The organism is Staphylococcus sp. GDY8P94P, from assembly GCF_017892255.1.
In the GTDB taxonomy this organism is placed as follows: domain Bacteria; phylum Bacillota; class Bacilli; order Staphylococcales; family Staphylococcaceae; genus Staphylococcus; species Staphylococcus cohnii.
In genome coordinates this window covers 1-57,671 of sequence record NZ_JAESKU010000012.1, presented here as the reverse complement: position 1 = coordinate 57,671, position 57,671 = coordinate 1, and the positions used below count along the sequence as shown (strand labels likewise).

General features: G+C 34.6%; 42 protein-coding genes, 1 tRNA gene, 1 rRNA gene, 1 other RNA gene and 2 pseudogenes (1 of these 47 running past the window's edge). 34 read left to right on the top strand and 13 right to left on the bottom strand.

Annotated elements, in window-relative coordinates; translation table 11 throughout:
- Window positions 1-123 carry the 3' portion of a cold-shock protein CspD gene (cspD, locus tag KA926_RS07905; protein WP_019469926.1) on the top strand. 78 nt of this gene lie to the left of the window's left edge, so the window shows 123 of its 201 coding nt (coding positions 79-201); the start codon falls outside the window, past its left edge; the stop codon is at window positions 121-123.
- Between the two features lie 580 nt (window positions 124-703).
- On the opposite strand, the gene KA926_RS07900 is transcribed toward cspD, so the two are convergent.
- A complete protein-coding gene (locus tag KA926_RS07900; RefSeq protein ID WP_107524083.1) occupies window positions 704-2,137 on the bottom strand; it encodes an MDR family MFS transporter in 1,434 nt (477 codons plus the stop codon).
- A 252-nt stretch (window positions 2,138-2,389) separates the two neighbouring features.
- Window positions 2,390-4,009 (bottom strand): PucR family transcriptional regulator, encoded by a 1,620-nt coding sequence (locus KA926_RS07895; RefSeq protein ID WP_107385666.1) that lies wholly within the window; start codon window positions 4,007-4,009, stop codon window positions 2,390-2,392.
- A 316-nt stretch (window positions 4,010-4,325) separates the two neighbouring features.
- Between KA926_RS07895 and allW the strand changes: the two are divergent.
- From allW to KA926_RS07875, 5 genes and pseudogenes are all read left to right on the top strand, one after another.
- Window positions 4,326-5,815, top strand: a pseudogene (gene allW / locus KA926_RS07890) (allantoin permease).
- Window positions 5,805-7,166 (top strand): allantoinase AllB, encoded by a 1,362-nt coding sequence (gene allB, locus KA926_RS07885; RefSeq protein WP_226953556.1) that lies wholly within the window; start codon window positions 5,805-5,807, stop codon window positions 7,164-7,166. Before allW ends, allB begins: the two are co-directional and overlap by 11 nt.
- A gap of 266 nt (window positions 7,167-7,432) precedes the next feature.
- Entirely contained in the window at window positions 7,433-7,576 is a 144-nt protein-coding gene (locus KA926_RS13955; protein ID WP_226952041.1) for a hypothetical protein, read from the top strand.
- An 18-nt stretch (window positions 7,577-7,594) separates the two neighbouring features.
- Window positions 7,595-7,711, top strand: a pseudogene (locus KA926_RS13950) (transposase); the annotation flags it as partial.
- A 254-nt stretch (window positions 7,712-7,965) separates the two neighbouring features.
- The gene (locus tag KA926_RS07875) at window positions 7,966-9,312 is read left to right on the top strand and encodes an alanine/glycine:cation symporter family protein (RefSeq protein WP_107383769.1); all 1,347 of its coding nucleotides are present in this window, start codon (window positions 7,966-7,968) and stop codon (window positions 9,310-9,312) included.
- 125 nt (window positions 9,313-9,437) lie between these two features.
- Here the strand turns inward: KA926_RS07875 and KA926_RS07870 are convergent, their stop codons facing one another.
- From KA926_RS07870 to KA926_RS07860, 3 genes are all read right to left on the bottom strand, one after another.
- Entirely contained in the window at window positions 9,438-10,025 is a 588-nt protein-coding gene (locus KA926_RS07870; RefSeq protein WP_107383768.1) for a histidine phosphatase family protein, read from the bottom strand.
- Window positions 10,026-10,297: 272 nt separating this feature from the next.
- Window positions 10,298-11,548 carry a M20 family metallo-hydrolase gene (locus tag KA926_RS07865; RefSeq protein ID WP_107385668.1) on the bottom strand — a complete coding sequence of 417 codons (1,251 nt, stop codon included), beginning with the start codon at window positions 11,546-11,548 and terminating at the stop codon, window positions 10,298-10,300.
- The gene (locus tag KA926_RS07860) at window positions 11,548-12,390 is read right to left on the bottom strand and encodes an alpha/beta hydrolase (protein WP_107385669.1); all 843 of its coding nucleotides are present in this window, start codon (window positions 12,388-12,390) and stop codon (window positions 11,548-11,550) included. Before KA926_RS07860 ends, KA926_RS07865 begins: the two co-directional genes overlap by 1 nt.
- A 174-nt stretch (window positions 12,391-12,564) precedes the next feature.
- Here KA926_RS07860 and allC point away from each other — a divergent pair, with 174 nt between their 5' ends.
- The 9 genes from allC to KA926_RS07815 all read left to right on the top strand — a co-directional run bounded on the left by allC (window position 12,565) and on the right by KA926_RS07815 (window position 23,051).
- Complete coding sequence (allC, locus tag KA926_RS07855) at window positions 12,565-13,797, top strand: allantoate deiminase (RefSeq protein WP_107383765.1); 1,233 nt, start codon at window positions 12,565-12,567, stop codon at window positions 13,795-13,797.
- A gap of 125 nt (window positions 13,798-13,922) precedes the next feature.
- Window positions 13,923-14,711 (top strand): (S)-ureidoglycine aminohydrolase, encoded by a 789-nt coding sequence (allE, locus tag KA926_RS07850; RefSeq protein WP_107385671.1) that lies wholly within the window; start codon window positions 13,923-13,925, stop codon window positions 14,709-14,711.
- Between the two features lie 15 nt (window positions 14,712-14,726).
- Complete coding sequence (gene allD, locus KA926_RS07845) at window positions 14,727-15,758, top strand: ureidoglycolate dehydrogenase (protein ID WP_107385672.1); 1,032 nt, start codon at window positions 14,727-14,729, stop codon at window positions 15,756-15,758.
- Between the two features lie 156 nt (window positions 15,759-15,914).
- A complete protein-coding gene (allD, locus tag KA926_RS07840; RefSeq protein ID WP_107385673.1) occupies window positions 15,915-16,964 on the top strand; it encodes an ureidoglycolate dehydrogenase in 1,050 nt (349 codons plus the stop codon).
- 15 nt (window positions 16,965-16,979) lie between these two features.
- On the top strand, window positions 16,980-18,740 hold the full coding sequence (locus tag KA926_RS07835; RefSeq protein WP_107385674.1) for an acyl-CoA synthetase FdrA: 1,761 nt from the start codon (window positions 16,980-16,982) through the stop codon (window positions 18,738-18,740).
- A gap of 1 nt (window position 18,741) precedes the next feature.
- On the top strand, window positions 18,742-20,007 hold the full coding sequence (locus tag KA926_RS07830; protein ID WP_107385675.1) for a YlbE family protein: 1,266 nt from the start codon (window positions 18,742-18,744) through the stop codon (window positions 20,005-20,007).
- Window positions 20,004-20,774 (top strand): oxamate carbamoyltransferase subunit AllH family protein, encoded by a 771-nt coding sequence (locus KA926_RS14120; RefSeq protein WP_107383759.1) that lies wholly within the window; start codon window positions 20,004-20,006, stop codon window positions 20,772-20,774. Before KA926_RS07830 ends, KA926_RS14120 begins: the two co-directional genes overlap by 4 nt.
- A 13-nt stretch (window positions 20,775-20,787) precedes the next feature.
- Window positions 20,788-21,738, top strand: coding sequence for a carbamate kinase (gene arcC / locus KA926_RS07820; RefSeq protein ID WP_107385676.1), 951 nt, complete (start codon window positions 20,788-20,790; stop codon window positions 21,736-21,738).
- 104 nt (window positions 21,739-21,842) lie between these two features.
- A complete protein-coding gene (locus tag KA926_RS07815; protein WP_107385677.1) occupies window positions 21,843-23,051 on the top strand; it encodes a CynX/NimT family MFS transporter in 1,209 nt (402 codons plus the stop codon).
- A gap of 110 nt (window positions 23,052-23,161) precedes the next feature.
- Here KA926_RS07815 and KA926_RS07810 read toward each other — a convergent pair whose 3' ends face one another.
- Entirely contained in the window at window positions 23,162-24,391 is a 1,230-nt protein-coding gene (locus KA926_RS07810; RefSeq protein WP_107383756.1) for a pyridoxal-phosphate-dependent aminotransferase family protein, read from the bottom strand.
- Between the two features lie 454 nt (window positions 24,392-24,845).
- On the opposite strand from KA926_RS07810, the gene KA926_RS07805 reads away from it, so the two are divergent.
- Window positions 24,846-25,586 carry an alpha/beta hydrolase gene (locus tag KA926_RS07805; RefSeq protein WP_107383755.1) on the top strand — a complete coding sequence of 247 codons (741 nt, stop codon included), beginning with the start codon at window positions 24,846-24,848 and terminating at the stop codon, window positions 25,584-25,586.
- A gap of 77 nt (window positions 25,587-25,663) precedes the next feature.
- On the opposite strand, the gene KA926_RS07800 is transcribed toward KA926_RS07805, so the two are convergent.
- Window positions 25,664-26,035 carry an iron chaperone gene (locus KA926_RS07800; protein ID WP_107385678.1) on the bottom strand — a complete coding sequence of 124 codons (372 nt, stop codon included), beginning with the start codon at window positions 26,033-26,035 and terminating at the stop codon, window positions 25,664-25,666.
- A 263-nt stretch (window positions 26,036-26,298) separates the two neighbouring features.
- Window positions 26,299-27,603: a branched-chain amino acid transport system II carrier protein gene (brnQ, locus tag KA926_RS07795; RefSeq protein WP_107385679.1), complete on the bottom strand. Its 1,305-nt coding sequence runs from the start codon at window positions 27,601-27,603 to the stop codon at window positions 26,299-26,301.
- Window positions 27,604-27,882: 279 nt separating this feature from the next.
- Here brnQ and KA926_RS07790 point away from each other — a divergent pair, with 279 nt between their 5' ends.
- Both KA926_RS07790 and lip read left to right on the top strand, forming a co-directional pair.
- Complete coding sequence (locus KA926_RS07790) at window positions 27,883-29,211, top strand: sodium-dependent transporter (protein ID WP_107383752.1); 1,329 nt, start codon at window positions 27,883-27,885, stop codon at window positions 29,209-29,211.
- A 377-nt stretch (window positions 29,212-29,588) separates the two neighbouring features.
- A complete protein-coding gene (lip, locus tag KA926_RS07785; protein WP_192945672.1) occupies window positions 29,589-31,784 on the top strand; it encodes a YSIRK-targeted triacylglycerol lipase in 2,196 nt (731 codons plus the stop codon).
- Window positions 31,785-32,745: 961 nt separating this feature from the next.
- On the opposite strand, the gene ilvD is transcribed toward lip, so the two are convergent.
- On the bottom strand, window positions 32,746-34,446 hold the full coding sequence (gene ilvD / locus KA926_RS07780) for a dihydroxy-acid dehydratase (RefSeq protein WP_107385681.1): 1,701 nt from the start codon (window positions 34,444-34,446) through the stop codon (window positions 32,746-32,748).
- 416 nt (window positions 34,447-34,862) lie between these two features.
- Here ilvD and KA926_RS07775 point away from each other — a divergent pair, with 416 nt between their 5' ends.
- The gene (locus KA926_RS07775) at window positions 34,863-35,642 is read left to right on the top strand and encodes an arylamine N-acetyltransferase family protein (RefSeq protein WP_107383749.1); all 780 of its coding nucleotides are present in this window, start codon (window positions 34,863-34,865) and stop codon (window positions 35,640-35,642) included.
- Window positions 35,643-35,803: 161 nt separating this feature from the next.
- Entirely contained in the window at window positions 35,804-36,769 is a 966-nt protein-coding gene (locus tag KA926_RS07770) for a LysM peptidoglycan-binding domain-containing protein (protein WP_107385682.1), read from the top strand.
- A gap of 123 nt (window positions 36,770-36,892) precedes the next feature.
- Here KA926_RS07770 and KA926_RS07765 read toward each other — a convergent pair whose 3' ends face one another.
- On the bottom strand, window positions 36,893-37,162 hold the full coding sequence (locus KA926_RS07765; RefSeq protein WP_107385683.1) for a hypothetical protein: 270 nt from the start codon (window positions 37,160-37,162) through the stop codon (window positions 36,893-36,895).
- A gap of 167 nt (window positions 37,163-37,329) precedes the next feature.
- Between KA926_RS07765 and KA926_RS07760 the strand changes: the two genes are divergently transcribed.
- Window positions 37,330-38,199 carry a GNAT family N-acetyltransferase gene (locus KA926_RS07760; protein WP_107385684.1) on the top strand — a complete coding sequence of 290 codons (870 nt, stop codon included), beginning with the start codon at window positions 37,330-37,332 and terminating at the stop codon, window positions 38,197-38,199.
- Window positions 38,200-38,941: 742 nt separating this feature from the next.
- The gene (locus tag KA926_RS07755) at window positions 38,942-39,562 is read left to right on the top strand and encodes a hypothetical protein (RefSeq protein ID WP_107504961.1); all 621 of its coding nucleotides are present in this window, start codon (window positions 38,942-38,944) and stop codon (window positions 39,560-39,562) included.
- A gap of 290 nt (window positions 39,563-39,852) precedes the next feature.
- On the opposite strand, the gene KA926_RS07750 is transcribed toward KA926_RS07755, so the two are convergent.
- From KA926_RS07750 to gltC, 3 genes are all read right to left on the bottom strand, one after another.
- Entirely contained in the window at window positions 39,853-40,599 is a 747-nt protein-coding gene (locus KA926_RS07750; RefSeq protein ID WP_154409622.1) for a YibE/F family protein, read from the bottom strand.
- A gap of 38 nt (window positions 40,600-40,637) precedes the next feature.
- Window positions 40,638-41,750 carry a YibE/F family protein gene (locus KA926_RS07745; protein WP_107383744.1) on the bottom strand — a complete coding sequence of 371 codons (1,113 nt, stop codon included), beginning with the start codon at window positions 41,748-41,750 and terminating at the stop codon, window positions 40,638-40,640.
- An 81-nt stretch (window positions 41,751-41,831) separates the two neighbouring features.
- Window positions 41,832-42,719 (bottom strand): glutamate biosynthesis transcriptional regulator GltC, encoded by an 888-nt coding sequence (gene gltC, locus KA926_RS07740; RefSeq protein ID WP_210144103.1) that lies wholly within the window; start codon window positions 42,717-42,719, stop codon window positions 41,832-41,834.
- Between the two features lie 141 nt (window positions 42,720-42,860).
- Between gltC and gltB the strand changes: the two genes are divergently transcribed.
- The 12 genes from gltB to KA926_RS07680 form a co-directional block, all read left to right on the top strand.
- Window positions 42,861-47,360, top strand: coding sequence for a glutamate synthase large subunit (gene gltB, locus KA926_RS07735; protein WP_107517848.1), 4,500 nt, complete (start codon window positions 42,861-42,863; stop codon window positions 47,358-47,360).
- An 18-nt stretch (window positions 47,361-47,378) separates the two neighbouring features.
- Window positions 47,379-48,842: a glutamate synthase subunit beta gene (locus KA926_RS07730; RefSeq protein ID WP_107385687.1), complete on the top strand. Its 1,464-nt coding sequence runs from the start codon at window positions 47,379-47,381 to the stop codon at window positions 48,840-48,842.
- A gap of 60 nt (window positions 48,843-48,902) precedes the next feature.
- A tRNA-Ser gene (locus KA926_RS07725) sits at window positions 48,903-48,995 on the top strand.
- Between the two features lie 340 nt (window positions 48,996-49,335).
- On the top strand, window positions 49,336-50,763 hold the full coding sequence (treP, locus tag KA926_RS07720) for a PTS system trehalose-specific EIIBC component (RefSeq protein WP_107383741.1): 1,428 nt from the start codon (window positions 49,336-49,338) through the stop codon (window positions 50,761-50,763).
- A gap of 88 nt (window positions 50,764-50,851) precedes the next feature.
- Window positions 50,852-52,486: an alpha,alpha-phosphotrehalase gene (gene treC, locus KA926_RS07715; protein ID WP_107385688.1), complete on the top strand. Its 1,635-nt coding sequence runs from the start codon at window positions 50,852-50,854 to the stop codon at window positions 52,484-52,486.
- Window positions 52,487-52,516: 30 nt separating this feature from the next.
- Window positions 52,517-53,242: a trehalose operon repressor gene (gene treR / locus KA926_RS07710; RefSeq protein ID WP_107385689.1), complete on the top strand. Its 726-nt coding sequence runs from the start codon at window positions 52,517-52,519 to the stop codon at window positions 53,240-53,242.
- Window positions 53,243-53,313: 71 nt separating this feature from the next.
- Window positions 53,314-53,582: signal recognition particle sRNA large type (gene ffs, locus KA926_RS07705), an RNA gene on the top strand.
- A 182-nt stretch (window positions 53,583-53,764) separates the two neighbouring features.
- Complete coding sequence (locus KA926_RS07700) at window positions 53,765-54,295, top strand: GNAT family N-acetyltransferase (RefSeq protein WP_107385690.1); 531 nt, start codon at window positions 53,765-53,767, stop codon at window positions 54,293-54,295.
- Between the two features lie 59 nt (window positions 54,296-54,354).
- Window positions 54,355-56,064 (top strand): DNA polymerase III subunit gamma/tau, encoded by a 1,710-nt coding sequence (dnaX, locus tag KA926_RS07695; protein WP_107385691.1) that lies wholly within the window; start codon window positions 54,355-54,357, stop codon window positions 56,062-56,064.
- An 89-nt stretch (window positions 56,065-56,153) separates the two neighbouring features.
- Window positions 56,154-56,471 carry a YbaB/EbfC family nucleoid-associated protein gene (locus KA926_RS07690; protein WP_026034724.1) on the top strand — a complete coding sequence of 106 codons (318 nt, stop codon included), beginning with the start codon at window positions 56,154-56,156 and terminating at the stop codon, window positions 56,469-56,471.
- Between the two features lie 4 nt (window positions 56,472-56,475).
- Window positions 56,476-57,072 (top strand): recombination mediator RecR, encoded by a 597-nt coding sequence (gene recR, locus KA926_RS07685; RefSeq protein ID WP_046206986.1) that lies wholly within the window; start codon window positions 56,476-56,478, stop codon window positions 57,070-57,072.
- Between the two features lie 524 nt (window positions 57,073-57,596).
- A 16S ribosomal RNA gene (locus tag KA926_RS07680) occupies window positions 57,597-57,671 on the top strand; the annotation flags it as partial.

The following is a 57,671-nucleotide window of genomic DNA, read 5'->3' as shown; positions in this document are numbered from 1 at the left end:
TTCGTACACTTCTCAGCAATTAACCAAGACGGCTACAAATCATTAGAAGAAGGACAAGCTGTTGAATTCGAAATCGTTGAAGGCGACCGCGGACCTCAAGCAGCTAACGTTATTAAATTATAATAACGCATAAAAAAAGACGAGCAACGCTCGTCTTTTTTTATTTGTCTTAAAATCAATAATTGAAATTATATGTGTGTATTCACTTTTAAAGGTGCAAATTCAAAGTCAGCTTGCTAGTTATGACTCGGGATTTGCACCTATTTTTTTGTTTTTTATTACCAATAAAATATTAACGACCTGCGAAAGGTTGTTTAGCATTAATACATCATTTGAAGCTAAACTTATAAAAGAATGGTAATAGCCACTAACAGCAACATAAAAATTAATTTTGGGTGTATGCATGTAGAATAATTTTTAACATCATTTTGGGTTGAAATAGAGCCTTGTTTTAAAGTGCTTCAATGAGAAATTACATATGAATACGTTGTATTTTGGCGAGACGCTTGAGGGAATAGGACAAGCTGAAGACTATAGGCTGAAGCTGTCCCCAAAGAAAGTGAGCCAACAATACGAAATATTGAATAATAAAATAGCTATGAAAAAATCTATCGTCATAGATTTCTTCATAGCTAATCTTAGTATGTTTTTTCACCGTTCAAGTTGTTGAAACGTTGCTACTTTCACTTAAATAGATTTAATATTATACTTCACGCGTATTTTCCGCTTTATTTTTTGTTTTTATCAGTAGTGTTAATATAAAACCAATAATTAATAAAAGTGTAGTGAATGCAAATGCTGCGTCAACACCTTGTACGGTCGCTTGTTGTGCAATGTCTGTTTTAGATTGATTTTCACTTGGAACATAATTTGTACGAATAATTGCCATAATTGTAATCATAATGGCGGTACCAATCGCACCTGCAATAATTCTTAAAGAGTTAATAATCGCAGTACCGTGTGAAATATTTTTGCTTTCTAATGCGTTAATACCAATTGTATTCAGTGGCATTATAATCAATGCTACAGCAAACATTCTTATTGCGTAAATGATGACAATATACCAATAAGGCGTCTCTGATGTTAAGAAACAATGTAGTATTGTCATAAAAATTAACAGTACAAATCCAGGAATCGCCAATACTTTCAAGCCATATTTATCATATATTTTCCCTGTATAGACGGACATGAATGCGTTGACTACTGCACCTGGTAAGATAACAAGACCTGACAGAATTGCAGATAGACCTAAGCCTGATTGGACATAAATTGGAATCAATAATGCTGGGCCTACAATTCCGATAAATAATACCATAGATGCAAATGCAGATAGTGAAAATGTACGATTTGTAAATACGCGCATATTTAATAGCGGATTATCGATTCTAATTTGTCTTGTTACGAAAATGGTAACAATTAAGATTCCCACAATAAGTGAAATAATAACGATTGGTGATGTGAAACCTAAGTTGCCTGCGCTACTAAAGCCGTAAAGCATTAAACCAAAGCCTAATGTTGAATATATAACAGAGGTTTTGTCTAATTGTGTATGTTTGGTTTCGTTATTACTTTCTACAAATATCGCACCTACAATAAATGCGATAATCGCAATAAAAGCTACCACAATAAATGGTGCTCGCCAGCTAAATGTATCAATTAAAAACCCAGTTAAGGTTGGTCCGATTGCTGGTGCTGATTGTGCTACTATACCGGTAAGTCCCATTGCAAATCCACGTTTCTCAGAAGGGAACAGTGTGAAAACAGTGAATTGCATAAGCGGTAAGAGTATACCTGCGCCAATAGCTTGAATCACACGTGCAAACATGAGTAAGCCAAATGTAGGCGAAAGTGCTGCGATGATCGAACCAATTAGGAACGCACTCATAGAAAAAATATAGAGTGGTCTTGTATGAAATCGATCCATGAGAAAGGCTGTTAGTGGAATCATGATGCCATTCACTAACATAAAACCTGTAATTAACCATTGAGCAGTTGTATCAGTTATTTCTAATCCCGTAATAATTGCTGGTAGTGCGGTATTAAGCAATGTTTGATTTAGCATTGCTACAAAAGCACTACTTAGCATAACTAATATAATCGTATTTCTTTTTTTGTTAGATATTACATTCTCCGACATTATAAACGCATCTCCTTTTTATAACATCCCATCGATAAATTTTAATTATTTTAAGTTAGCAAAGCAAACCATTCGGTTTAAAAAATTAATATTTTTTACAAAGGATTTCTAGAAAAAAATAATGGATAGATGATATAGGTCGGAATACATCGTTTTAAAGGTGGCACAAGTCAGTGTTGTTCAATTAATGAAAAAGCTACGCTGCTTGCACAACCATGCAAACAACGTAGCTTTTTGAAATAGATTGAGCACTTAATCGAAACTAATCATTTCAGATACATATAAAGCAATACGTATATTTAAAGAATGAACAGGATCTTCAATATTTGTGCCAATCATATTACTACATTTATTGATTCTATATTTCACTGTATTTCTGTGTATAAATATTTTATCTGCCGTTTTAGTTATATCGCATTGATTATCCATGTACACTTTTAAAGTTTGTTTTAATTCTAAATCTTTTTTTTGTTTTGGATAACTCAGCGGGCCCAAAGTATGTTTAACGAAAGGTAATAACTTTTCTTGAGGGATAAGCTGTAATAATTCTTGGATATCTTTGGAATGATATTGTGAGATAAATGCTTTTGCGTTATTTAACAATTCATTTTCAAAGGCTTCATTTGCTTCAAAAAAGGAAGATGGTAACTGTGTGAATTCTGTTACTTCATTTCCAATGCCAAATGAAATCGTATCATCAAAGTACTCGCTATAACTTTGCTGTATTTTTTTAAGGTATTCAAAGTAATATTCGTGACGATTTTGAATGAGTATCGCAAAACGATTGTTACTAGGTAATTTATAAATACTTATATAAGAATCAATATCAGTTAATTTATGCTTTAACCAAAGGAATGTGAGATGGTGCCGTTCATTTAGGTAATAACTATTTTCTAAATTATTTTTAGTATCAATACCGCAAATGATAATTTGATAATAGTCAGAAGGATAAATATAATATTGTCTTAATAAATCAGCATGCTTTTTAATCGAAAGGGTTTGATCATTTTGATTATTGACCAATGATTCGAAAAATCGATTAATATCATTTTCTTCGGCCTCTTGTATTTTGGTGTTTTTGTATAAGGCGAAACTCAACACACTGACTACTTGTTCCAGTGTTAATAAGCTAAATGGATAGGAAAGCTTATTAACTTGAGAAACCATTAAATAGTAAGGGAAGTATGTGTAGCCTAATACTTTGAAGATTACATGGTCTTTATTTTCAAAGACGAGGTTATTTTTATCATATGTTAGCGCATCTTGATAATGGTTCATGAAATATTTGGTGTGTTCAGTCATTAAGGCATTACCTTGTCTATAATGACGACTGTATGCTTCAGGTGCCTTGAATGGGTCAAATAGGATGATAGGTACGCCTAGTAATTTGCTCATGCGATCAATCATTGTATCAATACTGAAACCTTTGATTAATAATTGGTTTAATTCTTGTTGTACTTGTAATGCGTAATTTAGCTTTCCTGTTTCAGAATCTGAAATAAATGAAGAAATCTCATGTGTAATTTCACCTAGATTCCAACTTTCTGGTATTTCAATTAAAGGGAATTCAATAGCATCCGCAAAATCAATGACATCTTGATTGATTTCATGTAAAAATCTTGAAACTTTGATGCCAAGTCCAGCAGTGTGTATATCATTCAAATCTTTAATTAACTTTTTCAAGTTATCTTGATTATCTTGAAATAAGACACCAGTTGTTAAGATAAATGAATTATTTGAAGTGAAATGCTTAATATCATTATTCTCAGTAATGTCCAAATTTGTCACTTCTGCTGATAAATCTCCGTTGCTGTTTAACAATTTTAAGCCTTTAAATTGGGGAACGGATAAAATTTCGTTTAGAGTAGTCATAATTATGTCCTCCGCTTCTAATTTACACAATCACTCGTTATGAAAATGCATAAAAAATATATAATAATAAATTCTATTTGTCTGTATTTATCTTAAAAAGTAGTGTTTTTGTCGATTTGTGATAACGATTGTTCAAAGTGCTCAAAAAATTTAATGTATATCGTTAATTATACACTTATTTTGTCCGATTCCTATAATTTTATCGTATAGAAATGTCATTAATAACAAAGAAAAACGCTTACACTCATACTACACTTATAACTGAGGATTATACATTTAGTTATTAGCTTATTAAAGTAAAGGAGATATAAATAGAATGGGAAGACAGGAAAACAATGCGGCATTATCACAAGCGGTTTTCGAAAAGCGCGGTTATAATAAAGATATAATGCCAAAGACACCGGCACAAAGAAATAACTCCGCATTCAACTTTTTTACACTATGGATGGGCGCTGTACATAATATACCTAACTATACTGCAGTTGGGGGATTTTTATTAATAGGGCTATCGCCATTACAAGTAATATTTGCATTAATATTAAGTTCTTTTGTAATCGCTTTATTATTGGTAGGTAATGGTTATGCTGGCTCGAAATATGGTATTCCATTTGCTATGCAATTACGTCATACATATGGTGATGTAGGAGCGAAGCTACCTGGTATCCTACGTGGTGTTGTAGCAGGTATTGCTTGGTTTGGTCTACAAACATTTGCTGGATCACAAGCATTATTAATATTATTAAATAAAATATTCCCAGGCTTTGCTGACATTGGACAAGGTATATCAATACTTGGTATCTCTGTTCCAGGTCTCATTGCATTTTTAATATTTTGGGCTATTAGTTTTGCGATTGGATTTGGCGGTGGCGATATTTTAAATAAATTCACAGCTATATTAAATCCACTTATTTATATTGTATTTGGTGGTATGGCTATCTGGGGCGTTATGGCTGCTGGTGGCGTTGGAAATATATTAAATTATGAAATTTCTACAAAATCAAATGGTATCATTTACCCAGCGATTTTATCCTTTATTTTAATATTCAACTCGCTTTTAGGCGTGTGGGCAGGGCCAGGTGCAAGTGTCTCTGATTTTACACAAAACGCAAAATCTACTAAAACACAGGTGATTGGTCAAATTTCAGGTATCGTTGTTGCGCACATTTTATTCGCGATTGCGAGTGTGTTTATCATTATTGGTGGTTCGATTTATCTCGGGCATCAAGAATGGAACATCTTAACAATTATTAATGAATGGAGCAACTTCTGGGCGATTCTGATATCTACTGGCGTGTTATTGATGACGACGATTTCGACAAATGCGACAAGTAATATCATTCCAGCAGCATATCAACTCACTGCACTTTTACCAAAATGGATTAATTACCGTCGCGGTGTAATTATTGCCTCAGTATTGAGTGTAGTCATTATGCCGTGAAGATGATGGAAGAGGAGGACAGTATTTTCTTATTCCTAAACGCGATTGGTGCTATACTTGGCCCGGTAGCAGGTGTAATGATTGTTCATTTCTATATTGTGTCTAAATGTCACATTGATATAGATAAGTTGTATTTTGACTTAAAAGATAAAGAACAAAAAATACCACGTATTAATGTTTCTGCATACATCGGAACGATTGCTGGTGTCATCGTTTCAATACTAGGGTTTTTACCAGCATTCACAGTGATATCAGACTTTTCTTGGTTTATAGGCTTTATCATTGCCGGTGGTGTTTACTTAATTTTACATTATGTATTCCATGCAGATAAAAGTAAAAAAGGAGGAGCAGAATATAATGAAGTATGATTTGATTATTAAAAATGGTTTAGTCATTTTAGAAGACGGGGAGCAACAAGTTGAAGTTGGTGTTAAAAACGGTAAAATTGCCGCAATTGGCCAAGCATTGGGAGAGGCTGAGCAAGTCATTGACGCACAAAATCAAATTGTTTCACCTGGAATGGTGGATGCACATGTGCATATTACTGAACCAGGTGGTGGTTATCGTGACGGTTGGGAAGGTTATGTTACAGGAACAAATGCTGCTGCTAAAGGTGGTGTAACTTCATTTGTGGAAATGCCATTAAACCAAGTTCCAGCTACAACTGACAAAGCGTCTATCCAAGCTAAATTTGACGCTGGGAAAGATGAATTATCAGTGGATGTCGCAAGTTATGGTGGTTTAGTACCATATAACTTAAACGGCGGTATTCAAGAATTAGATGAAGCGGGTGTTGTGGCTTATAAAGCTTTCTTAGCTACTTGTGGTGACCGTTCTATCGAAGGTGACTTTGAAAATGTTGACGATTATTCATTATATGAAGGTATGAAGCAAATTGCTAAGACTGGTAAAATTTTATCAATTCATTCTGAAAATGCGACAATCACTGATCGATTAGGTGAAATCGCAAAAGAAAATGGTGAAACGACATTAAGCGCTTACGTGGATAGTCGTCCAGTATTTACAGAAGTTGAACCAATTCGCAAAATTATTTTATTTGCTAAAGAAACGGGTTGTCGTGTGCACATCGTACACGTGGCTTGTGAAGAAGGCGTTGATGAAGTCATCAAAGCACAACAAGAAGGCGTAGACATTACTTGTGAGACATGTACACACTACTTGTACTTCTACAAAGAAGAATTAGATGACATTGGACCAGTTGTTAAATGTTCTCCACCAATCCGTGAACAATCTCGCTTAGAAGGAATGTGGGATCGTGTATTAAACGGTGATATTAGTTTTGTAACATCTGATCATTCACCTTGTACGCCAGACTTAAAAGATACAGACAATGCATTTGAAGCATGGGGAGGTATCGCTGGATTACAAAACAACGTAGATATTTTATTCGATGAAGGTGTTCAAAAACGTCAAATGTCATTAACAAAATTTGCTGACATTATTGCGACAGCACCTGCTAAACGCTTTGGCTTAGATACAAAAGGCAGTATTGCAATTGGTAAAGATGCTGACTTCGTATTTATTAAACCTGACGCACCGTATACATTAAAAGCTGAAGATTTAGCTTATCGTAACAAAATGAGTCCATATATTGGGCGTGAAATTGGTGCCCAAGTAACACGTACAATTTTAAGAGGGCAAGAAATTTATAGTGATGAAGCAGGTATTTCAGATAAACGTATTGGACGCTTTATCTAAAAATTTCTTGAAAAAGCTTGAAGTTAAGGATATTGGGATATAAAAACAAGATCAAAAAGGACTAATCCATTTATTAAATGAATTAGTCTAGACTGTCGACAGAGTCTCCGACTTTGTTGGCAGTTTTTTTATGCACGCTTTCCGCGGGCACTGCCTTAGCCTGTAGTCTTCGGCTAGTGCTATTCCCGCAGGAGTCGGCATAAACCGCTGATAACATTACTGCAAAAATATTATAATATATAAATTAAATAGCAGTGGTGTTTGTTATGTTGGATAAATCAATTGATAAAAGAGATCAATATGAAATAATTTCTATCTCTGAATTAGTTCCTAATAATCATTTATTGCGTAAAGTTGTTGCGGTATTAGATTTAAATTTTGTATATGAGTTTGTTGAAGGAAAATATTGACTTGATAACGGTAGACCATCAATAGATCCAGTTGTTTTAGTGAAAATATTGCTTGTTCAAAGACTGTTTGTGATCAAATCAATGAGGCAAACGATTAAAGAAATAGAAACAAATGTAGCATACCATTATATTTAGAATATAGCTGAAGATTTAAGGTTTGTTAATACTGTGAAGAAACAAAAAAAATAATCCATTTATTAACTGGATTAATTTTTTTGTTTTCATAAACTCTAAACTCGGTTTGAGTGAGCAACTCTAGGGAATAATATTACATATTACATTTATTTAGTGTCTACATAGCTCATTTTTATAGCGTTTTGTGATTAAAGACATAAGATTTTTATCACAACAGATGGTTAGATGCTTTAAAAACAAAGGGGTTGTAATATTTGGAAAAATTAATTTCTTTTTCGGATTGGTTATGGGGGTATCCACTTGTACTTCTACTTTTGTTTGCAAGTGTATTTTTGACAGTCTATTTAAATTTTATTCAATTTCGTCATTTTTTCTATATGCTCAAACAAACATTTGGAAGTGTTAATAAAAAACCTAAAGGGGAAGGGACGATTACACCTCGTCAGGCTTTGACTTCTGCACTATCTTCAACTGTAGGTGCAGCTAATATTGTTGGGGTGCCTACAGCGATTATGATGGGTGGACCTGGCGCGGTATTTTGGATGATGGTTATTGCTTTTTTAGGCATGGCTTTAAAATTTAGTGAGAATGTCTTAGGTGTCCACTATCGTGAGAAAAATAAAAAAGGTGAGTTTGTGGGCGGCCCGACTTATTACATGAAAAAAGGTTTTAAAAATAAGAAGTTAGGTACAATTTTTTCTTTGATATTTGCCTTTGCATTGATGATTGAAATTATTCCAAGTATTATGGTTCAAGGTCATTCTGCAGCGAGCACTATGAAAGATACGTTTAATGTACCTATGGCAGTTTCTGGCATTATATTAGCATTTCTTGCTGCGCTCGTCGTTTTTGGTGGTGTGAAACGTATCGCATCATTTGCTGAAAAAATTGTGCCAATCATGGTTGGTCTTTACTGTTTTTTTGGTTTTTTAATCATTTTGATGAATATTGGACATGTGCCTAACGTTATTTGGTTAGTGGTAGAACAGGCATTTAATCCTACGGCAGCTGTTGGAGGTACATTTGGTGCAGCGTTAGCTACCACAATTCGTTGGGGCTTTGCTAGAGGGATTTATTCTAATGAAGCTGGTCTCGGTACATCATCTATCGCGCACGCAGCCGCAAAAACGGATCATCCAGTTCGCCAAGCATTCTGGGGTATCAGTGAAATCGTAGTAGATACGTTAATTATTTGTAGCACGACTGGTTTTGTGGTCTTAGTTTCAGGTGTTTGGAAGGCGGGTGATGCGAAAGCGCAGTCTGCAGCACTAACAGCCAGAGCGTTTGAAAATTCTTTTGGTCAATTTGGAAGTATGATGGTCTCTATTTCAATGATGTTTTTTGTATTTTCGACCGTTGTGGTAGTTATTTTCTACGGATCGAGAATGGCAGAGTTTTTATTTGGACTTACGGCAGGTTGGGTGATGAAAACAATATATGTGCTTTCAATGATAGTGGGTGCGTTAGGTGCTGCACAACAATTGTGGGACTTGCTTGATTTGGCACTTGCTGCCGTATTGATTCCAAACGTTATCGCAGTGATAATGTTATCGCCAAAAGTGAAATCGTTAACTACAGATTTCTTTAAAAATTATAAGTAAAGTTAGTGAATATAAAAAGTACCAAACCTCATACTTGTCATTACTAAAAGGAAAATATTGAGTTTAACTTTTAGTATGATGAATCATGGATGAGTGTTATGGTACTTTTATTTGTTAGTAAATAGTTATGATTTCGGGTTCTGGGCTGGTAAGTGATGTGTCGTATTATAGTCTAGGATATGCGTGTGGTTGTTGTTAATTTCTAAAGTGCTGAAACTACCATTAGTAAGTCTAGTAACACCTGTGCCGACTGTCCCATTAGAAAAATAGTGAAATATAGCATTAATAAAAGCACCATGAGAGACAATCAAAATATTTTTATTTGTGTAATTCTGATGTACAGTACGAATCCCCTTTAAAAAACGTTCAGTAACCATTGCTTCAGTTTCTTTGTTTGGATAATCGCGATTAGGAAAACGCACATCTCGTTCGTAATAAGTAAGACCTTCTGCATCTCCAAATGCAACTTCAATAAACGACGTCATTTCATGAAGCGGTATGTTTAATTTTTGTTGAATAATTTTTCCAGTTTCTTTAGCTCTTAATAAAGGGCTTGTAATAATAAGATCCCATTCATTTTGAAGTAAGGAAACACCACAGGCTTGTGCTTGTTTTATGCCAGATTCATTCAGTGGGATGTCTGTTCTACCTTGTAATTTACCAGCAATATTCCAGTCTGTTTCTCCATGTCTAATAAAGCATATTTTTGTCATTATATATCAACCTTTACAGTGATGTAGTGATGTGTATTCAGTAACATCTCTATTATATCGCTAACAATTTTCGATTCATATGGTATTGCATAATTTGACTTGGCATCTATCTAAAGATGAAAGTTACACACATGTTGGTGTTAAATAATAAAACGCATATCATTAAGCATTGGTCCCGAAAGCAAGTGCTTATGAAATGATAATAATGGATGTGACTATGCTAAAAGTTTTACCTTCATAATAGCAATTGATTGGTCAAAAGCCAATGTGCATTATGTGTCCAATACTGTGTCAACTTTTGCTAATTCAATCGTCGTTGCTATCATCACATTAATACCTTTTTCGATTTGGCTTTCAGTTACAGATTCTTTTGGGGAGTGACTAATGCCATTTTTACACGGGATAAAAATCATACTCGTAGGGCAAATGGGTGCGAAATTCATAGCATCATGACCAGCACCACTATACATATAGCGATATTGGTATGCTAGTGTCTTACAACTGTGTTCAGAAATCTCAGCAATTGTTTGATTGAATTTACGTGGTTGATCCTGACCTAAATCTTCTAATTCATAATCTGCTTGACGATTTGTTGTAATAGTTTCGATGTGTGCTTTTATCTCTTCGACTACTTTTTCACGAATAGCTTCATCTTTACCTCGAATATCGATGAGTAGTGTGACCTCACCAGGGATTGCATTCATTGTATTAGGATAAACGTTGGCATAACCCACAGTCGTTACTATCCCCTTATCATGGTAAGCCTGGCCTAAGGCTTCGATTTTTAAAATGATTTCAGCAGCAGTAGTCAATGCATCTGTGCGCATCGGCATAGGTGTTGACCCTGAGTGACTTGTAACGCCAGCTATTTGTAACTTGAAGCGGTGTGGTGCAGCAATGTCTGTGACGATGCCAATATCCTTTTGATTATTTTCAAGAATAGGCCCCTGTTCAATATGTAACTCTAAAAATGCTTTGATTTTGTTTCTTTCAAATAATGCTGTTTTACCGTTCATATCTTGAGCTAAAGGTGCAACGATATCATAAAGTACGTTGCCATCATTATCTTTGATGAATTTCATATCGTCTTTTGTCATTTTGCCAGTAAGATATTTACTACCTAAAGTTGCTTCGTTGAAACGTGTAGATTCTTCACAAGCAAAAGCAATAATAATAATTGGATGATCTGTTTCTATTTGATGTGCGTTTAAATGTTCGACAACTTCAAGTGCACCAAGGACACCTAAAAGACCATCATATTGTCCACCATCTTTTACTGTATCGATATGTGACCCCAACACAATTGGCTTTAAAGAAGGCTGCTTTCCCTCTCTACGTGCGATAACGTTACCAAAGAAATCAAAGTAAACATCTAGACCTGCCTTTTGACATAACATTGAAAATTTTAAAGCCGCGACACGTTCTGGATGACTAAAAGCAATACGGTTAATACCGCCATTCTTAGGATTTCGGGCAAAATTATTAAACGTTTGAAAATTTTCTATTACATTTTGTAAGTTCATCATTTATCCCCTTCAATATTTAGTGTAATTTGATTCAAGAATTGAATAGCTTGTTCATATATTGCTTTACTAGTGGGGCTAACCTCACGATCAAAATCATGGCTGTTCTGGTCTAGACATTCAAAGTGACTCGTTTCAACTAATCTATCAATATATTCACTTTCACTATAAGGTACATCAGGGTCTCCTGTACAGTGTACAATGAACATAGGAGGGAAACATTTCAATTCTTTTGGCGAAATATTATAAGCACTTTGTGTTGATGATTCAATGCCTAAATATGATAGCCAATGCGCTTGGCCACGAGCATATAGGTAAATAGGATATCTTGTTTGCAATGGCCCAAATGTTAGTGGTTTAGGTTGAATAAGTTGATTTAATATCTTCGGCGTGATTTGTGTAGATAATGCTTGATATTGCTTATTTGGTTTCAAAAATGAAGGTACATGTACACGGTAATAACCATAGAAATCAATGATACCATCAACTTTACGATGACGTGCGACAAGCATCGCTAAAAATGAACCGGCTGAGCGTCCAAAAGTAATCAAAGGTAACGAAGGATAAAGCGATTTTAAATGATCATAATTACTAAGTGCATCCTCAATAATCGTATCAATATGACTTTCTGGAGCAAGTCGATAGGAAACCATTATTAAATGATATGATTCCGATAAAATATCAATATAATCTTGTGGTAAATCGTTTGGCTGACCAAAAATTAGCCCACCACCATGAAAATATATAATGATGCCTTTGGGGTTTTGATTTTTAGCTTTTATCATTGAATAAGGTAATGGAAATCCATCCTTTGATAGACAAGTAGCTTTTTGTTGAGTCAAAATGATCTAGCCTCCTGTTAGATATATTTTGCTAAATATAGTATCTCAAATAAAAAATACCGCGTATTTGTATAAATCGAATAAAAGTAAAGTGCATTATTGTTAGAATTGTGAATGATAAGTAATATGTAAACGCTTATAATTGTATTTGAAATGAAAAAGGAGTTGAATTACATGGACATCCGATCTTCTTTTGAGGCTCTAGACAAAAAATTCACTGCGTTTGGCGGTTTGGCAGGTGGGGGCATTACGCGTCTACTTTATTCTAAAGAATGGTCAAATGCTGTTCAAGCGTTGAAAGAAACACTAGAAAAAGATGGATTTGAAACAGAATTCGATAGCATCGGCAACTTGAAAGGACGTATTGAAGGTAGCAAATACCCTGAAGAAACAATTATGTCCGGTTCTCATATTGACACAGTTGTTGAAGGTGGTCATTTAGATGGTCAATTTGGTGTGTTAGCAGCTGTCGTTGCGATGCAGTCACTTAAGGCTGAATATGGTCAACCATTGCGTTCATTAGAAATTTTAGCTTTAGCGGAAGAGGAAGGTAGCCGTTTCCCATTTGCTTTCTGGGGAAGCAAAAACTTCTTCAACTTAGCCGATAAAGCTGATGTAGATTCAATAGCTGATGGTGAGGGTGTTGCTTTTAAAGAAGCAATGCGTGAATGTGGTTTTGATTATCGAACAGCAGATAATGATTATAGCTACATAAAATCATTTATCGAAGTGCATATTGAACAGGGTAAAGTATTAGAAACTGAAAACAAATCAATTGGTGTCGTTAACGGTATCGTGGGTCAAAAGCGTTATACAATCAACTTAAAAGGTGAAGCAAACCATGCAGGTACAACACCGATGGGCTTGAGAAATGATGCAGTTGTAGCTTTCAGCAAAATTGCTAACCAATTAACAGATCGTGCGCGAGAAATAGGGGATCCATTAGTCATTACATTTGGCCGCGTAGATCCAGTGCCAAATACAGTTAATGTGGTTCCAGGAGAAGTTACGTTCTCTATTGATTGTCGTCATATTAATCAAGAAGAGTTAAATCAATTCGCAGAAGAAATTGATGCATGTATTAAACGTGTATCTGAAGAAGAAGGCGTTCAATGTGACATCGATCTATGGATGGATGAAGCACCAACATTGATGGATGAACGCTTGGTTAAAGAAGTCCAGAATGCTGCTGAAACTGTAGTGGGTGAATCAGAGTGGAAATTAATGCCTTCTGGTGCAGGTCACGATTCTCAAATTTTTGCTAAATATGTACCAACATCAATGTTGTTTGTACCATCCATTAACGGTGTGAGTCACAACGTTGAAGAAGAGACAAATGTAGAAGATTTAGTTAAAGGTATAGAAGTGTTAAAACAAGTATTATATAAACTTGCTTATAAAGAATAATACTTGGACATAGACAACTAGAACAACATCATTGAGCCATATAAATAAACATGGTTCAACAAACTTTTTATAGAGAAAAGCATAAAAGATTTTAAATACAGATAAAGAAAAGGAGCATTTTATTTATGGGTTATATTAATCATAATCAAGGATATAGAGAAGGTTTATTAGAAACACGTTCAGTAATTAAAAAAGATAATCACGCAGTCATCACACCAGACGGTTTAGTAAATAACGTTGTACCTGGTTTTGAAGATTGTGACGTAACGATTCTAGGTTCACCGAGACTTGGTGCACGCTTTGTAGACTACCTTGTAACATTGAAAAATCAAGGTGGTAATAGACAAGGATTTGGTGGAGATGGTGTTCAGACATTCATCTATGTTGAATACGGAAACATCAATGCGTATGCAGATGATAAAAAATATGAATTGAGCGCAGGTGGTTATTTATATGTACCATCTCATCAAGTAATGACATTTGAAAATAACAACCAAAATAATGACAGTCGCGTGTTCTTATATAAAAAACGTTACCAACCTTTAGAAGGTTATACGCCAGAAGTTGTAACTGGAAATGTTAATGATATGGTACAAGAACCATACGAAGGCATGGAAGAAGTGAAAATTCTTGATTTGCTACCAAAAGAATTAGCATATGATATGAACATTCACATCTTGTCATTTAAACCAGGTGCTTCACACGGTTATATTGAAACACACGTTCAAGAACATGGGGCTTATGTATTAAGTGGACGTGGCATGTACAACTTAGACAACGAATGGCAACCAGTTGATAAAGGTGATTACATCTTTATGGGTGCTTATGCACCACAAGCAACTTATGCTGTTGGTTTAGACGAACCATTCGCTTACATCTATTCCAAGGATGCAAATAGAGATATAGAAATTTAAGGAAGGTTGTTAGTCATGGAAGAGGGAGCATTAATATACGTCGAACGAGGTAAACTACGCCAATTATTTAAAGAGAAATTAACACATGCAGGTTTACCTGACGCGCAAGCTGAAAAAACAGCAGATCTCATGACATTTGCTGACGAGCGAGGCATTCATTCACATGGCTCAGTTCGAATGCAGTATTATGCAGAACGAATTGCTAAAAAAGGCTTTAATTTGGAACCAGATTTGAAATTTACGAAGACTGGTCCTTCAGCAGGCACATATTTCGGCGATAATGCTGTTGGCCATTATGTTGCATATCAAGCGATGGAAGAAGCGATTAATTTAGCAAAATCCAGTGGTATCGGCATGGTAGGTATTCAAGAGATGGGTCATAGTGGTGCCATTGGTTATTTTGCAGAACAAGCTGCAAAACAAGGCATGGTTGCATTAACAGTATGCCAATCTGACCCAATGGTCGTACCATTTGGTGGTACAGAGCCTTATTTTGGTACGAATCCAATCGCCTTTGCATCACCACAAAAAAATGGTGAGCCCATATTGTTTGATATGGCAACAACGGTACAAGCGTGGGGGAAAATATTAGATGCACGCTCAAAACACAAATCGATATCTAATACATGGGCAGTGGACAAACAGGGTGAACCTACTACAAATCCTTTTGAAGTAGCTGCTTTATTACCTGTAGCCGGACCAAAAGGTTACGGCTTGATGATGATGGTAGATATATTAGCAGGCAGCTTATTAGGTTTGCCATTTGGTAAGCATGTCACTTCGATGTATGAAGATTTAAGTCAATATCGTAGATTAGGACAATTTCATATCGTGATTAATCCAGCATATTTTGGTGATGAAACACAGTTTTTAACACAAGTTTCTGACATGGTAGATGAGTTACACGGTGTTAAACCAACCAAAGGTTTTGATCAAGTGTATTACCCAGGTGAGATTCAAGAAGAAGTTAAAAAACAATATGCAGAGCATGGTATTCCAGTTGCTCAAGAAATTTATGATTATTTAATATCTAATGACATATATTAGGAAGTAATAAAAAGAAGTGAACGAGATAATTTAATGTAATAAATGGTGACTTACGACATTTAGCATGGTGCGTCTTTAGTAACTTCTTTTTTTACTGCTTGAAAACACATTTTTTAGTGAAATAAAACACAATAATAGTAATAAGGAGGTTGTAATATGCGCGTTTCTAAAAATGATTTGTTTGATTTAATGAAAAATAAACTTGTTAAAGCTGGATTAAATGAAGATGCTGCAAAGGATGTCGCTGATGTTTTGACTTTTGCAGACCATCGCGGTATTCATTCTCATGGTGCAGTCAGAGTAGAATATTATGCGGAACGTATTGCTAAGGGAGGTATTACTGCTAACCCTGAGTATCAATTTGAGCAAACGGGTCCTTCGACAGGTGTTTTTGAAGGGGATAATGGCCCTGGACATCAAGCTGCAAAACAAGCAATGGAAAAAGCTATTGAAATGGCCAAAAAAAATGGCGTGGCGGTTGTAGGTGTGAAACATATTTCTCATAGTGGTGCCTTAGGTTATTTCGTGGAAATGGCGTCTAAAGCAAATATGGTTGGTTTAAGTATGTGTCAATCTGATCCAATGGTTGTACCTTTTGGTGGTACAGAGCCTTATTTCGGTACAAACCCAATTGCATTTAGTGCACCGTCAAATGATGAGCGTATCATTACATTTGATATGGCTACAACAGTACAAGCGTGGGGGAAAGTACTTGATGCTAGAGCTAAACATCAATCTATTCCAGATACATGGGCAGTAGATGCAAATGGTGAGCCAACAACAAATGCTAGAGATGTTCATGCACTTGTTCCAGTGGCGGGGCCGAAAGGTTACGGTTTGATGATGATGGTAGATATCTTGTCAGGAAGTCTGCTAGGTGTGCCACATGGTGTGCATGTTTCATCTATGTACAAAGATTTAACCAAAGGCCGTGATCTTGGACAATTACACATTGTCATTAACCCTGCATTCTTTACAGACTTAGATCAATTTAAATCACGTATTTCAACGATGTTGGATGAATTGAAAGCTCAACCAGCTGCTGAAGGATATGGAGAGATATTCTATCCAGGTGAACGTGGACGCTTACGTAGTGAAAAATACGATGAAAAAGGCATTGAAATTGTTGATGAAATTTACGATTACTTAGTGTCAGAAGACGTACACTTTGATCGTTATCACGGAAAAAATAGATTTGCAGAATAATAACGGAGGAATAGTATGTTATACACAATAATTAAAGAAAACACGTACCAAGATTCGATTGTCTTAATGTTATTATCGAATAAATTATCTGCTATTGATGGTGTGAACCAAGTATCTATTATGATGGGGACGCCTGCCAATAAAGATATTTTCAAATCATCAGGATTTGATACTGCAGAATTAGACAACGCTAAACCTAACGATATTGTAGTCATCATAGATACAGATGATGAATCAAAAGTTGATGAAGTTAATGAACAAGTAGATGCAGAACTTAAAGGTAAAGGTGAAGAGGATGACAAGTCTAAAAAACAAGACGAAGCTTCAAACTGGAATCGTGCTTTAGAGTTAGCAAACAATCCAAACTTGGCATTAATTTCAATCCCTGGTCAATATGCGGCAATGGAAGCTGAAACTGCTTTAAAAAATAATTTAAACGTATTTATGTTTAGTGATAACGTTGCTAAATCAGACGAAGTGCGTTTAAAACAAATGGCGCATGAAAAAGGATTATTAGTGATGGGACCTGACTGTGGTACAGGTATTATCCATAGCTTACCACTTGCTTTCACTAACACAGTGAACGAAGGTGACATTGGTGTTATTGGTGCTTCTGGTACAGGTATTCAAGAAGTGACAACAATCATTGACCGTGAAGGCAAAGGCGTGACTAACGCAATCGGTACTGGTGGACGTGACCTATCAACTGAAGTTGGTGCAATCACGATGTTAGATAGTATTAAAGCGTTAAATGCAGATCCTAAGGTTAAAGTCATTACTGTTATTTCTAAACCACCAGCTAAAGAAGTCGAAGAAACAGTATTAAATCTTCTACGTAATATTGAAAAACCTGTGGTTACCTTATTCTTAGGTTCTAAACCAACTTACACTGAAGAAAATATTTACCATGCATATACATTAGAAGAAGCGGCACGCGTATCTGTTCAATTGTCTAATGATGAAACGCCACAATTAAAACCAACATTTAAAGAAAATCTTGGTATTGAATTTGCTGACAATCAAGATGGCATCAAAGGATATTATTCAGGTGGTACTTTAGCTTCAGAAGCAGCTATGTTAGTTAAAGATACTTTAGGTGACGCTTCAGGCGAAGTAACACCAGAAGGTTTCTCATATAAAGGTGGAAACCATGAAATCATCGACTTGGGCGATGACATTTATACACAAGGTAGACCGCATCCAATGATTGATCCATCCAAACGTATTGAAATGTTAGAAACTTCTTCTGATGATCCGTCAACTGCTGTAATTATGTTAGATAATGTCATAGGTTATGGTAGTCATGATGATATGGCTAGCGAACTTGCACCAACAATCAAAACGATTTTAGAAAAAGTTAAAGCTAACGGTCGTTCATTAGCGGTTCTTGCTACAGTTGTTGGTACGCAACATGACCACCAGGGATATGATAGCCAAGTTAAAACGTTAACAGAAGCTGGCGCAATTGTTTGTGAAACAAACGATCAAATGGTGCGTACTGCACTTAACTTAGTTGGTAGCAATGTAGCTCAACCAAAATTAGCAACGAAATCATTTGATTCAGAACCGGTTGATTTAACTGTCGATGAAAAAGTAATGAATTTAATAAATATGAAGCCAAGTGTGATTAACATTGGATTGAAGAGCTTTACTGAAGCAATTCAAGCAAGTGATGCACCAGTCGTTCAATTCAACTGGCGCCCAATTGCAGGTGGAGATGAAAAATTAATGAAAGTACTGCAATTCTTAAACAATTATGAAGGAGAGACGGTATAAAATGGCTTATAAAACAATAGATGAAGCTAACCAAGCAGTCATTGATAAGATGATTGCAGCAGCACCATTTTTAGTAGATGTAGTGCCAGCCAAATCTAAAATTCCTGAACTCAAAGAAAATGTATTATTACATGCTGGTCCACCAATTAAATATGAAAATATGACAGATCCTATGCAAGGATCTTGTGTCGGTGCGATCCTTTTTGAAGGATGGGCAGATAATGAACAAGATGCACGTAAATTGTTAGAAGAAGGTCAAATTACTTTCATCCCTTGTCACCATGTTAATGCAGTTGGTCCAATGGGTGGTATTACTTCAGCTAACATGCCTGTACTTGTTGTGGAAAACAGAGAGACAGGTAACGAAGCATATTGCCAAATGAACGAAGGTATCGGCGCAGTATTACGTTTCGGTGCTTATAATGATACAGTAGTTAATCGTTTACACTGGATGAAAGATGTTTTAGGACCAGTATTAAGCAAAGCATTACACAAAATGAACGATGGCTTAAATGTTAATGTATTAATCGCTAAAGCAATTGCAATGGGTGATGAATTCCACCAACGTAATATTGCAGCTTCATTAGCTTTCTTAAAAGAAGTTACGCCTATCATCTCCTCATTAGACGATGTTGAAGCAGAAAAACGTACTGAGGTGTTACAATTCTTAGCTGATACAGATCAATTCTTCTTAAACGTAGCGATGGCTACAGGTAAAGCGATGATGGATGCCGCACGTACAATAGAACACGGTACAGTTGTAACAGCTATGTGTCGTAACGGTGAAAACTTCGGTATTCGCATCGCTGGTATGGGTGATGAATGGTTTACTGCACCAGTCAATACGCCTCATGGCTTATTCTTCACAGGCTATTCTGCTGAAGATGCTAATACTGATATCGGTGACTCTGCCATCACTGAAACAATCGGTGTTGGTGGTATGGCAATGATCGCTGCGCCAGCAGTAACTAGATTCGTTGGTACTGGTGGCTTTGATGATGCATTAGATATCAGTAATGAAATGACTGAAATTTGTATCGGTGAGAATCCAAACTTTGCTATTCCTACGTGGAACTTCAAAGGTGCTTGCTTAGGCATTGATGCACGTAAAGTCGTTGAAACAGGTATTACTCCAGTTATTAATACAGGTATTGCACATAAAATTGCTGGTTATGGTCAAATTGGTGCAGGTACAGTTCACCCACCGATTGAATGTTTCGAAAAAGCAATTACTGCATATGCAGAGAAATTAGGCTTTAAAGCGTGATTTTCCACGCAACAGCTATAGGCAATATTGCCAAGGAAATATTAGCAAATCATCAAACTTTTTATGTGCATAGCATATTTAATAAAGGATTCAATATTGTTAACGATGCGCAAGAACTTATATTTATAGGTACCGATGAAAATGGCATGTTTCCATTTGGTATATTAATAGACCAACAGACGAAACGTAGTTTGTTAAATGAGATTTCCTTAAACCAACAAATCACTATAGGTCCTAACACTATTTATATGAGTAAAACATGCCAACTTGTGTGGCATGTTGCATCATTGCCATTTAAAGACTTCGCTGAAAAGGTAAATAATAATGAACTAAAGCAAAATATATCGACATATGACTTTACGATGTACGATGAAGGTGACTTTGACCGCCAAACAATGAGCCGAATTATACATGCACTTAAATATGAAGATGTTGAAACCGTAGAACAATATTACCGCTACCTAATTGGTAGAGGTCAAGGGCTTACGCCTTCTGGTGATGACATTCTAACTGGTATGTTGTTTATTCATTTTACTGATCCATATATTAGAAAACCAAATTTAGAAAAATTAAAATACCTACTTAATGAACCATTAACAACACTAGTAGGAGAAACCTTTTTAAAATGCGCACAACAAGGGTTGTTTAGTTCGAAAATATCAGAGTTACAACATGAACCGTCACTGGCAAACATTGATCGACTGCTTAAAGTAGGTTCGTCATCAGGAAGAGACACAGTATATGGCATGTTTGTAGCATTAACTTGAAGGAGTGAAACGTATGAGTAAGCGTGTTGTACTTGCTTTAGGTGGTAACGCTATTTTACAACCTAAACAAGAAGCGTCATACGACAATCAATATAAAAATGTGTTTGCTGCTACACGTAAAATGGCAGAGTTGAAAAAAATTGGACATAACGTTGTCATTACACATGGTAATGGACCACAAGTCGGAAATATTATTGCACAAAATGAAGCAGCAAAAGACGTTGTTGATCCACTTCCAATTAACGCTTGTAATGCTGAATCGCAAGGTTTCATCGGTTATATGATGGAAGAATCTTTGAAAAACCATTTGCATGCGTTAGACATCCAAAGTGATGTGGTAACATTATTAACAATGGTAGAAGTGGATAAAGATGATAAAGCATTTGATAATCCAACAAAACCGATTGGCGTATTTTTTGACGAAATTGAAGCAAAACGCCTAGAAGAAACGCATGGTTTTGTGATGGTAGAAGATGCAGGTAGAGGTTACCGTCGTGTTGTTCCTTCACCAGAACCACTCGTGATTCACGGCGTAAATCAAATCAAAGCATTGATTGACCAAGCAATCGTTATTTCGTCTGGTGGCGGTGGTATACCAGTTTACCGTGATGAAAATGGAAGTATTCAAGGTGTTGAAGCGGTTATTGATAAAGACCGCTCTGGTTTGAAACTTGCTCAACAAGTTGAAGCAGATACATTCATGATGTTAACAGACGTCTCAAATGTTTGTGTGAACTTTGGTAAACCGAACGAAGAGAAATTAGCAACGATTTCAGTTGACCAAGCAAAAGCTTATGTTGCAGAAGGACAATTCCCTGCAGGAAGTATGTTACCTAAGATTGAAGCTGCGATTCAATTTGCTGAAATGGGTAAAGAAGCGATTATCTGTTCATTAGATGATGCAGTCGAAGCATTAGAGGGTAAAGCAGGTACACGTATTTTATTAAATGTTGATCAATCATAGATGAGTTCCTTAGAATCAATTATTTGCGAATCGTTCAAATGGCTTTCATTTGTTCGATTCGTTGTATTATTATATTAAAAGACTTGGAAGAAAGGTGGTATAAGATGACTGAACCCTATCGCATACATAGAATCAAAGAAAATTGGGGCGTAATTTTGGCAATTGTGTTTATTGCTTCTACCTTACGTGCACCACTCACATCAGTAGGGCCTGTAGTTGATGAGATTAAGCATGTAATGGAAATTAATAACAGTGTTGCTGGCATCTTAACTACTATACCGCTCATTATTTTTGCGATTGTTTCTCCATTAGTATCGAGAGTAACATCACGTATAACAATGTCTCGTACAATTTTGTACTCCACAATATTACTGATTATTGGATTGTACTTGCGTGTAGCTGGAGATTTTAGTTTATTCATTATAGGTACATTAGTATTAGGGATAGCAATTGCATTTGGTAACGTTGTATTACCAAGTTATGTGAAATGGTATTTCCCGATGCAAATTGGTATAGCTACTGGTATTTATAGCGGGACTATGAACTTTACAGCAGGCTTAGGTGGTGGGTTGAGTTTCCCATTATCTCAAACGCCGCTTGGTTTTAGGTTGTCATTGTCATTTTGGATTATTCTAGGGATTATCGCAATTATTTTATGGATACCGAAAGCACGTAAAGGTGCAAAATTAGAAAAACAAACAATTGATGAAACACAAGTCAAACATCACAAGAAAGTTAATATTGTCAAATCTAAATTAGCTTGGATGGTGGCTTTGACGATGGGCTTCCAATCCATGGTGTTCTATACCGTTGTAGCATGGGTACCATCGATATTAGTGGATAGAGGTGTGGATCCATCTACAGCAGGCTATTTATTAATGCTCAATCAATTTTCTCAAGTACCTATGACATTTTCATTTCCAATAATAGCATCTAAATTGAAAGACCAACGAATATTGGTCGTTATTATCACAATCTTATTCTTGACTGGTTTTGGCTTGTTCTTTACACAGTCATTAGTATTACTTGTTATCGGTATGGTCATTGCTGGTTTAGCAATGGGCGCATGTTTTAGTTTATGTATGACATTCTTTTCCATTCGCGCACGGACAAGTGATGGTAGTATTTCGTTATCAGGGTTTGGCCAATCAGTAGGCTATTTAATCGCAGCAATTGGACCATTTTTAATTGGATACTTACATGATTACACGGGAAATTGGATATCAGGTATTATTGCATTATTGTTAATGTCATTACTATTCTTTATTTTTGGTTACCCAGCAGCTAAAAATAGAGTTGTAGAAGATGAATAGTAGAAAAGACTTAAATTTAAAAAGTAAAATTAAAAAAGGTACGACACCAACGGTTTAGGTTTGGAGTTGTACCTTTTTGATTTATCTAATTAAAAGATGTGTTAAAAAGTTTATGATATTTCATTGTTATCATAGTGATCCACAAGTGTTTTAATCGCAGTTTCTAGATCAAGGTTTTTTATGTGACCTTGGGAAATAAGGTGAGTTGCAAATGCAGCTAAAAACGTTAAGATGTTTTGTTTTTGGACAGCATAACCCATGATTCCGATTCTCCATATTTTACCTTTTAACTCTCCAAAGGAACCTGCAATTTCTATGCCATAATTTTTTAATAAACCATCTCTGAATGCTATATCATCTATACCATCAGGGATATTAACGCATATCACCATTTTCATTTCGTTTGATTCATCGCCATAAATTTCTAGCCCTAGTGCTTTCAAGGCTGATTTTAAACCTTCTTGATGGAATGTATGACGTTGAGCACGTGCTTTTAGACCTTCAGATAGTGCTAACCTTAGACCAGTATGAAGCGCATATATTGAAGTTGTTGCTTCAGTGTGATGATTTAAACGTTTTGGACTCCAATAGTCTTGTAACTGTGTTAAATCTAAATAATTGCTTCTGATAAAATGATTTTGTTCCGTTGTTTCAGTAGAACGAATACCAAGTTCTACACGTTTGCGCGCATTGATGGCATCACTAAATCTATCATTGAAAGTGATTGGGGTAATACCTGAAGGAATAGATAAACATTTTTGAGCGCCACCAATGACTGCGTCTAATTCCCATTCATCTACTGGGATAACCATCCCTTGGTATGTGGCAACAGCATCTACAACAGAATATATCCCTCTTTCTTTACATGCACGACCAAGTTGATCAATTGGTTGCAATCTACCAGTCGACGTTTCACCGTGGACAATAGCAAGTACTTTCGGTTGATATTGATCTAGGGCTTCAATGATTTCTGACTGTTCAAACACCTCTCCCATTGGCTTATAAATGCTGTGGACGATACCACCAGCACGCGTAACCAGTTCAGCGAATAAATAGCCAAAACGTCCAATGACTGGAACTAAAACATCATCACCAGGCTTAACAATACTAGATATTACAGCTTCTAAGCCAGCACGACTTGTGCCATCAATAGGAAATGACCACTGGTTTTTTGTTAAAAATGATTTGCGAATTAGCTCCATCGTTTGATTCATAATGTCTACAAATTCATAGTCAAATTGACCTAAGATAGAGTTTGACATTGCTTGTGAAACGCGGGGGTCTACGCTAACAGGGCCGGGTGTCATAATTAATCTTTTGTTGATTTTTAAATCATCCATATTTATTACCTCGTTTTCTTTAAATTCCTTCATTATATATTATACTTTATTAAAGCTGATATATATTCGTCAAAATCGATAATTATTTAACGATAATTTATCTGAATATTACAAAAATAAAGAAATTTAATAGAAATTATCTTATATACTTGCATGTAGATAAAATGAATTTCCATAACTTCATTATTTATAAATGTTTGAAAGAAGATACATAAAATTGTACACTATATAAGCATGCCAAGGGCATGCACACACTATGGGTCGCTGTGAGCATGCGCTTAGGCATGTTTCCAGACTTCCTCATAGAAGCAAGCTACTTCCTTTAAGGAAGTGGCTTGTATTTTTTTACGATAATCACTTGAACGGTCTTGGTTTTTTATTAATCATATCTCTTTGTATCGTAACGATTTTCTATTACAATGTTTATGGATGTTAAAAGTTGGAGTGACAATGGATGATAAATGTAAAAGAACCTAATCCAATATTTTTGGAAAATGAATCTTCTGAACGTGCTGTATTGTTATTACATTCGTTTACAGGGACGATCAGAGATGTGAAATTATTAGCAACAAAATTAAATAAAGCGGGTTTTACCTGTTATGTTCCTGCTTATAAAGGACATGGTTTATTACTCGAATCATTGATGGCTTATGACGCAGAGGATTGGTGGCAAGATGCGTTAGAAGGGTATCAATTTTTAGAAGATAAGGGCTATTCGAATATAAGTGTATGTGGCATATCTTTAGGTGGTATTTTGTCTTTAAAATTGGCAGAAGAAAAACAAGTTAGTTCTGTTGCAGTCATGTCGACACCATTTAGTAAAGATGATGCAGGACTTGCGAGCAGGCTGGAATTTTATGGCGGACGCATGGGTAATTTAGTAGGTTTGTCTCAAGAAACAATTCAACAACAAATTGACCAAATTGAAACCTATACCACTGGGTTTGATAAATTCAAACAACTTGTTGATAATGTGATGGCGAATTTAAACCGGATTTCTGCTCCTATCGCTATAAAATTTGGCGAACAGGATGAAAAAGCTTATGAAGTTAGTGCAAATTATATTTATGATCAAATTGCACATGAGGATAAAGAAATTCAAGGTTATGCTACCTGTAAACATTTAATGACGTATGGTGAAGGTCATTTAGAAGTAGAACAAGATATTATCGCGTTTTTTGAAGATTATACATAAGCCATGAAAATATTAAAAAGGATGGTTTCTACTAAATGGAGTAGAAGTCATCCTTTTTTGTTTCAATATATTTAAAATTAAGTTCTCCAAAATGTTGTACAATCCGCTTTGTCTTCGATATTGAATTGAATAATGGACTTCAATAATGCATAGTTAACGTCTTGAGTCCATTTAATACGAAATAAATTATTGGTTTGCGAATATCCAGCTGCTTCAATTTGTTCCGTAAATTCAGCCATTCCTTTAGCTTCGGGTGCTACTGAGAAATGCTGTTTGGACTTACTAAAGGCGATTATAAACGTACCGTGATGCGTGTACATCGGTTGATTCCATTTTACAGTTGTTTCGAGTTCAGGAAAAGTTTCAGAAATCCAATTAAAGATAGCTTCCATCGTGGCTGTTTGTTTGTCATTTTCCAGTGACTGTAAAAAGTCATTAAATTCAGTCATACAATATCTCCATCCTTAAAGTGTGAATTTTATTATATAGCGTAAGCGTATTATATCAATTACATGCAAATATATCACTTTATAGGCGAGTGAATTTAATCTAAATTTCCAATTTGAGTGTATAAACAGTTTATGATAATTTCAGAAATCCCTTTTGGCATTTTGCTATTTTACATATAAAAAATACACCCCATATTTGAAGGGATGTATTGATGAGAATAGATATGTGTTGGCATATCGTTTGATTAACAGTACGCACTAACTTAAGTCATTTCAGTTTGCGATTTAGCGTAAAAGAAATCGATAATGATACCGATTAGCAGACATACCATAAATGGTATCAACCATGCTAGTTGGATATTCGCTAATGGGAAATGCGCATATACAACATTAAGTACTTTAATTAAATTAAAATCATTTAATATTTGTAATAAAGAAATAATCAATGTTGCAATCGTTGGTATGATAAAGCTATATTTCATTTCAAATGAGATAAATATACTCAATAACGAAATAAGCACTAATACGATAGATGTTGGATAAATAAATGTAAGTAATGGTACAGCAATTTCCAAAATAAGCTCTAATCCTAATGTAGAAACAATAAAACCTAATATTGAAAAGATAAGTACAAATAATTTATAAGAAATTTTTGGTAATTTTTTCATTGCAAATGCTGAGCAAGCATTCACAAGTCCAATACATGTTGTTAAACAAGCTAATATCACAATTATCCCAAAAATTAAGTTTCCTAAAGCACCAAACACACGTAATGAGTTAAAAGTTAAAATATCTGTGCCATCTTTAAAGCCTGTCTGATCGGTTGTTGCGCCAACATAGGCTAAAGCAAAATAAATGATAAATAACAGTACAGCCGAAATAAAACCAGCTTTCACAACATTTTTAACTAATAATTTTGGATCATTAACACCATGTAATTTAAAACTTTGTACAATTACTACTGAAAAAGCGAGTGCAGCAACGAGATCCATTGTGAAATAACCTTCTAAGATACCTGACACAAGTGGAGTTTGCGCAAAGTCGCCACCAGCTTTACCAATTGAACCTTCAGGATTGATAATCACTAAAATACATAAAATAGCGATAATGCATATTAAAATAGGTGTTAGGTATTTACCTAAATTATCTATGATTCGATTTGGATAAAGTGCAATCAAGTAAACAACTAAGAAAAAGACTGCTGAAAATATAATTAAAGTTAATTGATTATGTACAGGTAAAACATTTTTTGTACCAATTTCATAAGCGACATTTGCAGCACGTGGAATCCCGTATAATGCGCCAATAGACGCGTAAATACAGATTGCAAAAATCGTACCGAATACTGGATGGACTTTGTTACCAATACTTTCAACGCCACCATTCATATAAGCTACTACGATGACTGTTAAATATGGCAATAAAATACCGGTGATTGAAAATCCTATCATTGAAACCCACATATTTTCTTGAGCTGTATATCCTAACATAGGTGGAAATATTAGATTTCCGGCTCCAAAGAAAAATGAGAATAACATAAGACCGGAAATCAGTATGAGTCTATTCATTTTAATACCTCTATTATTTTTAAAGTTATTTGTTGCAAAACATACATTAATATAACACAAAAGTTATATGAATTCAATGAAATTTCAGAAAATTAAACCATGTAAGATGTTTAATTAAATTGATTTATTAATGTCATAATAGTAAAGAAAACTGTAATATCAAGTGTTTTAAACAATTAACTATTGAGCTCAATTCAAAAAAATGTTATAGTAGTTTTCTATGTTACATGAACGCTTTAACGTAATGAAGAATAATAGGGTGTAAAGGATGTATGAACGATGCACAATGAATCACAATGGAAGTCCTCGCTCGGTTTCATATTGGCAAGTGCTGGATCCGCAATAGGACTAGGCGCAATGTGGAAATTCCCATATATGGCAGGTATATATGGTGGTGGTGCTTTCTTATTAATGTTTTTAATATTCACACTGCTTGTAGGATTGCCATTATTAATGATGGAATTTACAGTAGGTAAAATGGGCAAAACGTATACTACTAAAATATATGAAAAATTAACAAATAAAAAATGGTTAAATATTATAGGTTGGAATGGTAATTTAGCTGTATTTATCTTATTTGGATTTTATAGTGTTATCGGTGGTTGGATTATCATATATATATTCAATGTATTACTTCAAATATTCTCGCTTAATGGTGATAAATTAGGCCACATAGCATTTGAATCAATTATTAGTAATCCATGGTTGACCATTACAGGTCAAGGAATATTCATCTTGTTAACGATGTTCATCGTAATGATGGGGGTTGAAAAAGGATTAGAAAAAGCATCTAAATTTATGATGCCGTTACTATTTATCTTCCTTATTATTATTGTTTTTAAATCGTTATCTTTAGATGGATCATTTGAAGGTTTGAAATATATATTACAACCACGAATAGAAGATATTTCAATAGAGGGTATTTTATTTGCCCTAGGCCAATCATTTTTCACACTTTCATTAGGAACAACAGGTATGATTACATATGCTAGTTATGCACCTAAAGAAATGACGATTAAAACTTCGGCTGTTTCGATTGTAGCGATGAATATTCTAGTATCTGTGTTGGCAGGTTTAGCAATATTCCCTGCGATTTCAGCTTTTGGCTATAGTCCGACTGAAGGTCCAGGTTTACTATTTAAAGTGTTACCAAAAGTATTTGATCAAATGGCATATGGTCCAGGTTTCTATTTTATTTTCTTAATATTATTTTTATTTGCAGCACTTACTTCTTCAATTTCGTTACTTGAACTCAATGTGTCCAACTTTACTAAAAATGATAATTCGAAACGTAAATCTGTATCGTTTTATATAAGTATCCTTGTTTTTATCATAAGTATTCCCGCAACACTGTCTTTTGGAAGCTTAAGTCATATAAAATTTGCAGCAGGAACTATTTTTGATAATATGGATTTTTTAGTTTCTAATATTTTAATGCCGTTAGGTGCGTTAGGAACAACACTTGTTGTAGGACAATTGCTCGATAAACAAGCATTAAAAGAACATTTTGGAAAAGATAAATTAAGATTGTTTATACCTTGGTATTATCTCATCAAATTTATCTTGCCAATCGTTATTATATTAATATTTGTCGTCCAATTTTTATAGAAATTAAATAACATTAATCATTCACCCCTTATCATATCAATGTAAAAATTGGTTGTTGATAAGGGGTTTTTTAAATAATTTGTAAAGTATAAATTAAGTTATTATATTTTTATTTATATTGTTGACTATTTTTTATTTGTTTAGTAAAGTCAAATTAAATTATTTATTTAAAAAAATTGTTGTGTTGTATCAATTGTTTTAAATAGATAATTTAATTTTTATAATTATTTGAAAACGTTTTCTGAAAGGAGTGGTAGTTTATGAAAGAGATTTTTGGTAAATTTTTCGAATTAGTGCCACGTTTTATTTTAAATTTATTCATTTAGCAAAAGAAAGTTTGTTATTTATTAAATTCTATTAACCAAGAGGTGTCTAGTATGGAACAGAAAAAAAACAAATATAGTATTCGTAAATTCACTTTTGGCGCATCATCTATATTGATTGGCTCTTTACTATTTATAGGTGTAGACAGTGCGCAAGCTGCAGAAACAGAAAAACAAACAAGTGAAATGAACTATCAAGACATTGGGGAAAAAGTTGGGGAAACAAATAGTGATAACGCTACTGGGGAAAGTGGTGTACCGGTTAATAAGAATGATAAACAAACTTCAGATAATCAAAGCTTACATAATGATAGATTTACGACTGAAGCAGAAAACGAAAATAATGAAAAATTAGACGTAGAAAATAATAATAATCAAACAAAAAACGAGGGATCAGAAGAAGTAGATCCAGAATACAACGAGCAAGACAAAACAAAAGATGAAACATCAAAAGAAGTAGATCCAGAATACAACGAGCAAGACAAAGCGAAAAATGAGACATCAGAAGAAGTAGATCCAGAATACAACGAGCAAGACAAAGCGAAAAATGAGACATCAGAAGAAGTAGACCCAGAATACAATGAGCAAGACAAAACAAAGGATGAAACATCAGAAGAAGTAGATCCAGAATACAATGAACAAGATAAAGCGAAAAATGAGACATCAAAAGAAGTAGATCCAGAATACAACGAGCAAGACAAAGCGAAAAATGAGACATCAGAAGAAGTAGATCCGGAATACAATGAACAAGATAAAGCGAAAAATGAGACATCAAAAGAAGTAGATCCAGAATACAACGAGCAAGACAAAGCGAAAAATGAGACATCAGAAGAAGTAGATCCGGAATACAATGAGCAAGATAAAGCAAAAGAGATGAAAGTAAATGCAGATTCATCGCAATCAGAAGTTCAAAATGATGTTGAATTTGGACAATTGAAAAATGATGATTTAGTTAATGAAGATCGTCAAAGCAATCAAAAGAACAACGATCAAGATAAAAGTTTAGCTTTACTTAAGAAAAATGCTGTTGCTACAACAAATAATAAAGTGAATCAACAGAACGTTGAGAAAACTCAAACACAACCTACAAAAAAAGCGAAACAAAGTCAATATAAAAACCAAGATCCCATTATCTTAGTGCATGGTTTTAATGGTTTTACAGATGATATTAAACCATCTGTTTTACCTCATTATTGGGGTGGAGACAAATTAAATATTCAACAAGACTTAGAACAAAAGGGTTACAATGCATATGAAGCAAGTATTGGTGCATTAAGTAGTAATCATGATAGAGCAGTTGAATTATATTATTACATTAAAGGCGGCACAGTAGATTACGGTGCTGCACATGCTGAAAAATATGGACATGACCGTTATGGTAAGACATATGAAGGTGTATATAAAGATTGGCAACCAGGTCAAAAAGTTCATTTAGTTGGTCATAGCATGGGTGGACAAACCATTAGACAACTAGAAGAATATTTACGTAATGGTGATCCAGAAGAAATAGAATATCAAAAACAACATGGTGGCGATATATCTCCAGTATTTCAAGGTAATAACGATAATATGATTAGTTCAATTACTACCTTAGCAACACCTCATAATGGTACACATGCAGCTGATCAACTAGGTAATGAAACGCTTATCAGACAAGTTGCATTTGATTATGCGAAACTAAAAGGTAATAAAAATTCTAAAGTTAGCTTTGGCTTGGAGCAATGGGGTTTAAAACAAAAAGACGATGAAACATATAATCAATATGTTGAACGATTGAAAGATAGTAAATTATGGACGACAGATGATAATGGATTTTACGATTTAACAAGAGCAGGCGCAACTGAATTAAATAAAAAAACATCGTTAAATCCAAATATAGTTTATAAAACATATACTGGAGAATCTACAAGAGATGGTTTATTTGGTAGACAAAAATCAGATATTAACATGTATTTACCTATGGGAATAACAGGTAATGTGATTGGAAAAGCTCCGGAAAAAGAGTGGCGTGTCAATGATGGACTTGTTTCAACAATTTCAGCATTACATCCATTTAATCAAGCATATGTAGCAGCATCGAATCAGGTTCAAAAAGGTGTTTGGCAAGTAACACCAATTATGCACGATTGGGATCATGCAGATTTTGTTGGCCAAGATAGTAATGATACGAAGCGTTCACAAGCAGAGTTAAGCCAATTTTATGAAGGCATTGCCTCGGATTTAGTAAGAACTGAAAGTGCTGAAGCATAGTTAAAACGCTACGATTATATTTTATGAAGGTGAGGGAAAATGATGAGTGGAGACTTTTTTGATTTAGTAGGTTCATTATTCAATATATTGAAAACTTTATTTTCGTAAGTAATCAGAAATTGATAAACAAGACAATAACGTTTAACTATTAATATATACTGAGTATGGTTTAAGCCAATTCAGAGCGAGGATAATTAATCAAAAGTTACACTTTGATTTTATCTTCGCTCATTTTTAGTTGAGTAAAATGCAGTGTGTTCTATTTTCTTGAAAACAATATTTGTCTAACGAAGAAGGATGAAATGTGAATGATATGATTGAAAAGGCGAAGAAAGTGAAACAAGATGCTAAATTTGGATGGGAATAATATCAATGAATCGTAATGTGCAGCTATTGATTATGTTGTATGTCAAAAAGAGACTGATACATGTTGTATCAGTCTCTTTAAAGAGGTTAGAAATTATTTGCCTGTGAATAAACCAACGATTTTTTTGATGATATCAATGATAAAGTCCATGTCCTTCACCTCGCTTTAATTTGTTAACTTCACTATAAAAGAATTGTGCTAAATTTTGTTTAAAATTCCCTAAATAGTAATAAATTATTCCAAAATGGAAATTAATAAAAAAATATAACAATAGCGCATTCAAAAGTGTATGAAAAGTGGTTACATAATCATTTAAATTATAGAATTTTGCTTTCAAAGAAAAGTAACAGTTTCATTAATACAAAATTTCCGTAGAAACAAAGCAAACGTCAATTTCTATAAAATTCTATAGAAACTGACGTTTATTCATTAATTAAAGCTATTGTTGTTATAGATACACATATTTTAAAGTATTACTCCATAAAATTTGTTTGAGACTGGTAAATTTTAAAAATCTAAATAGTTGTATAAAAGTGGCAAAGTGAATGAATTCAAATAGATTTTATATTAAACAACTTAAACGAATGTTACTCATTAGTCAGTGATTGCGCCTTTTGAAGCAGATGATACGAGTTTGGCATATTTTGCTAATGTACCACGTGTTTCTTTTAATGGCGGGGCTTGCCATGCATTACGACGACGTTCTAACTCTTCATCAGAAATATCAAAACTAATTTCTAAATTTTCAGCATCAATAGTAATGATGTCGTCTTCTTGAAGTAATGCCATTGGTCCACCTGCTTGAGATTCTGGAGCGGCATGACCTACTACTAGACCATGTGAACCACCTGAAAAACGTCCATCTGTTAACAATGCAACAGATTCACCTAATCCTTTTCCTACCAAAATAGAAGAAGCTGATAGCATTTCTGGCATACCAGGCGCTCCTTTTGGTCCAGCATAGCGAATCACCACGACATCTCCAGGTTGAATATCGTCATTGAGTATTGCTTTTGTCGCTGCAGGTTCTGAATCAAAAACTTTCGCAGGTCCTTTAATATAAGTAACACTTAAGCCTGAAATTTTTGCTACTGCGCCCTCAGGTGCTAGATTACCTTTTAAAATAACAAGTGGACCTGTAGGATGTTTAGGCTGATCAAAATTAATGATTGTTTTATCATCAGAAAGACTTGGTTGTTGAGCTAAGTTTTCTGCAACGGTTTTACCAGTAACTGTTAAACAGTCACCATGGATTAATCCTTTTTCATGTAATAGTTTCATTACGCCTGGCACGCCACCGACTTCATCAAGATGTGCCATTACGTATTTGCCGCTAGGTCTTAAATCTGCAATATGCGGTACGCGTTTACGTATTTTTTCAAAATCATCAAGTGTTAAATCTACATCAATTGTATGCGCAATAGCTAGTAAATGTAAGATTGCATTTGTAGAGCCGCCTAACGCCATGACAACAGTAATCGCATTTTCAAATGCTTCTTTGGTCATGATATCTTTAGGATATATACCTTGCTCTAATAAATGATAAACAGCTTTGCCCGCTGCGCGACTATCTTTTGATTTGTTTGTTGATACAGCTGGGTGGGAAGCGCTTCCAGGCAAACTCATTCCCATAGCTTCAATAGCAGAGGACATTGTATTAGCAGTAAACATCCCACCACAAGCTCCGGCACCGGGGCAAGCAGAGCACTCTACTTTATGTAATGCTTCTTTATCTATTTCTCCATTGTTGTATTGTCCAACACCTTCAAAAGCAGATACAGCATCCAAATCTTTGCCATTCAATTTCCCAGGTAATATAGTCCCGCCATATACAAAGACAGCTGGTAAATTAAGACGAGCGATACCAATCATACAACCTGGCATGTTTTTGTCACAGCCACCGATTGCTACAACACCATCTAAATTTTCAGCACTGACTACGGACTCAATTGAATCAGCAATGATTTCACGGCTTGGTAGTGAGAAGCGCATACCGTCAGTGCCCATGGAAATACCATCTGAAACTGTAATCGTATTAAAAATCAATGGTGAACCTCCAGCTTCGCTTATACCGCGTTTAGATGCACGAGCGAGACCGTCGATGTGCATATTACATGGTGTAACTTCACTCCATGTACTAGCAACGCCAATCATAGGTTTTTCAAAATCTTCGTCTTCAAAACCAAGTGCACGTAAATAAGATCGGTTAGGTGTACGGCTTACACCTTCACTAATCACTTTGCTGCGGATTCGTAAATCGTTTGGTTTTTGATTTTGCGACTGTTCCTTGCTCAAATAATCCCCTCCAAAATAAAAAATCACATTATATTAAGAATAATCTGAAAATTTTAAAATAATAAGTACCTGATGTCATGACACCTAAGTGTTCGTACATTTCACTGAATCGTAAAGTGACTTCGATACTTTTGAAATATAGTAAATTAGCTATACAAATGTATAGGTATACACAATATCTATTTATTTAATTGATGTCAATATCAAAAGATTGTCTATAATCATTATTACCCTTTATCATATAAATTAACAGAACATGTTTAAGAAATTCTTGCATAACTTAAAATAGTTATATTTTTATTGTTTAAAGTGAATGAACGAGGTTGATCAGTTATAAGTTGTCACTGACAATTGCGCTAATGCATCGTGATGCGTATAGGACTTATTTTACAGCTATAGAGAAATGGAGGAGTTATATGACTGATTTTGAAATATTAGAAAATTATTTAGCGATAGATACACATACATATCATGACAATCATTTAGAAACATTGAACTATTATATTGAAAAGTATGTATTGAACGTTCCATTTGAAAATATTAATGTGCAGAATGGACAACCTATTGCTTTAGATAATCCATCAATGATAGATAAAATTGTAAACGAACATAGAGGGGGCTATTGTTATGAACAAAACAGATTGTTTTGCGCATATTTAACAAGTAAAGGGTATAACGTGTATATGGTATCTGCGACAATTTATAATGGCTCAGGTTGGGCCATGGAAGGGTCGCATATGGCATTAATCGTTACATTAAATCAGAAAAAATACTTAGTTGATGTCGGTTATGCGGATATACCTAAAGCAGCCATGCCAATCACACATGATGAGGAAATTGTTTATGATGTAAACGGTGAGTTTAAAGTAAGTAAAATAAGTGACAATACATTTGAAATGAAGAAGAAAGTTGATCATAAATGGCAGACGCAATATCAATATAGGGATGAACCTAAGGTGTTGTCAGATTTTGAACAAGGCATAGCGTTTAATCAAAATAATGAAGCATCCATTTTTGTTCAACAACTTTTAATTAGTAAAGCAACGACTTTCGGTAGAGTAACGATGTCGAACAATCATTTAACAATTACTGATCATGGTCAAAAAGAAAAGAAAAATATAACATCTGAAAACTATAAATATTTTTTGCATCGCTATTTTGGTATTAAAGATATAAATATAAAAACTTTTGACTGAAATATACAGTATTCAACGTTATGTTTCATTGAAATAACAAAAGGTTTACTTTGTAATAATAATGTCATATAAATTATATACAAAAGTATTAAATTAAATTGTATAATAGTAAACGTGATGGAAACGAAATGTATCGGATTTATATTGGGAGGTTTACATAAGTGCATAAAAAAATAATAGCAACTGTAATTGGGACAAGTGCGCTAGCAGCTATTAATTCTGCAAATGCAGATGCAGCTACAACTTACAAAGTCAAAAGTGGCGATTCTCTTTGGTCAATAGCGAATAAATATAATATTTCAATAGCAAAATTGAAATCATTAAACAATTTAACATCGAATGTGATTTTTCCAAATCAAACATTGAAAGTATCAGGGACTACAAGTTCAAGAACTTCAACAAGCAGCTCAAGTGCGACAACGTATACAGTGAAATCGGGTGATTCATTGTCATCAATTGCAGCTAAGCATGGGACGACATACCAAAAAATTATGAGTTTAAATGGACTCTCTAATTTTACAATTTATCCAGGACAGAAATTAAAAGTATCTGGCTCAACTTCAACAGGTGGTTCAACTACATCTGGTAAAACGACAACATATACAGTGAAATCAGGCGATTCATTATCTGCGATTGCTGCTAAATATGGGACGACATATCAAAAAATCATGAGCTTGAATGGTCTTAAAAATTTCAATATTTATCCAGGACAAAAATTAAAAGTATCTGGTTCAGCATCATCAGGTGGCTCAACAGGTTCAACAGGTTCAACTGGTTATAAAACGCCAGTATTTAACCATTCAAATTTGTATGACTGGGGTCAGTGTACATGGCATGTCTTTAATAAGCGTGCTCAAATTGGGAAAGGTATTAGTACTTATTGGTGGAATGCTAATAATTGGGACAATGCCGCACCAGGAGATGGATACACAGTAGATCATAGAGCTACTGTAGGGTCAATCTTACAAAGTGATCTTGGATATTATGGACACGTAGCATTTGTGGAGTCTGTCAATTCAAATGGTAGCATTACTGTTTCTGAAATGAACTACAGTGCTTCGCCTGGAATCGCGACATATAGAACGATTCCAGCATCGCAAGTGAGTTCATATAAATATATCCATTAAGCGTGCCTAAGGCAAAAATATCTTTGACTAACGCATAAACGTCAATTTCTATTAAATCATATAGAAATTGACGTTTATTTTGCTTTTATGAAATTTTATAGCTCGTTGCTAGACGTTTCATGTTTATGGTTCCTGACGTAATGATTTTATACGCTTGGCAGTTGAGAATAACGTACTTGCCAAAGTGAATGTTGAAAATATTTTAGCAAACTTTTTTGGTGATTTTAAGGCAGTATAGAAATCTAAGACTGCACCTACACTTGTAATAGCCATACTTGTGTAAAGTAATTTTTTATTTTTTGATTGATATGCATACCAATTAAAACCTTCTATGGCAATGCCTATGAAGTTAATTGTATTTGAAATGCGATTAATTTTTGTTTTTTTAGCCATGAATGAAATCCTCCATTTTATAAAATCCGCTTTATTATTATAACATTAATTAGATTAAACTCTATTGTGAGAGAGAAAAAAACAAAATGTGTTCAAGGGATGGATTATGATAACATAAGCGTTGAAAGTATAAAAATAGTTTGCTTTGGGGAGTGGAGATGATAGTTATGATTAGATGTGTATGCTTGGTAGTTGAATTAGACGACAAATTATTATTGGTGCAGGCTAGAAACAGAAAAAAATACTATTTTCCTGGTGGAAAAATAGATCAAGGAGAGTCTCTAAAACAAGCTTTGCGAAGAGAATTACAAGAAGAATTACAGTTGGATATTTCGGAACAAACTTTTAAATATTTAGGTACTGTTGTTGGAGATGCTTATCCTCAAAAAAATACTAAGACGGAGTTGAATTGTTTTTCAACATCTTTAGATATTGATTGGTCATCGGTTAAACCAGCACAAGAAATTACTGATATAAAATGGATCACAAAAAATGAAACGGAAAAAATTGCGCCCGCTGTGCTTACATGGATTAAATATGCTAAACAACAAAGTGAGTCATCTAAACCAGTGAAATTAAGCCCGTATCACGCATCGTTATATGCTGATTTAGTGAATTTTACGCTGTCGACAGAAGACCGGAAATTCACCAAAACCCCTTTAGAAAATATTGATTTGGCCAATCGAGATCAAGAACGTCACCCTACATTAGTGTATGATGGCAAGGGGGAGTGTGTTGGCTTTTTTACGTTACATGAAGGTGAAGGAGTCAAACCTTATTCTGCAAATGCAAACGCAATATTTTTCAGATCCTTTAGTGTAGATAGTCACTATAGAGGCTTCGGTTATGGTAAAAAAGTGATGTGTATTTTACCTCAATATGTCAAACAGTATTATCCCACAATCAATGAAATTTATTTAGCGGTAAATACAGACAACCATTTGGCAATGAAACTTTATAGTCAAAGTGATTATGAAATTGTAGGCGAAACGTTATTAGAAAATAAACCTGTATACATAATGAAGCAAAGTTGTTGAAATCAATGATTGCGTCGTTAAAGCTAACAAAGTTTGTTAGCTTTAATGGCGCTTTTTTTGCGTGAAGTGAACTTGATGAAAGTGGTTGTGCAATAGAAGTATCAGCTGAAAATACATATAAGCATAAATAAAATAAATATAATGAAAGTCTATGATTTTAAAAGAAAATCAAAAATATATTAGAATTATTTAAATTCAAATGAATCAATTATGTTTGTTTAAATATGAAAATCTGTTATGGTTGGATATTAAATGTTAAATATATAAATAATAAAAAAATTAAGGATATGATTATTTTGAATGTATAAGTTATTAAACTGAGTTGTTGATGCATTGATTGGATTGAATAGGCAATGAGGATAGAAAATTTTTATTTGAACCATTGATGTGCAGTTTGGTTTATGAAAATAATTTTTGAATCGTTAAGAATGGCTTTTGCAGGTACTTCGCATATGAGATTGTACGTAGAGCTTAATAGATATTATGGTTGAAAGTATTTTATTAATGTTATCTGCTGTAATGAGTTTGGATGATACTTTGTAAAAGTTTAATTTTTGAAACTTTAGCATGCCATAAATAGTAGAATTATTTCATTTTTAATAATCATTAATCTTAAGTTGAAAAATAAATATCAGCTTTGGCACTTCACATTTGATGTGGGGTGTTTTTCTATGTGTGTCGGAAGCAACAATTGCGATAGCTAAATATTATGATGAATAACAATTTAATAGGAGGTTATTCCATGCTTACAAAGCGTAACAGTATGAGTCCGTTTAATATTATTTGTAAAAGTTTTTATGAGGAAATAAAACCTTTTACATATCAAAGATTAGTAGATTTTGGGGAATGTTATTATTATTTGAGAGGTACATCATTAGACTATGTTTCAACAAGTGTTATTACTAGATATGAAAATGAAGATCACCATACATTTAAATCTAGATTTGATCATTTTGGTGAAACTGAAAAGGTGTGTATTGAAAGATTAGAAGTTGCACCTCCTTTCGAAAATAAAGGTATTATGACGATTATGTTTTGTGACATAATGTTAGCGCTATTAACGAGAAGTTTAGCGAATGAAAACCATATAGAGATTAAATTTATAAATACCTCAGATTTAATTAAAGATGGGGAAATCGTAAATGTGTATCATAGTGTGATGCCTAAATACAAATTATCCTTAGCACAACCTAGTAGTTCGAGAATCGTGTTGGAGGGTAGGCGCACGAAAGCTAATATTGATTTTTATCAAGATGTTTACTATATATTTCCACTAGAAACGCGAGCAGAGGATATCGCATATTATACAAAGTTACGAGAACGTAAAATGCAATTATTAAATGAAAAACTGAAAGAACTTTAAATGATTTAGCTTAGTTGAAAAACGTTTGGAAATTTTGAACACTCTCTTAAAATAGCGAATCATATTTCTGTTATTGTGAGATGTTAAAAATTTTGATTAAAAATTAGGTATGTATGCATCATATAATCATACAGATTCACAAAGAGAGTAGGACAGAAATCTAATTTTATTAACAAGATTTCGTCGTCCCGTCCTGACAAAGATTGTAAAAATGTAAAATGGTTACCTGAGCAGTAGCTCATGCATAAGTCCCACTATCTCAATAAATTGAGATGTGGGACTTTGATTTTTTAATGTGAAGATTGATGCGTGTGTTTTGAGTGACGCTCTTTTTGATGTTTAATTAATAGTGCTGTTATCCATGCAGTAATCGGGATGCTAATGGCAACAGCGATGCCTCCTAGCAGGATAGATATAAATTCTTGTGCAAAGATTTTAGAATTGATGATATGTCCAAAAGAATAATTCAACCTAAAAAACCAAAAGAATAATGTCAATTGTCCTCCGAAATAGGCTAGATAAATTGTGTTTGCCGAAGTAGCTAAAATTTCACGTCCTACACGCATGCCAGATTGAAATAATGCTTTGCTTGTTAAGTTCGAATTGGTTTCGTATAACTCATACATTGGTGAACTGATTGTGATTGCTAAATCAATAACCGCAGCTATGACTGCAAGTACTACTGTAAACACCATGAATTTCACCATATCAATGCCGATATTCATAGAAAAAATATACGTTTCATCTTGTTGTTCGGTTGTGAAACCTTGTAAATGTCCGATGGATACTGATAAATAAATACCAATAATCAAGCACAAAGTAGTAATGACCGTTGCACAGAATGCTGCTTTTGTTTTTGTATTGTAACTATTTAAAACAAATAAATTACATGCTGCAATAACGATACAAAATATAAGTGTTACGAGATAAATAGGTGCGCCGAGCATAATTATAATGACAGTGATTAATAATATGACAAAATTCAAAAACAGTGTTAAATATGAGATGATACCTTTTTTTCCTCCAAAAATGGCCATTAATAGGAAAAGTAGAAGACCTAAGATTGTTATGACGCTCACTGATTAACACCTCGCATTTTAAACCATAATTGCATTAATAAAATAGTGATTGGAATCGTTAAAACAATACCAATACCACCAGTAATTGCCCGGGAAATTTCTAATGACCAATTCATGGAAATGGTATAGGTTACTGTATTTGCATTTTTAAGGTAAATAAGAAACATCGGAAGACTACCAGATAAATATGAAAATAATAAGATGTTCGTCATTGTCCCCATAATATCTTGACCAATATGACGCCCTGCGAGCGCCCATCGAGTCATACTTATATTAGGTGTTCTGCGCAATATTTCTGCCATACCACTTGCTATTGTGATAGCTACATCCATGACAGCACCAAGTGTTCCAATCATAACAGAAGCAAGGAAAACATCCTTAGGAGGCAAAGTTAAGAAACTCATTGTTTCAAATTTTAAGCCCGCACCGTCTGTTAACGTAATCACTAATTGGGTGGCGCCAACACAAATAAAAGTGCCTAATAGTGTGCTTGCTATCGTAATTGACGTTCGCCATCGCCAACCGGTAACTAAGAGCAAAGTAAATACCGTAGTAAAAATGACGCCGATACTCATAAGTGCAAATAAATTTAAATCAGGAAATTTATTATGTAAATAGATAGCTAAAAGCACAACGATTGTATTGAAAACTAAAGAAAGAATCGATTGTAAACCGATTTTACGTCCTACTAGTAAAACAGTTAATAAAAATATTCCAGTTATCATAACGACGAGGCTATCTCGCTTCTTTTCTATGATATAAGCATCATCTAGATGTTTGCCGATGTGTAACAAAACTTTGTTATGTTTTGAGAATGCTTCACTATCAGCTTGTGATGCTATGTAATGATGAGGAATCTTCGTCGTTTGTCCCTCGAATTTTCCGTTCAAAATTTTAAGTGTTAGGGTTTGATTGTATTTAGTATCTTTATTATGGTTATCATCTGTAATGTGTGATGTAGATTTATTTTCGATCTTTGTAATTTGGCCGATTGGTGTATCGTAAAATCTGGCATTGAAAAATGTGAAAATAAATACAGCCACAAATAAGATGATAAATATCAAGATGACCCAATCAAAAGGGCGTTTAAATAACGTTTTAAAAGGCATTGTTTTGTTTCAGTCCTCCCTATATAGACAATGCGATTATACGCTCCTAGCGATTTGAATTCAAAAGTTTTATGCATGTGATTAATGATAAGTCGTGCTTCTACTTAATAATTTATCGATAATTTCTAATAAAAATTGTAAATCATGTTTTCGATTGTCTAGCCGAACAACTTGGCAAATGGTTCTTTTCAATGCTGTATGTTCTAATGATACTTCTCGCCATTTTTGCGGATTTTTTGAAAGCAAATGATAAGAAGGTGTGACGATGTAGCCACGCCCTTTGCTTAAGATATATTCAGCCAGTTGAGGATGTGTAATCGTTTGTATAGGTGTTTTGGTTGTTTTTACTAATGTTTGTCTAATCTTGGTTGGTAATGGATATAATTCGTAAATAGATTTATTCGAAAATTGTACTAAAGGTGGATTCGTAGCCATTGTGATCGGATCATCTTTAGGTGCATAGACATGGAATGTTTCTTCAAATAAAGGGCTTACCTTTAAAGAACGGTGCTGTTTGAGTTCATCTGACATAGCAGTGAAAGCAATATCAATTTTATCTGTGAGCAAAGCTGAAAAAATCTCTTCTTCTTCCATTAAAATGGGTTGAATGATGGATGTGCTTTCGTTTTCAAAGGATTGCATTAATAATGTAAGTGCCTGTGTTATATAACTTTCAACATAACCAACACGTATAATATAATGCTCTGTTTCAGATTGGTTATGAAATAAACGTACTGTGTTATCAAGCTGTTCGATAATCTTTGTTGCTTCAGAAAATAATTGTTGCCCTTCTTCAGTAATGTGTATGTTGCGCCCTTCTCTGTTAAACAACGTCACTTGTAATTCCTTTTCCAATAGTGTGATTTGCCTACTTATAGCAGATTGAGCAATGTTAAGTTCTAGAGCAGCGTCTGATAAATGTTCTCTTTTTGCAACTTCTATAAAATATTTCAATTGTTTAATTTCCATATGATCATTCCCAACATATTAATATTATTCGAATTATTAGAATAATATCATCTATTTTATATATTGAATAGATTAATGTATTACTATATAGTTTACTATACTTATTTAATATTCAGAATTTTCGAAAAAGAGGTGAGGGTTATGTTCGAATATGGTAAGCAATTAGGATTATATGATAGTCGTGAAGAGCATGATGCATGTGGTATTGGATTTTATGCCAATATGAATAATGGGAGATCACACGATATCGTTGAAAAATCACTGGAAATGCTACGTAGGTTAGATCACCGTGGAGGAATTGGTGCAGATGGCATGACAGGTGATGGTGCCGGTATTATGACAGAAATTCCTTTTGATTATTTTTCTAAACAAACAGATTTTGAATTACCGAAAGAGGGTCATTATGCAGTAGGTATGTTTTTTTCGAACGTGAAGATAAAAAATTCAGAGCATGAAGCAACGTTCAATCGTTATTTTGAAAGCGAAGGATTAAATGTTATTGGTTATAGAGATGTGCCAGTAGATGTCAATGCCATTGCCGAACATGTAGCCCAAACGATGCCATATATACAACAAGTATTCATCGCATTAAATGATGATGTTCACATAGAAAAAGCGTTATTTTTAGCACGTAAACAAATTGAATTATATGCTAAAAAGCAGCAAGTAGATTTATATTTCACAAGTTTATCTCATAAAACAATCGTCTATAAAGGATGGTTGCGTTCTGATCAAATTAAGAAGCTCTTTCAAGATTTAAATGATGAACGCTATATATCAAAGCTAGGACTCGTGCATTCTCGTTTTAGTACAAATACATTTCCGAGCTGGAAGCGCGCACACCCTAATAGATTATTAATGCATAATGGAGAGATTAATACTATTAAGGGTAACGTTAATTGGATGCGTGCAAGACAAAATGATTTGATTGAAACTATTTTTGGTGAAGACAAACATAAAGTAGAGGAAATTATTGATGAAGACGGTAGTGACTCAGCTATTGTAGACAACGCTTTAGAATTTTTATCTTTAGCTATGGAACCAGAGAGAGCAGCAATGTTAATGATACCAGAACCTTGGCTTTATAATACGGCGAATGACAGTAACGTTCGTGCTTTTTATGAATACTATAGTTACTTGATGGAACCGTGGGATGGTCCAACAATGATTTCATTTTGTAATGGAGAAAAAATTGGCGCGCTAACTGATAGAAATGGCTTGCGACCAGGACGTTATACAATCACTAAAGATAATTACATTGTTTTTTCATCAGAAGTGGGTGTTGTAGATGTACCTGAGGAACAAGTTGCTTTTAAAGGTCAACTAAATCCAGGGAAATTACTATTAGTTGATTTTCAACAGCAAAAAGTAGTTGATAATAATGAATTAAAATCACGTATCGCTGATGAATTACCATATGAGAATTGGCTAAATCAATTTAAAGTAGACTTAGATTTAGACAATGTAAAAGTGGTCCCATCCAATTGGGATGAAGCAACTTTAGCTAGATTACAAAAGCAATTTGTTTATACGAATGAAGAAATCGACAAATATATGACAGAATTAATTGAAAGTAAGAAAGACCCAATTGGCGCTATGGGGTATGATGTTCCGATTGCTGTTTTAAATGAAAAAGATGAATCGTTATTCAATTATTTTAAACAACTTTTTGCACAAGTCACTAATCCACCGATTGATGCATATAGAGAAAAAATAGTGACAAGTGAATTGTCTTATTTAGGTTCAGAAGGTAATTTATTAAAACCTAACGAAGATGTATTGAATAGAATTCAATTGAAAAGACCGGTGTTAACTGAGGCACAATTAAAAGCGATTGACGATAGTAGGTTCAAAGTTAAGCATTTATCAACGCTATATCACGAAAACTTAGAAACGGCGTTAGACAATTTAGGGGAACAAGCAATTCAATCCGTAAAAGATGGCTATGAAATTATTGTATTAGATGATCGAGTACTAGTTGAAGCGCAAGGCTATGCATTGCCAATATTGCTTGCGGTAAGTCATGTACATCAATTATTAATTAGAGAAGGTTTGCGCATGCGTACAAGTATCATCGCACTTTCTGGTGAAACGAGAGAGGTGCACCATGTAGCGTGTTTATTAGGGTATGGTGCTAATGCAGTCGTACCATATTTAGCGCAGCATACAATAGAAAACTTAGTGGAGAAAGGACGCTTAAACGGAAATATTGCCGAAAACGTTCAAACATATACGGATACATTATCAGAAGGTGTCATAAAAGTTATGGCTAAAATGGGGATTTCTACCGTTCAAAGCTACCAAGGGGCTCAAATTTTTGAAGCGGTAGGTTTGTCACAAGAAGTTGTTGACCGGTATTTTACAGGGACACAAACAAAACTATCTGGTATCGATATAAACTTGATAGATAAAGAAAATAAAGCGAGACAGTCATCTGAGAGCGAGTACCTTGAATCTGGTAGTACGTTTCAATGGCGTAAACAAGGCCAACATCACGCATTTAACCCGACGTCAATTCACTTACTACAACATGCGTGTCGTTTAAATGATTATGAACAGTTCAAAACGTTTTCAAATGAAGTCAATCACCAACGTACAGATCATATTCGTCACTTAATGGAATTTAAAAACCAAGATTCAATTGATATCAATGAAGTAGAACCAACGAGTGAAATCGTAAAACGTTTTAATACAGGTGCAATGAGTTATGGTTCTATTTCTGAAGAAGCCCATCAAACACTTGCTGAAGCAATGAATCAAATGGGTGGTAAAAGTAATAGTGGTGAAGGTGGAGAAAATCCTGAACGATTTGTAGTGGATGACGAAGGTCGTAATCGTTCTAGTGCAATCAAACAAGTTGCTTCTGGAAGATTTGGAGTGACGAGTCATTACTTACAACATGCTAAAGAAATACAAATTAAGGTAGCACAGGGTGCTAAACCTGGGGAAGGCGGTCAGCTTCCTGGTTCTAAAGTTTATCCATGGATTGCTGAAGTCAGAGGCTCTACACCAGGTATTGGTTTGATTTCTCCACCACCACATCATGATATTTATTCAATTGAAGACCTAGCACAATTAATTCATGATTTGAAAAATGCTAATAAAAACGCAAATATCACAGTGAAGCTTGTATCTAAAACTGGCGTCGGTACAATCGCAGCAGGTGTAGCTAAAGCTTATGCTGATAAAATTGTGATTAGTGGATATGATGGCGGTACGGGTGCTTCTCCCAAAACAAGTATCCAACACGCAGGTGTACCTTGGGAAATTGGATTAGCGGAGACACATCAAACACTTATGATGAATAATTTAAGATCGAGAGTGATTGTAGAAACAGACGGCAAATTACTCACAGGTAAAGATGTGGCATATGCATGTGCATTAGGAGCGGAAGAATTTGGTTTTGCAACAGCGCCATTAGTCGTCCTTGGATGTGTAATGATGCGGGTTTGCCATAAAGATACATGCCCTGTAGGTATTGCTACACAAAATCAAGATTTACGCGCACTATTTAATGGTAGAGCTGATCATGTGGTCAATTTTATGCATTTTGTTGCTGAGGAATTAAGAGAGATACTAGCCGAACTTGGTTTGCGCACTGTAGATGATTTGGTGGGGCGTACAGACTTATTAAAACGAAAAGATAATTTATCTCAACGAAGACCTAAAGCTGCATCTATGAATGTTGAAGCATTATTATATCAGCACGAAGGTGAAAGATATAAAAAAATAGCGCAAAATCACCATCTTGATGAAGGATTCGATTTAACACAACTATTACCTGATGCTCAAGTAGCAATTGAACAACAGAAGTCATTTACTGGCAATTATGTAGTGAAAAATGAGCAACGAGATGTGGGCGTCATTACTGGTAGTATGATTACTGATATCTACGGTGCTGAAGGTTTGCCTGAAGATAGTATCAATGTCAATACAGTAGGTCATGCTGGTCAAAGTTTAGCTGCTTATATACCTCAAGGATTAACAGTACATCACACAGGTGATGCTAACGATTATGTAGGTAAAGGGCTTTCTGGCGGTAAAGTAATTGTGAAGGCACCGACGCAACAGCGAGAATCAGAAATCATAGTTGGTAATGTCTGTTTCTATGGTGCGTCTTATGGTAAAGCTTTTATTAATGGTAAAGCTGGTGAAAGATTCTGTATTAGAAATAGTGGTGTACAAGTTGTTGTTGAAGGTATTGGTGATCATGGTCTTGAGTATATGACAGGCGGTCGCGTCATTGTGCTTGGAGATGTCGGAAAGAACTTTGGTCAAGGCATGAGTGGTGGTGTTGCTTATATCTTCCCATCTGATATTGAAAAATTTAAAGAAGAACATCAATTAGACAGTTTAGACTTCGACGAAATCACTGTTGCAGCAGAAAAAAATGTTGTGAGAGAGATGCTAGAAGCCCATTTACTTTATACAAATAGTACTAAAGCAAAAAATATATTAGATAATTTTGAAGAAATGGCTAATAAAGTAGTGAAAGTCATTCCGAAAGATTATAAATTGATGATGCAAAAAATTGAATTACAAAAGCGTGAATCTAACCAGCAAGATGAAGCGTTACTGAATGCTTTTAATGACAAGAGAACACATCTAGAACCAGCGCAACAATTAACGGCTGTGTATTAATTTGAAGGGGGACTAAGTATGGGAGAATTCAAAGGATTTATGAATTATGATAAACAACCTTTGCATGAATTGTCTTTAGTAGAACGTTTGAAAGGACACGCACCCTTTCAGCAAAGGTTTACAAAAGAAGAAGCCTCGGAACAAGGTGCGAGATGCATGGATTGTGGCACACCTTTTTGTCAAACAGGTGAACCATATGGTAGAGAAACAATTGGTTGTCCCATTGGGAACTATATTCCAGAATGGAATGATTTAGTGTACCAAAAAGACTTCGAAACGGCATATAAACGCTTGAATGAAACGAATAACTTCCCGGAATTTACTGGACGTGTATGTCCGGCTCCGTGTGAACAATCGTGTGTGATGAAGATAAATAGAGAATCTGTTGCGATTAAAGGTATTGAACGTACTATTATTGATGAAGCTTTTGAAAATGGCTGGGTTAAACCAACGATTCCCAATGAGCGTAAAGCAGCATCAGTAGCTATAGTAGGAAGCGGCCCAGCTGGTTTAACGGCTGCAGATGAATTAAACAAATTAGGTTATCGCATAACTGTATATGAACGTGCACATGAAGCAGGTGGATTATTAATGTATGGTATACCTAATATGAAATTAGATAAAGACGTAGTGCGACGTAGAATCAAACTAATGGAACAATCTGGTATCACCTTTATCACTGATACGGAAATAGGGATAGATGTCAGTAAAGAAAGTTTAGAGGAACAATTCGATGCCATTATTATTTGTACAGGTTCGCAAAACGCACGTGATTTACCATTAGAAGGTCGAATGGGCATGGGTATTCACTTTGCTATGGATTACTTAACAGAACAGGGCGAGTATTTAAATGGTGAAATTGAAAAGCCGTCAATATCTGCAGAAGGGAAAAACGTAATTGTCATTGGTGCTGGTGACACAGGTGCAGACTGTGTAGCGACTGCACTGAGAGAAAAATGTAAATCTATCGTTCAATTTAACAAATACACAAAACAACCTGAAGCTATCGAATTTGACGAAAATACGTATTGGCCATTAGCCATGCCTGTATTCAAAATGGATTATGCTCATAATGAATATGAGGCGCGTTTTGGTTTTGAACCACGTGCATATGGTGTTCAAACAATGCGTTACGAAGTTGATCGTATTGGTAATGTAACAGGTGTTTATACACAAATACTTGAAGAAACAGAGGATGGTATGGTTGTTGTCGATGGTACAGAACGTCATTGGCCAGCTGACTTGGTATTGTTATCAATAGGATTTATTGGTACTGAAACCACTGTGCCACATGCGTTTAATATACAAACTGAGAGAAATAAAATTGTCGCAGATAACAAAAATTTCAAAACGAATCAATCAAATATTTTTGCGGCAGGCGACGCAAGAAGAGGTCAAAGTCTTGTTGTTTGGGCAATTCAAGAAGGTAGAGCAGTCGCTAATGCTGTTGACGAATACCTAACTGAAAAAACATTGGTGTAACATTTTAATTATAATTGACTTTTTTAATGGGCTATAATATTATAATTATTGTGTTCATTTGGAGGAATACCCAAGTCCGGCTGAAGGGATCGGTCTTGAAAACCGACAGGGGCTTAACGGCCCGCGGGGGTTCGAATCCCTCTTCCTCCGCCATTATCATTAAATACCAAGACTAATAAATAATATAGTAGGCAAACGTTTATTTAATATAAAGTGTTTGTCTTTTTTTGTTGTTTACGATCAATGATAGAAAAAAGACGAGTGCTTTACATAGTTTTTGTTATTGTTTGTGGCATTTATCATTAAACTTATTGCTGTGATTACGCCAAACACAAAATAATATATATTTTTATTGAAGAAGGTCATCAAGTAGAGATAGGAAATTAATGTCTACTTGATGACCTTTTTTAAGAAACTGAGTGAAAGCCTTTACAAAACTTGTCTATACAAGTTATAATCTGGATAATATTAAAGTTTAAGGGAGTGAATCATCATGGCTGTTAAAAAGAAAGATGTTCAAGATATAGTCGAAGCTATTGGGGGCAGAGAAAACTTGGACACAGCAACACACTGTGTGACGCGTTTGCGACTTGTTTTGAAAGATGATGATAAGGTCGATAAAGATCGACTGAGTAACAATGATTTAGTTAAGGGACAATTCAAAGCTGATAATCAATATCAAATTGTTATTGGACCAGGTACTGTAGATGAAGTTTATAAACAATTTATTGAGGAAACCGGGGCTGAAAGTGCCTCTAAAGATGATGCGAAAGCAGCGGCAGCTAAAAAAGGGAATCCTATACAAAGATTGGTTAAGTTATTGGGAGATATCTTTATACCAATTTTACCGGCTATCGTAACTGCTGGTTTACTATTAGGGATTTATAATGTATTAACAATGGAAGACTTGTTTGGGAAGCAAGCATTGGTGGCACAATATCCACAATTAGGGGACTTTGCAGATATTATTAATGTTATTGCAAACACTGCCTTTATTTTCTTGCCAGCTTTAATTGGTTGGAGTAGTATGCGTGTGTTTGGTGGGAGTCAAATACTCGGTTTGGTATTAGGTCTAATTTTAATGAACCCACAACTCGCTTCACAATATGATATTGGGAAAGGTAATATTCCAGCATGGCATATCTTTGGTTTAGAAATTAAACAACTGAACTATCAAGGTCAAGTATTACCAATCTTATTAGCATCATATGTATTAGCACAAATTGAAAAGTTCTTAAGTAAATATGTGCATGATTCAATCAAAATGTTAGTCGTTGGTCCAGTTGCCTTATTAATCACTGGTTTCTTAGCGTTTATCGTTATAGGTCCAATTGCCTTATGGTTAGGAACAGGGATTACAAATGGTGTGACATTTGTCTTTGAACATATCGGCTGGTTAGGTGGCGCAATTTATGGTTTCTTTTACGCACCTCTAGTTATTACAGGCTTACACCATATGTTCTTAGCGGTTGATTTCCAACTGATGGGAAGCAGTCTTGAAGGGACGTACTTGTGGCCAATCTTAGCAATTTCAAATATCTGTCAAGGTTCAGCTGCATTTGGTGCATGGTTCGTCTATAAACGACGCAAAATGGCCAAAGAACAAGGCTTGGCAATGACTTCTGGTGTATCAGGATTCTTAGGGGTTACTGAACCAGCATTGTTTGGTGTAAACTTACCGTTGAAATATCCTTTTGTTGCAGCGATTTTAACTTCGGGTGTTATAGGCGCTATCATAGGTGCAATTGGTGTCTTAGGTAATGTTGGCGTTGGCGGTGTGCCAGCCATCATTTCTATTAAAAAAGATTTTTGGTTAATTTACGGAATAGGTACCGTTCTAGCAATGGTAGTACCAGCGATATTAACTGTTATCTTCTCGAAGTTCAGTAAAGAAGAAGCAAAAGAAATAGTAGAAGAATAGTTAATTCGAATAGATAAGTACAACTAAACTCGCTAAGTTTGATTAGCGAGTTTCTTAATTTAAAATACAAAGATAAGGTGGTAATAATATGGTAGTCAATGATTGGAGAAAATCGGTAGTTTATCAAATTTATCCTAAGTCATTCAATGATACGACGGGTAATGGTGAAGGTGATTTAAATGGCATAATTGAAAAGTTAGACTATCTACAATATCTAGGTGTGGATTATATTTGGTTAACACCTATTTATGAATCACCTATGAATGATAATGGTTATGACATTAGCGATTATTATAAAGTGAATGAACAATTTGGCACGATTGAAGATTTAAAAACATTGATTGCTGAAGCACATCAACGTGATTTAAAAATAATGATGGATATCGTCATTAATCATACATCTACAGAACATGAATGGTTTAAACAAGCATATTCAGATAAAAGCAACCCATATAGAGACTACTATTTCTTTAGGAGGTCAGCAGATAATCAACCACCGACAAATTGGGAATCAAAGTTTGGTGGTAATGCTTGGAAATACGATGACAAAACAGATGAATATTATCTTCACTTATTTGACGTAACACAGGCAGATTTGAATTGGGATAACCCTGAAGTGCGTCGTGAACTCTATAAAGTGATTAATTATTGGATTGATTTTGGTGTAGACGGTTTTAGATTCGATGTAATTAATTTAATATCAAAAGGTGAATTTAAAAATTCAGAAAAGATAGGAAAAGAATTTTACACTGATGGACCACGTGTGCATGAATACTTACACGAAATGAATCAACAGACATTTGGAGTTAAAGATATGATGACAGTGGGCGAAATGTCTTCGACAACGATTGAAAATTGTATTCAATATACGGATCCCGAACGTCAAGAACTAAGTAGTGTGTTTAATTTTCATCATTTAAAAGTAGATTATATTAATGGAGAAAAGTGGACAAACGCAAAGTTAGACTTTCATAAATTAAAAGAAATATTAATGGAATGGCAAATAGGTATTTATAACGGTGGCGGATGGAATGCTATTTTTTGGTGTAATCATGATCAACCACGTGTAGTAACACGATTCGGTGATGATTCGACGGAGGTTTTACGTCAAAGTAGTGCTAAAATGCTAGCCATCGCTTTGCACATGCTTCAAGGCACACCATATATTTACCAAGGTGAAGAAATTGGTATGACAGACCCTCACTTCAATGATATCGACCAGTATAGAGATATAGAATCTCTAAATGCATATAAAAAGTTAAAAGCTGAAGGTTATCCAGAAACAGAGATTTTAACGATATTAGGACAAAAATCTCGTGATAACTCTCGTACACCTGTACAGTGGACAAGCGGTGAAAATGCAGGTTTTACTTCAGGCACACCTTGGATTGATATTCCTAACAACTATAAGGAAATCAATGTTGAAGCAGCCATAGAAGACGATCAATCCATTTTGCAAACATATAGAAAATTGATAAAGCTACGTCACGAACATGATATTATAACTTATGGGAATATTGAGCCACTTTACATGGACCACGATGAATTATTTGTTTATAAGCGTCATTATAAGGATGAAACATGGTTAGTGATTGCTAACTTTTCAAAAGAAAAAGTTGAAATACCACAAGACTTAAAAGTTGAAGGAGAAGTAATGTTACAAAATGGCTCGATTGTAAATGGTTTAATAGACGGATTTGGTGCCATCGTAGTTAGACAATAATTTAAATTAAAAGGCAGTGAGTGAAATCACATGAAACAGAAAAAATTTATTGCGATTTATGAAAATTTACGCACAGATATCATCGAATCAAAGCTACCATATGGTGCTCAATTGCCATCAGAAAACGAATTGTTATTCGACTACAATGCCTCTCGTGAAACCGTGCGCAAAGCGCTTAATCTACTTGTTAGAGACGGTATGATTCAGAAAATTAAAGGTAAAGGATCAGTTGTAATCTATCAAGGTGTTACAGAATTCCCATTTGCGAATTTAACGAGTTTCAGGGAAGTTCAACAAGGATTAGGTCTGAGTCATGAGACTGAAGTTAGATTATTAGAACGCATACCTGCCAGCGAAGTACCGGAAGTAAAAAACGCTTTGGGCTTGCGCCAGAGTGAAACATTGTGGCACATTATCCGAACGCGAAAAATTGATCGTCGCGTAAAAATTATTGATGAAGATTATTTAGTAGAAAAAATTGTTCCTGATATAACAATGAACATTGCTAAAGATTCGCTGTATCATTATATAGAACAAACGCTGAAGTTAGAAATTAGCTACTCTAATAAATCTATCACCTTTGAAGCATTTGGTAATTTAGAATGTGAAATATTTGGAGATGTAACACCACCATACACTGCAACGGTTCGAGGTATCGTCCATTTAAAGGATACGACAAAATTTCAATATAACATTTCCAAACATTTAGCCACGGAGTTTAAGTTTAATGATTTTTCGAGACGTCACAAAATTTAATGAAATAAGTTATAAAATAATGAATTGTATGACTTGCAATCAGTCATTACCTTATAGTATGATATATCTTGCCGTGCTAGGTGGGGAGGTAGCGGTTCCCTGTACTCGAAATCCGCTTATGCGAGACTTAATTCCTTCGCTAAGGCTACGTTTTTGTGAAGTCTGCCCAAAGCACGTAGTGTTTGAAGATTTCGGTCCTATGCAATATGAACCCATGAACCATGTCAGGTCCTGACGGAAGCAGCATTAAGTGGATCATCGTATGTGCCGTAGGATTGCCGAGATTTAGCTGTCGACTTTGGTTACGTTTATGATACGTATTCGAAGCGAAGGTGCACGGTTTTAATTTTTAAAATAAATACAATTAACCATATATTATGAGTGACTTATCTTTTGATAGCAGTCACTCTTTTTTTATATTAAAATAATAGCGATACATTAATTTAATTGATTGAACTGTAACGATAGCATTCTGATTGTAACTGCCCAAAATTGAATTTAGTGAATTTGGAGGAACGACATATGCAAATTTATTTAAGTACATTAACTGAAAATGACTATGACGCAAGTTTAGACGAAATAAAAACTGCTTTTGAAAACGTCGCAGAGTCCAACCATGATGAACAAGATTTAGTTTTGAAAATTAGAGCATCTACAGAATATAATTCCGAATTGGAAGTTGTTGCGAAGACAGATGAAGGTGATGTCATTGGCCATGCAATGCTTTCAGAAATAGAGATTATTAACGATGAAACACGCTATATGGCGTTAGCGTTAGCACCTTTATCTGTATTGCCAGAATATAGAAGTAAAGGTATAGGTAAAGCGCTTGTTCAAGCTGTGGAAGAACGCGCAAAAGCGCAAGATTATACGACTATTATTGTACTTGGAGATCCTGAATATTATGGTATGTTAGGTTATGAAGAGGCAAGCCACTATCAAATTTATAGCCCGTTTGATGTACCATCGAAATATTTTGTGGTTAAATTCTTGTGGGAACAACTTGCAGAGCAACCAAATGGTAATGTAGTTTATCCAGAGGCATTTAATTAATATTCAAAATATAAAGCACAGTGATATAATAGTTGTTGAATGTAATTGGAGGTGTGAAGGTGAATTATCAAGCTTTATATAGAATGTTCCGGCCACAGAGTTTTGAAGATGTAGTAGGCCAGGAACATGTAACTAAAACATTGCGCAATGCAATTTCAAAAGGCAAACAATCACATGCGTATATTTTTAGCGGGCCGAGAGGGACAGGCAAAACAAGTATCGCAAAAGTATTCGCGAAAGCTATTAATTGTCTCGAACGTTCCAATGGAGAACCTTGTAATGAATGTGCTATTTGTACAGGGATTACGCGAGGAACGAATTCAGATGTGATTGAAATAGATGCTGCTAGTAATAATGGTGTGGATGAAATTAGAAATATCAGAGATAAAGTTAAATACGCACCAAGTGAATCAAAATTCAAAGTATACATTATAGATGAAGTTCATATGTTAACAACAGGTGCTTTCAATGCATTGTTGAAAACTTTAGAAGAACCACCAGCACATGCAATTTTTATATTGGCGACTACAGAACCACATAAAATACCTCCGACAATTATTTCAAGAGCGCAAAGATTTGATTTCAAAGCAATTAGTCACGATGAAATTGTAGAACGTTTGCAATTCGTAGCAGACGCTCAAGATATAGAATATGATAATGCTGCCTTAGATTTTATTGCCAAAGCATCTGAAGGTGGTATGCGAGACGCGTTAAGTATCATGGACCAAGCAATTGCTTTTGGTGATGATCATCTTACATTGCAAGACGCGTTGAATGTAACTGGTAGCGTAGATGCTCAAGCATTGAATGATTTACTAAAAGAGATAGTTGAAGGAGATGTAAAAACTGCATTTTCAACTTATCACCAATTTATTGCACAAGGTAAAGAAGTAAATCGTCTGATTAATGATATGATTTATTTTGTGAGAGATACCATTATGAATAAGACATCTAATATAGAATCTGAATATGATGCACTGATGCATTTTGACTTAGAAACTTTGTATAAAATGATTGATGTGATTAATGATACGCTTGTTTCAATCAGATTTAGTGTCAATCAAAGTGTGCATTTTGAAGTATTATTAGTTAAAATAGCAGAAATGATTAAAGGCGAATCAGAAAATGTGCAAACTGTTGCTACAACGAGCGTAGCCAGTGAACCTAATAATGAAGTATTGTTACAGCGAATGGAACAGTTAGAAAATGAACTGAAAACATTAAAATCACAAGGTGTCGTAACTAATAATGCAAAACCGCAAGCTAAAAAAACAGCTAGTAAAGGCACGCAATCGAAAAATGCGTTTTCAATGCAACAAATTGCCAAAGTATTAGATAAAGCTAACAAAGAAGATATTAAACAGCTTAAAGACCACTGGCAAGAGGTTATAGATCACGCTAAAAGTAATGATATGAAATCATTAGTAAGCTTACTTCAAAATTCAGAACCAGTGGCAGCTAGTGAAACACATGTACTGATTAAATTCGAAGAAGAAATACACTGTGAGATTGTAAATAAAGATGATGAAAAAAGAGAGAATATTGAGAACGTAGTATGTAATATTATAGATAAAACAGTTAAAGTAGTGGGCGTGCCAGCAGATCAGTGGATGAGAGTAAGAACAGAATATCTTCAAAACCGCAAACAAAGTACGAGTGCGGAAGAAAACAGAACAGCGACAACAGCGTCTCCTGAAGAAGTCGACGTCGTTCAAAAGGCTAAAGACCTATTTGGAGAAAACACAGTAAATGTAATTGATGAAGAGTGATACATGACAATGAATTAAAAGGCATGTATAATGAGACAAAAGATGAATTACAATCAGATGAGATTGAAGTTTTTAAGGAGGATAAATATATGCGCGGTGGCGGAAATATGCAACAAATGATGAAACAAATGCAGAAAATGCAAAAGAAAATGAATGAAGAACAAGAAAAATTAAAAGAAGAAAAAGTACAAGGTACAGCTGGTGGTGGCATGGTAACTGTCACAGTATCAGGTCATAAAGAAGTTCTCGATGTAGAAATCAAAGAAGAAGCAGTTGATCCAGATGACATTGAAATGTTACAAGACTTAGTTATTGCTGCTACTAACGAAGCGATGAATAAAGCTGATGAACTTACTCAAGAACGTTTAGGTAAGCATACACAAGGCTTAAATATCCCTGGAATGTGATTGTATGCACTATCCAGAACCAATATCCAAACTTATCGACAGTTTCATGAAACTGCCAGGCATTGGGCCGAAGACAGCTCAACGTCTGGCGTTTCATGTATTAGATATGAAAGAAGACGATGTCGTTCAATTTGCTAAAGCTTTAGTAGATGTAAAACGAGAACTTACCTATTGTAGTGAGTGTGGGCATATTACTGAGCAAGATCCATGCTATATTTGCCAAGATAAACAGAGAGATCGTTCAATTATTTGTGTGGTTGAGGACGATAAAGATGTTATCGCTATGGAAAAAATGCGTGAATATAAAGGCTTGTACCATGTATTACATGGTTCTATATCTCCGATGGATGGCATAGGACCAGAAGATATTAATATTCCAAGTTTAATCAATCGCTTGAAAAATGATGAAGTAAAAGAGCTCATCTTAGCAATGAACCCTAATTTGGAAGGCGAGTCAACGGCGATGTATATATCGAGACTAGTTAAACCAATAGGTTTAACAGTAACTCGATTAGCGCAAGGACTTTCTGTTGGTGGAGATTTAGAATACGCGGATGAAGTGACATTATCAAAAGCGATTATGGGCAGAACAGAGATGTAATAAGTGTTCAATTATAAATAAAATGAAACCAAGCTACCTTTTTTTTAAGGTAGCTTTAAATTTTTGAAAAGAAATTTAATAAACAGTAAAGTTTGTTTTATAGAGTTATTCAAACTATTTATCAATGTCAAAAATCACGAGATGAAGATAAAAACGAACGATACGAACCATTGGAAATAAAAAGTATGTAAAATGAAGAAAGATCACATTTGATCATGAAGAAAAGTGTAAATTTTACTGTTGTTCAAAGCGTTTTAAGCGTGTATAGTATTTACTTGTCGGACGAAACAAAACGACACACATAATGATATTTCAAAACAAGCTTTCAAATTAATTTTAAAAAGTTCTTGACTTTCAAAGTTAAAACCTGTAGAATTAATTCTTGTGATTGAAACAAATGAACATTGAAAACTGAATTGCAATATGTCAACGTTAATTCCGATTTCAACATTAAATGTTGAATCAAAACAACGTGTTATTAATAACACAAATTAGTATTTTATGAGCTAATCAAACATCATATTTTTATGGAGAGTTTGATCCTGGCTCAGGATGAACGCTGGCGGCGTGCCGAATACATGTACGTCGAGCGAACATAT

What these genes read in the sequence shown, in the direction of transcription:
- KA926_RS13955 (WP_226952041.1), top strand. Translation starts at nt 7,433, where the DNA reads ATGTTGGATAAATCAATTGATAAAAGAGATCAATATGAAATAATTTCT.
- KA926_RS07810 (WP_107383756.1), bottom strand. Translation starts at nt 24,391, where the DNA reads ATGGATGATTTAAAAATCAACAAAAGATTAATTATGACACCCGGCCCT.
- allB (WP_226953556.1), top strand. Translation starts at nt 5,805, where the DNA reads ATGAAGTATGATTTGATTATTAAAAATGGTTTAGTCATTTTAGAAGAC.
- KA926_RS07760 (WP_107385684.1), top strand. Translation starts at nt 37,330, where the DNA reads ATGATTAGATGTGTATGCTTGGTAGTTGAATTAGACGACAAATTATTA.
- KA926_RS07870 (WP_107383768.1), bottom strand. Translation starts at nt 10,025, where the DNA reads ATGACAAAAATATGCTTTATTAGACATGGAGAAACAGACTGGAATATT.
- lip (WP_192945672.1), top strand. Translation starts at nt 29,589, where the DNA reads ATGGAACAGAAAAAAAACAAATATAGTATTCGTAAATTCACTTTTGGC.
- KA926_RS07790 (WP_107383752.1), top strand. Translation starts at nt 27,883, where the DNA reads ATGCACAATGAATCACAATGGAAGTCCTCGCTCGGTTTCATATTGGCA.
- KA926_RS07830 (WP_107385675.1), top strand. Translation starts at nt 18,742, where the DNA reads ATGGCTTATAAAACAATAGATGAAGCTAACCAAGCAGTCATTGATAAG.
- KA926_RS07730 (WP_107385687.1), top strand. Translation starts at nt 47,379, where the DNA reads ATGGGAGAATTCAAAGGATTTATGAATTATGATAAACAACCTTTGCAT.
- KA926_RS07745 (WP_107383744.1), bottom strand. Translation starts at nt 41,750, where the DNA reads ATGCCTTTTAAAACGTTATTTAAACGCCCTTTTGATTGGGTCATCTTG.
- KA926_RS07750 (WP_154409622.1), bottom strand. Translation starts at nt 40,599, where the DNA reads ATGGCCATTTTTGGAGGAAAAAAAGGTATCATCTCATATTTAACACTG.
- gltC (WP_210144103.1), bottom strand. Translation starts at nt 42,719, where the DNA reads ATGGAAATTAAACAATTGAAATATTTTATAGAAGTTGCAAAAAGAGAA.
- treR (WP_107385689.1), top strand. Translation starts at nt 52,517, where the DNA reads ATGAAACAGAAAAAATTTATTGCGATTTATGAAAATTTACGCACAGAT.
- allD (WP_107385673.1), top strand. Translation starts at nt 15,915, where the DNA reads ATGCGCGTTTCTAAAAATGATTTGTTTGATTTAATGAAAAATAAACTT.
- KA926_RS07865 (WP_107385668.1), bottom strand. Translation starts at nt 11,548, where the DNA reads ATGAACTTACAAAATGTAATAGAAAATTTTCAAACGTTTAATAATTTT.
- KA926_RS07805 (WP_107383755.1), top strand. Translation starts at nt 24,846, where the DNA reads ATGATAAATGTAAAAGAACCTAATCCAATATTTTTGGAAAATGAATCT.
- KA926_RS07900 (WP_107524083.1), bottom strand. Translation starts at nt 2,137, where the DNA reads ATGTCGGAGAATGTAATATCTAACAAAAAAAGAAATACGATTATATTA.
- KA926_RS07775 (WP_107383749.1), top strand. Translation starts at nt 34,863, where the DNA reads ATGACTGATTTTGAAATATTAGAAAATTATTTAGCGATAGATACACAT.
- KA926_RS07755 (WP_107504961.1), top strand. Translation starts at nt 38,942, where the DNA reads ATGCTTACAAAGCGTAACAGTATGAGTCCGTTTAATATTATTTGTAAA.
- treC (WP_107385688.1), top strand. Translation starts at nt 50,852, where the DNA reads ATGGTAGTCAATGATTGGAGAAAATCGGTAGTTTATCAAATTTATCCT.
- allC (WP_107383765.1), top strand. Translation starts at nt 12,565, where the DNA reads ATGGACATCCGATCTTCTTTTGAGGCTCTAGACAAAAAATTCACTGCG.
- KA926_RS07895 (WP_107385666.1), bottom strand. Translation starts at nt 4,009, where the DNA reads ATGACTACTCTAAACGAAATTTTATCCGTTCCCCAATTTAAAGGCTTA.
- KA926_RS07815 (WP_107385677.1), top strand. Translation starts at nt 21,843, where the DNA reads ATGACTGAACCCTATCGCATACATAGAATCAAAGAAAATTGGGGCGTA.
- allE (WP_107385671.1), top strand. Translation starts at nt 13,923, where the DNA reads ATGGGTTATATTAATCATAATCAAGGATATAGAGAAGGTTTATTAGAA.
- KA926_RS07700 (WP_107385690.1), top strand. Translation starts at nt 53,765, where the DNA reads ATGCAAATTTATTTAAGTACATTAACTGAAAATGACTATGACGCAAGT.
- KA926_RS07800 (WP_107385678.1), bottom strand. Translation starts at nt 26,035, where the DNA reads ATGACTGAATTTAATGACTTTTTACAGTCACTGGAAAATGACAAACAA.
- arcC (WP_107385676.1), top strand. Translation starts at nt 20,788, where the DNA reads ATGAGTAAGCGTGTTGTACTTGCTTTAGGTGGTAACGCTATTTTACAA.
- brnQ (WP_107385679.1), bottom strand. Translation starts at nt 27,603, where the DNA reads ATGAATAGACTCATACTGATTTCCGGTCTTATGTTATTCTCATTTTTC.
- KA926_RS07835 (WP_107385674.1), top strand. Translation starts at nt 16,980, where the DNA reads ATGTTATACACAATAATTAAAGAAAACACGTACCAAGATTCGATTGTC.
- KA926_RS07765 (WP_107385683.1), bottom strand. Translation starts at nt 37,162, where the DNA reads ATGGCTAAAAAAACAAAAATTAATCGCATTTCAAATACAATTAACTTC.
- recR (WP_046206986.1), top strand. Translation starts at nt 56,476, where the DNA reads ATGCACTATCCAGAACCAATATCCAAACTTATCGACAGTTTCATGAAA.
- gltB (WP_107517848.1), top strand. Translation starts at nt 42,861, where the DNA reads ATGTTCGAATATGGTAAGCAATTAGGATTATATGATAGTCGTGAAGAG.
- KA926_RS07690 (WP_026034724.1), top strand. Translation starts at nt 56,154, where the DNA reads ATGCGCGGTGGCGGAAATATGCAACAAATGATGAAACAAATGCAGAAA.
- allD (WP_107385672.1), top strand. Translation starts at nt 14,727, where the DNA reads ATGGAAGAGGGAGCATTAATATACGTCGAACGAGGTAAACTACGCCAA.
- treP (WP_107383741.1), top strand. Translation starts at nt 49,336, where the DNA reads ATGGCTGTTAAAAAGAAAGATGTTCAAGATATAGTCGAAGCTATTGGG.